Genomic DNA, 43,906 nt, shown 5'->3' on the forward strand with positions numbered 1-43,906 from the left:
TCGCCCGCAAGACCGCCTGGATCAAGTCCCAGGGCCTGGCGGGCGCGATGGTGTGGTCCTTCGACGGCGACACCGCGAACGGTGAACTGATGGCCGCCGTGGACAACGGCCTGAAGTAGCGGGGCCGCTCGGAAGACGGTGCCCGCCGCCCCGGCCGGGGCGGCGGGCACCGTCACGTCGCAGGAGCACCGTCACGTCACAGGACGGCGGGCGGCGCCGGTCCGCTCAGGCCGGGCGCCGGGCCAGGTGCACGACGTCCGGCACGCCGCGGGCGACCGGGATCTCCTGGGTGCGGACGTCCGAGAACCCGGCCGTCCGCAGCGCCTCCTCGAAGGCGGTGGACGGCTGGGCGCTCCACACCGCGAGCACGCCGCCGGGCCGGAGCCGCTCCTGGAGGCGGGCCAGTCCGCGCGGGCCGTAGAGGGCGGAGTTGGAGTCGGTGACCGTCCAGTCCGGGCCGTTGTCGATGTCCAGGCAGAGGGCGTCGTAGCGCTCACCCTCGGCGGCCAGGTACTCCAGCAGGTCGGTGTGCAGCACCCGCACCCGGGGGTCGGCCAGCGCCCCCGCCGAGACGGCGGCCAGCGGGCCCTCGCGGTGCCAGTCGATGACCGCGCCCTCCCGCTCGACCACGGCGATCCGGCCCCAGCGCGGCTCGGCGGCGGCGTGGGCGAGCGAGAAGCCGACCCCCAGCCCGCCGATCAGGACCGCCGGGCCGGCGGTCGCACCCAGGGCGTCCAGCGCGGCCTGGACCAGCAGCCGCTCCGAGCGTCCGTCGGCGGTGTCCATCAGGAAGCACCCGTTGGCGATGATCTCGAAATGCTCGCCGCGCCGCCGCAACACCACCTCGCCGTACGGGCCTTCCCGCCGGTCGAGGGTGTCGACGGCATCGGATCCGTCCCGGTCGGGCAGTGCGGTCGTCATGGCGGTCCCCTGGGTCTCACGTGTCAGCGGTGGTACGTGGGCGACTCTATCCGAGCCCGGCCCGGCCCGGCGGGGAGTTACGGCGGGGGCGGCCTGCCGGGCCGGCGCTACGTGGTGAGCAGCACCCCGGCGTAACTGACGCCGGCGATCATCACCCAGGAGGCGAGCCCCAGCACGGCGATCCGCCCGCCGGTCCGCACCATGGTCGGCAGGTGGACGGCGCTGCCGAGGCCGAACAGGGCTGCGGCGAGGAGCAGTTCGCGGGCGTCCGTGGCGAGCGTCAGGGCGCCGGCCGGCACCGCCCCGGTGCTGCGCAGCGCGATCATCAGCAGGAATCCGGCGACGAACAGCGGGACGACCGGCGGCCGGGCGCCGGGGCCGGACCGCGCGCCGGCGGCCCCGGGTGTCGTCCCGGTGGCCGCGCCGCCCTGCGCCGGTCCCGGCCGTCGGCGCGGGCGCCGGGCCGCGAGGCCGATCCCGGCCACCAGCGGCGCCAGCAGCACCACCCGCATCAGCTTCACCAGGACGGCCTCGCGCAGCGCCACCGGCCCGCCGCTCTGCGCGGTGGCGACCACCTGACCGACGTCGTGCACGCTGGCGCCCACCCAGCGTCCGAAGCCGGCGTCGTCGAGCCCGAGCGGATGGTGCAGCAGCGGAAGCACGGCGATCGCCAGGGTGCCGCAGAGGGTGACCAGGGCGACCGAGGCCGCGATGTCCTCCTCCTCGCTGCCGGCCGCCTGGCCGACCGCGCCGATCGCCGAGGCGCCGCAGACGGAGTAGCCGGTCGCCACCAACAGCGCCTGGTCGCCCGGCAGTCCGAGCCGGCGGCCGAGCCACCAGGTACCGGTGAAGGTGAGCGCGACGACCGCCAGGACCATCGCGACGGTGGCCCCGCCGAGGCCGAGCACGTCGTCCGCGCCCACGGCCAGACCGAGCAGGACGATGCCGGTCCGCATCAGCCGGCGCCCGGCCGTGGACAGGCCCGGCCGGGCCGCGCCCCGGACGAAGGTCCGCAGCCCCGGCAGGTGGGCGGCGGCGGTGCCGAGCACCACGGCGGCGGTCAACTTGGGTATGGCCGGTACGAGTTGGTGCACCCCGAGGGCGGCCGCGACGCCGAGGCAGGCCAGCAGCAGGCCGGGGGCGTCCCCGCGCAGCGGTGGGCGGGCGGCGGCCCGGGGGTGGGTGCGCAGGGTCAGTGCCACGCCGGGCTCACCCCTCGTCCGCGGGCAGCCGGTAGACGCGCCGGATGCTGGTGCCGAGCCGGCCGACGTCGGCGCCGTAGACGTGCAGGGAGACGGCGAGGGTGGTCCCGGCGTTGCGGACCTGGTGGATGTCGCCGGGCGGGGCGAAGGCGGCGACGCTGCCCTGCGGGCCGAGCACGTCCTCGGTGGCGACCAGGCGGCCGGTCCGGCCGTCGGAGACCAGCCGGTAGCGGCGCTCGCTCTCCTGCCCCTGGTGGACGCCGGCCACGCACCAGGAGACGTGGTCGTGGATGGGGGTGCACTGTCCGGGCAGCCAGACCAGGGCGACCAGCGAGAAGCTGCCGTCCGGCTCGGCGTGCAGCACGTGCTGGCGGTAGCGCTCCGGGTCGGCCTCCTGCTGGGCCGCGGTGAGCAGTCGCCCGGCGCCGAGGTGGGGCGCGAGGCGTTCGCCCACCAGGTAGGCGGTGAGCTCGGGCGGCAGGCCCCGGCCGACGACCTCGCGGATCTCGCCGACCAGGGCCCGCATGCGCTCGGTGAGGACGGTCGCGTCGACCGTGGCGGAAGTGGTCATGTCCGCAGCGTCGGCGCGCCGACCGGTCGACGTCCAAGGACGGTTTGTTGGGTTTCCCCTGGCTGGGCTTATGGATCGGGACGGCCCCGCGGGGGCGACGGAGGGCGCAGCCCGGCCGGGTCACGTCCCGGACCGGCTCCCGGGGCAGGCTGCTCGGGCCCCGCGGACCGGTTCAGCGGCGGCTCAGCAGCCGGACCTGGCAGCCGCGGCCGTCCGCAGGCTGTCCAGCACCAGCGTGGTCGCCGGGACGGCGCGGTGCTCGCGCAGCACGAAGGCGCTGACCTTGCGGCGCAGGTGCGGTTCGACGGCGCGGCCGGTCACCTTGCGGTGGCACATGAAGCTGAGCACCAGGGCGGGCATCAGGGCGACCCCGACCCCGGCGGCCACCAGGCTCTGCACGGCGAGGTTGTCGTCGGTGCTGAACACCACGTCGGGCTCGAACCCCTGCTCCGCGCAGACGTGCAGGAGGTTGGCCCGGCAGCGCGGGCAGCCGGCGATCCAGCGCTCCTCGGCCAGGTCGGCCAGCCGGACGGCGTGCCGGCGGCCCAGCGGGTGGCCGACCGGCAGCAGCACCGTCAGCAGGTCCTCCATCAGCGGGATCTCCTCGACCCCCTCCGGCGGCCCGGCCGCCGGCCCCGGGTAGCTGAAGGCCAGCGCGATGTCGCACTCCCCGCGCAGCAGGCGCCGGACCGAGTCGGGCGGCTCCGCCTCGTGCAGTTCCACCCGGACGCCCGGGTGTTCGGCGAGCAGCCGGGCGATGGCGGACGGGATCAGGGTGGCGGTGGCGCTGGGGAAGGCACAGACCCGGACCCGGCCGGCCCGCAGCCGGGCGAGGGCGGTGAGCTGCTGCTGCGCGGCCGAGAGGCTGCCGAGGATGATGTCGGCGTGCCGGGCCAGGGCCTCCCCGGCCTCGGTGAGCCGCAGCCCCCGGCCGGACCTGGTGAACAGCGGTACGCCGACGGCGCGTTCCAGCGCCTTCATCTGCTGGGTGACGGCCGGCTGGGTGTAGCCGAGCTCGCGGGCCGCCGCCGAGTGGGAGCCGGCCCGCACCACCTCGTGGAAGGTCTTGATGTGACGGGTGTCGAACACCCCCGAAGCATAAGCAAATATTGTGGCTCGGCGGGCAGGTCTCGCTTTTCCCTTTGGTTTCCCGTGAACCAGCAATCCCGGGTGACCCTCGGTCGCCCGCGGCACCCGCGGCCCGGTCAGCCGCCCTGCCGCGGGAAGGCGTCGCCCGGTGACACCAGACCGGTCTCGTAGGCCAGCACCACCGCCTGGGCCCGGTCGCGCAGCGAGAGCTTGGCGAAGATCCGGGCCACATGGGTCTTCACCGTCGCCTCGCTGAGGGTCAGGACGGACGCCAGCTCGGCGTTGGAGAGGCCGCCGCCCATCAGGGTCAGCACCTCGTGCTCACGGGGCGTCAGCGCGGCGAGGTCCCGATGGACCGCCGGGCCACCGCTGCCCGGCCGGGGGCCGCCCCCGGCCGTACGGTCCGGGCCGCCGGCCGCGAAGCGCTCCACCAGCCGGCGGGTGATCGAGGGGGCGAGCAGCGCGTCACCGGTGCCGACCAGCCGGACGGCCGCGGTCAGGTGGTCGGAGGTGACGTCCTTGAGCAGGAACCCGCTGGCCCCGGCGGCCAGGGCGGCGTAGACGTAGTGGTCCAGGTCGAAGGTGGTCAGCATGATCACCCGGCAGTCCGGGTCCTGGGCCAGCACCCGGCGGGCGGCCTCCAGGCCGTCCATGCCGGGCATCCGGATGTCCATCAGCACCACGTCGGGCCGCAGGGTCCGGGCGGCGGCCACCGCCTCGGCGCCGTCGGCGGCCTCGCCGACCACGTCGATGCCGCGTGCGGTCAGGATCAGCCGGAACCCGGTACGGACCAGCTCCTGGTCGTCCGCGATCAGCACCCGGGGCACCGGCTCTGCGGCCGGCCCGGCCGCCCCGCCCGTCACGCCCACCCCGCCCGTCACGGCAGTCACGGCCGGTCCAGCGGGATCCGGGCGCGGACCCGGTAGCCGCCGCCGAGGCGCCTGCGGGCGTCCAGGTCGCCGCCGTAGACGGCCACCCGCTCGCGCAGCCCGAGCAGCCCGCGCCCGGCGCCGTCGCGCGCCTCCGGGGCGGTGCGCACGCCCTGGCCGCCGCCGGCCAGCACGCTCGGCCCGCTGTTCAGCACCTCCACCCGCAGGTAGCGGTCGGAGTACCGGACCGTCAGTTCGGCCCGCCCCCCGTCGCTGTACTTCAGGGCGTTGGTCAGCGCCTCCTGGACGATCCGGTAGGCGGTCAGGTCGATCCCGGCGGGCAGCGGGCGCGGCTCCCCCAAGATCCGCACCTCGACCGGCAGGCCGGCGAAGGCGATCCGGTCGACCAGCGGGCCGAGCCGGCCGAGCCCCGGCTGGGGTTCCAGGCGGCTGACGCCCGCGTTCGCGCCGCCCTCGTCGTCCTCGCCGTCCTGCGAGGGGGCGAGCAGTCCGAGCAGGTGCCGCAGTTCGGTCATCGCGCCCCGGCCGGCCGCCTCGACCGCCCGCATCGCGGTGGCGGCCTCGTCCGGCATGGTGGCCAGCACCTCACGGGCCGCGCCAGCCTGGACCACCATCAGGCTGACGTTGTGACTGACGATGTCGTGCAGCTCCCGGGCGATCCGGGCCCGCTCGGCGTCCACCGCGGCCACCGCCGCGCTCTCCCGCTCCCGCTCCAGCAGCCAGCCGCGATCGGCCAGCGCCGTCCGGTGAGCGCGCCGCTCCCGCACCAGCGCGGCACCGAACCAGCCGGCCGCGGCGCACGCCACGGCCAGCGCCAGCACCAGCGGTCCCACCCCGGATCTCCACACAAGATCACTCTGTCAGCCCGCGCCCCGCTCCGCATCGTTCTGCGGGGCCGGCCCCGTACATCCGCAGGATGACGGGCCCGGCCGGATACACCGGGGGGCTGATGCCGGGCCCCGGCGGCACTCCTAGGTTCATGCCATGACTACAGACCACGACAGTGCGCAGCCGGTCGTCGTACGGCTGGACGGCGTCCGCAAGGAGTACGGGGAGGCGACGGCCCTGGACGGGGTGTCGCTGGAGATCCGGGCCGGCGAGGCGGTCGCGGTGATGGGCCCGTCCGGCTGCGGCAAGTCGACGCTGCTCAACATGGTGGCCGGGCTGGACCGTCCGACGGCCGGCACGGTCCGGGTCGCCGGGGAGGACCTCGGCAGCCTCAACGAGACCGGGCTGGCGCTGTTCCGGCGCCGGCAGGTCGGCATGATCTTCCAGTTCTTCAACCTCATCGACGACCTGCCGGCCCTGGACAACGTCGCGCTCTCCGCCCAGCTGACCGGGACCCCGGCCCGTCAGGCCCGCCGCCGGGCGCTCGAACTCCTCGACGAGCTGGGCATCGCGGACCGCCGGGACGCCTACCCGGCGACCCTGAGCGGCGGCGAGCGCCAACGGGTGGCCGTGGCGCGCGCCCTGATGAACCGCCCAGCCCTGCTGCTCGCGGACGAGCCGACCGGCGCGCTGGACAGCCGGGCCGGCGAGCAGGTGATGGACCTGCTGATCGATCTCAACCAGATCGGCCAGACGCTGCTGATCGTCACCCACGACCCCCGGCTGGCCACCCGGTGCGCCGGCCGGCTGATCGAGTTCGCCGACGGACGGGTGGCCCGCGAGAGCGCCCTGGAGCGTACCTCGTGAGCGCGGTGTGGCGGGCCGCGCGGGCGGCCGTGCGCCGGCGGCGGCTGCAGAGCGTGGTGATCGGCCTGGTGGTGCTCTGCTCCACCACGACCGTGCTGCTCGCGCTGGGTCTGCTGGACGCCGTCTCGGCGCCGTTCGACCAGGCCTTCGGCCGGCAGCACGGCGCCCATGTGGTGGCCACCTACGACCCGGCCGGGGTGTCGGCCGCCGGGCTGGCCGAGGCCGCCCGGCGGCCGGGCGTGCAGGCCGCCGAGGGCCCGTTCGGCCAGGGCTCGGTCAAGGTGGTCAAGGGCTGGCCCGGGTTCCCGGCCGGGACGCTCAAGGTGGTCGGCCGGGCGGACCCGGCGGGCGCCGCGGTGGACCGGCCCGCGCTGCTGGCCGGGCGCTGGGCCGCCGCTCCCGGTGAGCTGGTGCTCGACCAGGACTACACCGGCCTGGTGCTGCGGGAGCTGCTGGGGACGCGGATCGACGCGCCCGGCAGCCCGCCGCTGACCGTCGTCGGCCTCGCCACCAGCATGAGCCGCTCCGCGGACGCCTGGGTGGTGCCGGAGCAGATCGGCGCGCTGCACCCGGACGCCGTCCAGATGCTCTACCGCTTCGCCGCCGCCGGCACCGCGCCGGAGGTCGCCGCCGCCGTGGACGGCGTCACGGCCGGGCTGCCGGCCGGTGCGCTGGTGTCGGCGCAGTCCCATCTGACCCTCAAGGAGGACTACGCCGGGACGGCCCGGGACTACCTGCCGTTCATGACCCTCTTCGGGGCCCTCGGCCTGGCGGTCTCCGTCCTGATCGTCGGCAACGTGGTCGGCGGGGCGGTGGTCTCCGGGTTCCGCCACATCGGCGTGCTCAAGGCCCTGGGCTTCACCCCGAACCAGGTGGTGGGCGTCTACCTGGTGATGGTCTCGCTGCCGGCCGTGGCGGGCGCCGCCCTGGGCACGCTGGCCGGCGGCCTGCTGGCGGAGCCCGTCCTGGACGCCGCCTTCCAGGGGGTGCGGCGGGGCACCGCCGTCGTCGGGATCGCGCCCTGGGTGTCCGTGGCCTGCCTGCTCGGCATGCCGGCGCTGGCCCTGCTGGCGGCCCTGGTCCCGGCGCTGCGCGCGCACCGCCTCTCCGCGGCCCAGGCGATCAGCGCGGGCAGCGCCCCGCGGGCCGGCCGGGGGCTGGCGGTGCAGCGCCGGCTGGGCGGCAGCCGACTGCCGCGTCCGGTCAGCCTGGGGCTGGGCCATCCGTTCGCCCGCCCGGCCCGCACCGCGCTCACCCTGGCGGCCGTCCTGCTCGGTGTCACCACCGTCACCCTGACCACCGGCCTGACCAGCACCATGGTGGCCTACAGCGGGACGCAGGCCGCCGCCGGCGGCCCCGAGGTGGTGGTCTGGGTCGGGCGGCCCGCCTTCGGGGAGACGGCCCCCCGGCTGGGCGACCGGGAGCTGGAGTCGCTGGTGCGCTCCCGGCCGGGCGTGACCCGGGTGACCGCGCACGCCGTCGTCGACGTCCGGCTCGCCGGGTTCACCCAGCCCGACACGGTCTTCTTCCAGCGCGGCGACGACGATCCGGGGATGGCCGCCCAGGTGGTGTCCGGGCGCTGGCTCGCCGGGCCGGGCGAGGTGGTCGCCGCGCCGCAGTTCCTGAAGCAGCACGGCCTCGCGGTCGGCGACCGGACCTCCATGGAACTGGAAGGCCGGCGGACGCCGGTGACCGTGGTCGGCGAGCTGATCAGCGGCGGCGGCGACCGGATGTGGTCGGCCTGGCCGACGCTGGCCGCGCTCGCGCCGGAGGCCGTCCCGGTCAACTACCAGGTGCAGCTGGCCCCCGGCACCGACGTCCAGGCGTTCGCCGACGCCGTCCGGGCCGCCGAGCCCGGCCTGTACCCGCTGCCGGCGGACACCGGCAACACCGCGACCACCACGGTGGTCACCTTCGCCTCGGTGTTCACCGTGCTGCTGACCGTCGTGGCCGCGCTCGGCGTCTTCCACACGGTGCTGCTGAACACCCGGGAGCGCCGCCGGGACCTGGGCATGCTGAAGGCGGTCGGGATGACGCCGCGCCAGGTGACGGTGATGACCGTGACCTCGGTGGCGGTGCCGGGCACGGTCGCCGGACTGGCCGGCGTCCCGCTCGGGATCGCCGGGCACCGCCTGATCGTGGACCACGTCGGGTCGGTGGCGTTCCCGGAGTCCATGAAGGCCGTCTGGCACCCGGCGGGCCTGGTCCTGCTCGTCCTGGCGGGGGTGGCGATCGCGGCCCTCGGCGCGCTGCCGCCGGCCCGGTCGGCGGCGCGGCTCACCATCGCCGAGGTGCTGCACAACGAGTAGCGCAGGCGGCCCGCGCCACTCCGGGGCGGGCCTACTGCTGCGCCTCCGGCGGCACCCCCGGGGGCAGGCCGGGCACCACGCCCGCCTCGGCGACCGGGGCGCCGCCCCTGGTCCGGGGGCTGTGCCGGCTGCGGCGCTCCACCCAGCGGGCCAGCCAGGAGAGCGCCAGGCAGAGGCCGATGTAGACCGGCGCGATCACCATCACCACCGGGATGAACGGCAGGTCGTAGTCCAGGTTGGTGGCGATCAGCTTCCCCGCGTGCAGGAACTCCTCGTAGGTGATCAGGAACCCGAGCGAGGTGTCCTTGAGGGCCACCACCAGCTGGCTGATGATGGCCGGCAGCATCGCCCGGTTGGCCTGCGGGACGAGGACGGCGGCCATCACCTGGGTCTTGCGCATGCCGAGCGCGTACGCCGCCTCCCGCTGTCCGGCGGGCACCGCCAGCACCCCGGCGCGGAACACCTCGGCCAGCACCGAGCCGTTGTAGAGGGTGAGGCCGGCGACCAGCGCCCAGAGCGGCTGGACCTTCAGCGCGACGAAGATGAAGAAGATCATCACCAGCAGCGGCATCGCCCGGAAGAACTCCACCACCAGGGTGGACACCCAGCGCACCGCCCGGTGGTCGGAGAGCCGGCCGGCCGCGAACAGCGCACCGAACGGCAGCGCGAACAGCACCGTCCAGCCGAAGGCCTCCAGGGTGCGGCCGAGGCCCCGCAGCAACAGTTCCTGGACGCCCCGGTACTCGAAGGCCATCCACTTCTGGTAGGTGAACTGCTGGGTGTGGAAGAGCATGTAGAGCACCCAGCCGAGCAGCGCGGCGATCGCCAGCAGCGCGAGCACCCCGTACAGCCGGTGCCGGGCCACCGCCTTGGGGCCGGGTACGTCGTACAGCGCGGAGGCGGGCGCGGCCCGCCGCGCGGAGGGGCGGACGGGCGGCCGCACGGAGGGGGGAGCGGTCACCGGGACACCGCCGTTCGTCGTTCGAGGAGGTTGAACACGGCGCTGATCGCCAACGTGATGACCAGGTAGCCGACGGCGATCCAGACGAACGTCCAGACGATGCCGTAGCCCAGCTCGTTGATGGTCCGGTAGGTGCCGAGCAGCTCGACCACGCTGAACGACCCGGCGATCGCGGAGTTCTTGGCGAGCGCGATCAGCACGCTGCCGATCGGCGCCACCACCGACCGGTAGGCCTGCGGGAGCACCACCAGGCCCAGCGTCTGACCGAAGGTCATGCCGAGGCTGCGGGCCGCCTCGCCCTGACCGGGCGGCACGGTGTTGATGCCCGAGCGGAGCACCTCGCAGATGAACGCCGAGGTGTAGCAGCCGAGCGCCAGCACCGAGAAGGTGAAGAACGGCAGCACGATGTCGAAGCGCGGCAGGCCGAGCACCACGATGAAGAACAGCAGGGTCAGCGGGGTGTTGCGCAGGATCGTCACCCAGCCGGTGCCGAAGGCCCGCAGGGCCCGGACCGGCGAGACCCGGAAGCTCGCGATCAGCACGCCGAGCAGCAGCGCCAGCGCGGCGCTGACCACGGTCAGCTCCAGCGTGCCGACGAAGCCGTGCCAGTAGATCGACCAGTTGTCGGTCAGGACTTTCACGTCGCGCGCTCCTCAGTACCGGTCGATCGGCGGCGGGGCCGGGGCCGGCACCCCGGACAGGCCGAGCGTCGCGTCGTAGGCCTTCCGCCAGTCGCCGTTCTGCTCGTGCACGGCCAGCGCGTCGTCCAGGGCGAGCCGCAGCACGGTGTCGTCGTGCGGGGTGCCGATCCCGTACGGCTCCTTGGAGAAGGGCTCCCCGGCGATCTTCAGTTCGTCCGGCACCTTGGCGGCGTAGCCCTGGAGGATGGCGTTGTCCGTGGTGACGGCGGCGACCTGCCCGGTCACCAGGTTGTCCACGCAGGCCGAGTAGGTGTCGTAGGCGACCAGGTCCGCCTGCGGGTAGTCCTTCTCGATCCGCTGGTACGGGGTGGAGCCGGCCGCCGAGCAGACCTTCTTGCCGGCGAGGTCCTGCGGCCCGTGGATGCTGTCGTCGCTCCGGCGCACCAGCAGCGACTGGCCCGCGACGAAGTAGGGCCCGGCGAACCCGACCAGCTTCTTGCGGTTGGCGTTGATCGTGTAGGTGCCCACGTAGTAGTCGACCTGGCCGTTCTGCAGGGCGGTCTCGCGGTTGGCCGAGGCGATGGTCCGGAACTGGATGCGGTCCGGGCCGAACCCGAGGTGGGCGCCGACCATCTTGGCGATCTCGATGTCGAAGCCCGAGTACACGCCGGTGGCCGGGTCCTTCTGGCCCAGGTAGGGCTGGTCCTCCTTGGCGCCGACCACCAGGTGGCCGCGGCCGCGGGCGGCGTCCAGGGTGGGCGAGCCGTTGATCACCTCCCCGGTCCGGACCTGGTACGAGGGCAGCGCGCCCGGCTGCGGGCCCTTGGGCGGCGGGGTGCCCGGCTTGCCGCAGGCGGCGAGCAGCACCAGAACGGCGAGGGCGGCGAGGGTGCGGCGGACGGTCGTCATGACGCCCCTCAGTGCTTGAGGATCTTGGAGAGGAAGTCCCGGGCCCGCGCGCTCTCGGGAGCGCCGAAGAAGTCCTCCGGGCTGCGGTCCTCGACGATCCGGCCGTCCGCCATGAACACCACCCGGTTGGCGGAGGCCCGCGCGAACCCCATCTCGTGGGTGACCACCACCATGGTCATGCCCTCCTGGGCCAGCCCGCGCATCACGTCCAGCACCTCGTTGATCATCTCGGGGTCGAGCGCCGAGGTGGGCTCGTCGAAGAGCAGCGCCTTGGGGTCCATCGCCAGCGCCCGGGCGATCGCGACGCGCTGCTGCTGGCCGCCGGAGAGCTGCGCCGGGTACTTGTCCTCCTGCGAGGCCAGCCCGACCCGGTCCAGCAGCGCCCGCGACCTGGCGTCCGCCTCGGCCCGCCCCCGGCCGCGGACCTTGACCTGGGCCAGCGAGACGTTCTGCAGCACGGTCCGGTGCGCGAACAGGTTGAAGGACTGGAAGACCATCCCGACCTCGGCCCGCAGCTTCGCCAGGCCCTTGCCCTCGGTGGGCAGCGGCTCGCCGTCGATCCGGATGGTGCCGCTCCCGATCGGCTCCAGCCGGTTGATCGTCCGGCAGAGGGTGGACTTGCCCGAGCCGGACGGGCCGATCACCACCACCACCTCGCCCCGGCCCACCGTCAGGTCGATGTCCTGCAGCACGTGCAGGTCGCCGAAGTGCTTGTTGACCCCGCTCAGCTCGATCAGCGGGGGGAAGACAGCGGTGCTCACCTGGGTGATCCCTCCTCAGGGGTCGAGGAGGTCCGTCACTTGGCCTGCCGGCCCCGGAGCAGCCAGCCGAGCGCGGCCCCGGCCAGCAGGGTGGCCAGCAGCGCCACCCAGAGCGGCGCGGTGACCGTGAACACCCAGAACTGGATCTTCACCTTGTCGAGGTTGGCGAAGAGGAACCACACCGCCAGGACGACGATCGCGCCGATCGCCAGATAGCGGGTGGGGATACCGGCGATCTCGCGCTTCCCGGAGCCTGCCGACGACGAACCGTCCGAAATCTTGGTCACCCCGGCAGTCTGGGTGCCGGGCCACCGGTTCGTCCGTCCGCCCGGCCGGTACTGACCCGGCCGGGCCCGCCGCCCCACCCGAACGGCCCAACCGCCGGACGGCGGCGGACGGCGGCGCCGTCCCGTCCGGCGGTCGGGCCCGGACGGGGACGGCCCGGACGGGGACGGCCCAGGGGGCGCGGCCCGGGGGGCGCGGCCCGGGGGGCACGGCCCGGCGCAGCCGGCCCGGTGGCGCTGCTACCGCTCGTCCCGCCAGGAGCGCCACAGCGCCGCGTACGGGCCGCCGGCCGCGACCAGCTCGGGATGGCTGCCGTACTCGCTGATCCGGCCGCCCTCGACCACCGCGATCACGTCCGCGTCGTGGGCGGTGTGCAGGCGGTGGGCGATGGCGATCACCGTCCGGCCCTCCAGCACCCGGGAGAGCGAGCGCTCCAGGTGCCGGGCGGCCCGGGGGTCGAGCAGCGAGGTCGCCTCGTCCAGCACCAGGGTGTGCGGATCGGCCAGGACCAGCCGGGCCAGTGCCAGCTGCTGGGCCTGCGGCGGGGTCAGCGCCGCACCGCCGGACCCGACCTCGGTGTCCAGGCCCTCCTCCAGGGCGTCCACCCACTCGCCGGCGTCCACCGCGTCCAAGGCGGACCGCAACTCGGTGTCGTCAGCCTCGGGCGCGGCCAGCCGCAGGTTGTCCCGCAGGGTGCCGACGAACACGTGGTGCTCCTGGTTGACCAGTGCCACCCGGGCCCGGACCCGCTCGGCGGGCATCCGCGCGAGCGAGGCGCCGCCGAGGGTGACGCTCCCCCGGCCCGGTGCGTAGATCCCGGCCAGCAGCCGGCCCAGGGTGGACTTCCCCGCCCCGGACGGGCCGACCAGCGCCACCCGGCTGCCCGGCGCGACGTCCAGGCTGATGCCGTGCAGCACGTCGGCGCCCTCGCGGTAGCCGAACCGCACCTCGGTGGCCTCCACCCGGCGCCCGTCCGGGTGGACCGAGTCGTCCGTCTCCGGGTCCTCCACCTCCCGCACCCCGACCAGCCGGGCCAGCGAGGCCTGGCCGATCTGGAGCTCGTCGTACCAGCGCAGGATCAGGTCGACCGGGCCGGTGAGCGCCTGCGCGTAGAGCACGCCGGTGGTCAGCTGGCCCACGCCGATCCAGCCCCGGAGGGTGAAGAGGCCGCCGAGCACCAGGGTGCCCAGCACCGCGAGCGTGTAGACGGCGTCGATGGTCGGGAACCAGACCGAGCGGAGCCAGAGCGTGTAGCGCTCCCAGGCCAGCCACTCGGCGAGCTTGCGGTCGGTGAGGCGGATCCGGTCCCCGCCCAGGCGCAGCGTCTCGACCGTCCGGCCCGCGTCGACCGTCTCGGCGAGCACCGTGTTGACGGCCGCGTACCCGGCCGACTCGGACCGGTAGGACTGCGGGGCCCGCCGGAAGTACCAGCGGGAGCTGGCCAGCAGCAGCGGCAGCCCGGTCACCGCGGTGAGCGCGAGCAGCGGCGAGGTGATCACCAGGGCGCCGAGCACCAGCACCAGCGAGACCACGGCGACGGCCAGCTCGGGCACCGCCTCGCGGACCGACTTGGAGAGCCGGTCGATGTCGGTGGTGCCCCGGGAGACGAGGTCGCCGGTGCCGGCCCGCTCCAGGACGCCGGGCGGCAGGGCCACCGAGCGGACCAGGAAGTCCTCCCGGAGGTCGGCGAGCACCTCCTCCCCCAGCACGCCGCCGCGCAGCCGGGACCACCAGGTGAAGGCGGACTGGACCAGCAGCGCCAGCAGGTACCAGCCGACGGCCGCCGCGATGGCGCCCTCGGCGCTGCCGGTCGCGAGCGACTCGACCAGCCGGCCGAGCACCCAGGGCCCGACCAGCCCGGCCACCGTGGCGACGCCGTGCAGCGCGACGACCGCGCCGAAGTTGCCGCGGTGGCGCCGGGCGAGCAGCCGGACGTAACTGCGGACGGCCGCCGGGGAGCCGACCGGCAGCATGGTCGCCGGCCCGCTCTCCGACTGGGCGGGGGGCTTCATTCGGTACTCCTCGGGCGAGGGCGGGCGGCCGCGCCGCCGTCCCGGCCGGACCCCGGCCGGGGGGCGGGGGCACGGACGGTCCGGACGCGGGCGGGCTCGGTGCGGGCGGGCTCGGTGCGGGCGGGCTCGGTGCGGGTGCTCTCGGTACAGCTGCTCTCGGTACAGGTGCTCTCGGTACAGGTGCTCGCAGTACGGACGGTCCTCGTGGGGACGCGGCCGGCCGCAGCGGCGCTCACACCGCCTCCTTCACGCCGGCGGGCACCGCCGCCACCGGCGCCGGGTCCTCCTCGCGGGTGACCACCGCCCGGTAGAGCGGTTCGCGGTGCAGCAGCTCGCGGTGGGTCCCGGAGGCGGTGACCCGGCCCTGGTGGACGAGCAGCACCCGGTCGGCCTGGTCCAGCAGCAGCGGGCTGGTGGCCAGCACGACCGTCGTCCGCCCGGCGCGGCTGCGCCGCAGCCCGGCCGCGATCCGCGACTCGGTGTGGGCGTCGACGGCGCTGGTCGGCTCGTCCAGGACGAGCACCGGCGGATCGGCGAACAGCGAGCGGGCCAGCGCCAGGCGCTGGCGCTGGCCGCCGGAGAGCGAGCGGCCGCGCTCGGTGATCACCGCCCGCATCGGGTCTCCCCCGCAGTCGGGCGAGCCGTCGACCAGCGCGTCCAGCACGTCCTCCGCGCGGGCGGCGGCCAGCGCCTCGGCCGCCTCGATCCGGCCCGAGGCGGGCACGTCCAGCAGCTCGGCCAGGGTGCCGGACAGCAGCACCGGCTCCTTGTCGTGGACCAGGACGGCGGCACGGGCCTCGGCCAGCGGCACGGCGTCCAGCGCGGTGCCGCCGAGCCGTACCGCCTGCTGCTCGGGCGCCGGCGCCTCGCCCTCGGCCGGCGGGACGTGGCCGCCGAGGCGCTCGGCGAGCTCCCCGGCGAAGTCCGGGTCGCCGCAGACCACGGCGGTCAGCTCGCCCGCGCGGGCGGTCAGCCCGGTGAGCGGGTCGTGCAGGTCGGCGCGCTCCGGGCGGGCCAGCGAGGCGTCCGGGCAGCCGCTCGTCCGGTTCAGCGCGAGCACCCGGGTGGCCCGGCCGGCGGAGACCCGGGCGACGCTCCAGGCGTGCGCGGCCTCGCCGAGGATGCGCAGCGGCGCGGCCAGGAAGGCGGTCGCGCCGTACACCGAGACCAGGGTGCCGATGCCGATCCGCCCGGTGGCCGCCAGGTGCGCGCCGTACCAGGTGACGCCGACCACGAAGAGCCCGGGCAGCAGCACCTGCTGGGCCTGCATCAGCGAGGAGAGCCGGGTGGCCCGCACCGCGGCCGCCCGGACCTTCTGCGAGGCGGCGCGGTACCGGGCCAGGAAGAGCTCCTCGCCGCCGATGCCGCGCAGCACGCGCAGCCCGGCGACGGTGTCCGCGGCCAGCTCGGTGGCCTTGCCGCCGAGCGCGCGCTGCTCGGCGTACCGCTTCTCGAAGGGCCCGAGCAGCGGCCAGACCGAACCGGCCAGCACCGGCACGCCGAGCAGGACCACCAGGCCGAGCAGCGGCTGGACGGTGAGCACGACGGCGCTGACGGCGAGCCAGACCAGGACGGCGGCGCGGACCCGGGCGACCAGTTCGACGTACCAGCCGATCTTCTCCACGTCGCCGCTGCCCACCGCGACGATCTCGCCGGTGGCGATCCGGCGGGAGAGGCCGGCGCCGAGCCGGGAGGCCTGCCGGGCGACCAGCTGGCGGACCTGGGTGGCGGCGGTGATCCAGTTCCAGACGGCCTGGCGGTGCAGCAGCACGGTGCCGCCGGCGGCGACGGCCGACAGCGCCAGGGCGAAGGCACCGGCCCGCCAGATCCCGGCGGCGTCGCCGTCGACGGCGGCCTGGACGCCTTGGCCGAGCGGCAGCGGCAGGGCCGCCCGGCAGCCCATCTCCAGCAGCGCCCAGCAGGTGGAGAGCACCTGGCCGCGCCGTTGGCTGCGCTGGAGCCAGCGCAGGAAGGCGAGCGGCGAGGAGAGATCGGGACTGCCGGGATCGGGCAGCGGCAGGGGTTTGAGCGGCATGACGCTCCGTTGCGGGGTGTACGGGCACGGGACGGGTGACGGACGGCCCGGATCACGGGACGCCGCCGTGGTGCCGGGGGTGCCGGGAGTACAGCGGCACGGCGGCAGGTGGGCAGGGAGGTGCGGAGCTGCGGGTCGGTACGGGCGTCCGTCGTCGGCCGGAGGGTCGGGGCGGCGCCGTCAGGGGTACGCCGGCGGGCGGCACGTGCGGGCGGGGGCCGGAGGCGTCACGGCGGGCTGGGTTCACGACGTCATGGGAGTCGAGCCTGCCCGGAGCGATGTGACGTACGCAACAGGTTTTCCGGCCGTCCGAGGCCCGCCGACTTTCCCGGCCGGGCCGGGAACATCGACGGCACCGGCCTGGTTGGCAAGATCCGGAACCATTGGACGACCAGGAGGGCACCCCTTCCCGTGAGCACCATCCCCACCGTCTCGCTCAACAACGGGGCGCACATCCCGCAGCTCGGCTTCGGCGTCTGGCAGGTCCCGGACGCCGAGGCGACGGCCGCGGTCCGCACGGCGATCGAGGCGGGCTACCGCTCCGTCGACACCGCCGCGATCTACGAGAACGAGGCCGGCACCGGCCAGGCGCTCGCGGAGGCCCTCGCCGGCGGCGTCCGCCGCGAGGACCTCTACATCACCACCAAGCTGTGGAACTCGGGCACCGCCGACTGGACGGGCGAGCAGGGCCGCGACGCGGTGCTCAGGGCCTTCGACAGCTCGCTCGACAAGCTGGGCCTGGACTACCTCGACCTGTACCTGATCCACTGGCCGCGGCCGATGCACGGCAGCTACCTGAACGTCTGGAAGGCCTTCGAGCAGCTGCTCGCGGACGGCCGGGTGAAGTCGGTGGGCGTCTCGAACTTCGGCCCCGAGCAGTTGACCCGCCTGCTGGAGGAGTCCTCCGTGGTGCCGGTCCTCAACCAGGTCGAGCTGCACCCGCACTTCCCGCAGCGCCAGCTGCGCGCCTTCCACGCCCAGCACGGCATCGCCACCGAGGCGTGGAGCCCGCTGGGCCAGGGCAAGGGCCTGCTGACCGAGCCCGCACTCGTGAAGATCGCCGAGAAGCACGGCCGGACCGTCGCCCAGGTGGTGCTGCGCTGGCACCTGCAGAGCGGCGTGATCGCGATCCCGAAGTCGGTCACCCCTTCGCGGATCAAGGAGAACCTGGACGTCACCGGCTTCGAGCTGGACGCCGAGGACTTCGCGGCGATCGCGGCGGTCGAGACCGGCGTGCGCCTCGGCCCCGACCCGCAGGACTTCGACTGGAACTGACCGGCCGCCCCGGGCCGGGGAGCGCCCGGCCCGGGTCCGTCGCGCCACGGAGCGCCGGACCGGGACGAGCGGGGCCGGGACGAGCCGGACCGGGGTAATCGCGGCCGGGAGGCACCGGGCCAGGACGAGCAGCCGGCACGGACACCCGGCCGGGGCCGGCCCGACAAGGAGCGGCCAGGCAGGAAGCGGCCCGGACGTCCACGATCGGATTCTGACGGTACGCCGATACCGAAGGCCGTCACCCCATGATCGGGGTGACGGCCCGCAGAATTCAGGCGAATCGTTTTGGCTGGTCTACAGACGGGCCGCCTTGGCGAGCAGCGCGAGGGCGTCCTCGTGCTCGTGCTCCTCCAGCGGCGACAGCAGCAGCCGCTGCACCTCGCGCACCCCGGCCGCCGAGCGGTGCAGCAGATCCTGGCCCGCCGAGGACAGCGAGAGCAGGTTGCGGCGACCGTCCGAGGGGTCCCGGCGGCGGAGCACCAGGCCACGGCGGACCAGCCGGCTGACCATCTCGGCCATCGTCGCCTTGTCCAGCGAGGCGAGCTCGCCGACCGTGCGCTGGTCGGCGCCCGGTTCCAGCTCCAGCGCGTCCAGCACCGCGTACTGCGGCGCCGTCAGCTCCGAACCGACGTGCTCCGACCAGAGCTTGGTGTGCACCTGCTGCCCGACGCGGATCAGGTAGCCGATGGCACGCTGGGCGTCGAGCATCGGGCGGGCGTCGGTCAGGACGGCCACCGCGGCCGGCTCCAGCCTGGCTATCCTCGCCATCACCCGGACGATTTCCAGCTGCTCCTCAGGGCTGAGCGGCTCGAACAGCGTGCGCTGCACACGAACCACGCCGCCGGTGGCCTCCCGGACCGCCTGCGCGCCGTTCTGAGAGAGCGCCAGCAGCTTGCGCCGGCCGTCCGCCGGGTCACGGCGCCGCAGCACCAGGCCGCGCCGCACCAGACGAGCGACCATTTCGGCCATCGTGGCCTTGTCGAGCGAGGCCCGCTCCCCCACCGTGCGCTGGTCGGCGCCCGGTTCGAGGGCGAGAACCAGCAGTACCGCGAACTGCGGAGCCGTGAGGTCGGCCCCGACGTGCTCCGACCACAAACGGGTGTGGACCTGCTGTGCAACGCGGATGAGGTGTCCGGGCGACTGCTGCAGTCGCGCGGACACGCGGGTCGTCGGGATCTCCCCCAGCACCATGTATCCGTCCCGATGTCACACCCGGTGTGTGTGGGACACCCGGGTGGGGCAGTAACGGCGTGTGGGCGTCCCGCTATGAGGGAGGGCGCGCCAGCCGTGCAGCCGGTGGCTGCTGGCGCACACTATACAAACGCCAAGGCCCTGCTGGCAGACGGGGGCCGATAGTAGACGCAACTTCCGGGAACTTGGCATATTTACAAGCCCGGCCGGGGTGTCGTTCACCCGCTCGCAGCAGAAAGCCGACCGACCGGTCCTTACCCTCGGTCACCTGCGGCTCTGTCCTCTGGTTCACCAGACTACTCGTCGGTAAGGTGTCGGCGAAGCGCTCTCAACGCCACCCTCCGGCCGGCCTCCACGATTTTTTCGCGCAGCCCGGCCCGTAACCCCACGAGAGAGACGAGACCGAGCATGACCGAGCAGAGCACCGCCCCCCGGGTCGCGGTCGTCACCGGCGCAGCCCGCGGAATCGGCGCCGCCACCGCCCTGCGGCTGGCCGCCGACGGCTACGCCGTCGCCGTGGTCGACCTTGAGGAGGCCGCGGGCAAGGACACCGTGGACAAGATCGTCGCAGCCGGCGGCCGGGCCCTGGCCGTCGGGGCGGACGTCTCCGACGCCGAGCAGGTCCAGGCCGCCGTCGACCGGATCGCGGCCGAGCTCGGCGCCCCGGTCGTCCTGGTCAACAACGCCGGCGTGCTGCGCGACAACCTGCTGTTCAAGATGTCCGAGTCCGACTGGGACACCGTGATGAACGTGCACCTCAAGGGCGCTTTCCTGATGAGCCGCGCGGTGCAGAAGCACATGGTCGACGCCGGCTTCGGCCGCATCGTCAACCTGTCGTCCTCCTCCGCCCAGGGCAACCGCGGCCAGGCCAACTACTCCGCCGCCAAGGCCGGCCTGCAGGGCTTCACCAAGACCCTGGCGATCGAGCTGGGCAAGTTCGGCATCACCGCCAACGCCGTCGCGCCGGGCTTCATCGCCACCGAGATGACGGCGGCCACCGCCGCCCGGGTCGGCATGGAGTTCGAGGCCTTCAAGGCGGCGGCCGCCACCCAGATCCCGGTCAACCGGGTCGGCGTCCCCGAGGACATCGCCAACACCATCTCGTTCCTGGCCGGCGAGGGCGCGGGCTTCGTGTCCGGCCAGGTCATCTACGTCGCCGGCGGACCGCTCGACTGATCCGCCCCGACGGGAGGCGCCCCCGGCCGGCCGGGGGCGCCTCCCGTCTCCCGCACGCGGGTCCACGGCCGGCCGGGCTCTCCTCTATATAGGCATGAGCATGCTCCCGATGTGGTGATGCCACAGCGCCCCCGGGCCGGCTCGCGGCCGGCTCAGCCGGGACGCCCCCGCAGGACGGGCAGCAGTGCGGCGAGCCCCTCCAACTGCTCCGCCTGGGACGCGGCGTCCAGCGCGCCGATCCGGCACACCAGGTGCCGCGCGCCCTGCTCCGCGTACCGGCCCAGCTCCCGCGCGATGTGCTCGACCGGTCCGGCGATCAGGCACTGGATCGTCTCGGCCACCTCCAGCGGCACCCCGTAGGTGGTCCGGGTGTAGGTGTCCAGCGCCTCCCGGCCGGCCGCCGGGTCGGGGGCGATCAGCACGGTGGCGTAGAGGGCGGGGGCGACCGCGCCCCGCTGCCGCCCCGCCCCGGCGGCCGCGCGCCGGACGTCGGCCAGGCCCGGCCCGTAGGCTCGGTGGTCCGGCGGGTAGGGCAGCCAGCCGTCGTACAGCCGGCCGGTCCTGGCCAGCGCCGCGGGGGTGGCGCCGCCCAGCCAGACCGGCGGGCCGCCCGCCCGGTACGGGGCGAGCCCGCCGGGCAGGTCGTCGAAGTGCAGCACCTTGCCGTGGAACGCGGACGGGCCGGCCGGGTCCCACAACTGGCGCCAGAGCGCCACGGTTTCGTCCAGCCGGGCGAACCGGCGCTCCCACGGCACCCCCGAGGCGGCGTACTCCCGCTCGGAGCGGTTGGGGAACCCGGCTCCCACCGTCACCACCAGCCGCCCGCCCGACAGCAGGTCCACCGAGGCGAGCGCCTGCGCGGTCTGGACCGGCCGGCGGAACGCGGGCAGCAGGGCGGCCGTGCCGAGGGTGACCCGCTCGGTGCGGGCGGCCAGCGCCCCGAGCAGGGTGACCGGCTCGATCATCGGCTTGAGCAGGGTGTCCCCGACCCAGAGCGAGTCGAAGCCCAACTCCTCGGCCCGCGACCCGAGTCCGAGCAGGCCGCGCGGCCCGCCGGCCCCGTCCCACTGCGCCGCACCGGTCGGCAGCACCACTCCCACGCGCATCTCGTCCGTCATGGGAGCCAGCCTGCGCCGGCCCGGCGGGCCGGGCAATTCCCGGCAGGGAATGGCGATCCCCGCAACCCCGGCAGTAGAACTGGGGTGTGGACTTCCCTCAGGCGCTGCGGGAGCGGCGCACCCGACGCCGCCTCAGCCAGCTCGAACTCGCGGACCGGGCCGGCACCACCCAACGGCACCTCAGCTTCATCGAGACCGGCCGCTCGACGCCGGGGCGCGACCTGGTGGTCCGGCTGGCCGAGTCGCTGGAGCTGCCGCTGCGCGAGCGCAACGACCTGCTGCTGTCCGCCGGGTTCGCCCCCGCCTATCCGGGCGGCGCCCTGGACGGCCCCGAACTCGCCCCGGTGCTGGACGCGTTGGGGAACATTCTGACGGGCCATCTGCCCTGGCCGGCCGTGGTGGTCGACCGGTACGGCGAACTGGTGGCCGCCAACGCGGCGTTCGGGCTGCTCACCGAGGGCGTGCCGGCCGAATTGCTGGGCCCGGCGGCCAACGTCTACCGGGTGGCCCTGCACCCGCAGGGCCTGGCGCCGAGGATCGGGAACTTCGCCGAGTGGGCCCAGCACGTCCTGACCGGCCTGCGCCGCGAGGCGGAACGCCACCCGGACGAGCGGCTGGACGCCCTGCACGCCGAGCTCCGCTCGTACCTGCCGGACCGGGCGCCCGCCGCGGCCCCGCTGGGCTTCGCGGTCCCGCTGGAGCTGCACTCGCGGCACGGCCTGCTGCGGCTGATCACCACCGTCACCACCTTCGCCACGGCCACCGACGTGACCCTGGCCGAGCTGAAACTGGAGGCCTTCCTGCCGGCCGACCGGGCCACCTCGACGATCCTGTCGGGGCTCGGCGGCGCGCGGCGGCAGGGCCGGCGGGCGGGCGGAGCGGACCCGGAGAGCGAGGGGAATTCATTCTCGAACATCGCTCATGAATTCGATTCCACATGACCCGCAGGGGTGATCCGCAAAAACCTTCACCCGCACCGCGGAGGCCGCCCCAAAGCCTGGAAGACCTGCCGGGAAGCCTACTTAGCACATACCGTGACCTGCGGTCTTTTCCTCGGGAAAAATGACTCATGAATTCTTGGCACGGGTAATCTCCATTCCGTGCAAGCCCCGACCGAATCATCATCGGCCCCGACCCGGCCGCCGGCCGAACAGGTCACGGCCTACTCCACCTGGCCCCCGCTGGACCGGACGCAGACCACGCTGCTCGGCCTGACCGCGCTGGCCTATCTGATCGTCATCGCCGGCGTCCTGCTGGACACCGCCCTGGTGGACCTGGACTGGTGGGCCAGACTGGCGCAGCCCTACCACCGGTGGCCGGAGCTGGAGCCGCTGCTGAGCGCCTGGGTGGTGGCGGGCCAGCGAGGTCCGTCGGCGATCGCGGCCGGCGGCTGGCTGGTCTGGCGCGCCTGCCGGACCCACAACGCGCGCCCGCTGCTGGTGATGGGCACCGCGCTGCTGCTGCTCAACGTCACGGTCGGCACCGTGAAGATCGTCACCGGCCGGCTCGGCCCGCACTACGCCCACTACGTCGGCTCGGCCGAACTCTTCTCCGGCGGCACCATCTTCCCCTCCGGCCACACCGCGAACGCGGTGGTCACCTGGGGCGTGCTGGCCTACCTGGCGGCGCGCTGGCGGCGGACCGGCGCGGTGCTGGCCGGTGCCACCGCCTGCTCGATCGGGCTCACCACGGTGTACCTGGGCACGCACTGGGTGAGCGACGTCCTCGCGGGGTGGGCGGCCGGCCTGCTGGTCCTGCTGGTGCTGCCGCTGGCCGAGCCGCTGCTGGCCACCGCGGCCGACCGGCTGGCGGCCCACCGCCGCTCGCGGCGGCCCGGCGGCCCGCCCGCCGGCCCGTGACCGCGGTACCCGCGACGACCGGCGGGTCAGCCCTCCCAGCCGCGTTCCACCACCCCGTCCCGGACCACCAGGTTCAGCCGCCCCTCGCGGTACTCCATGGTGGTCATCGCGCCGGGCTTCAGCAGCCGGACGCTCGCCCAGCCGCGCTCGCGGGCCAGCTCCTCGGCGGCCTCGGTGCTCAGCCCGGCAAAGTCCCGGGTGTGCTCCTCCGTCATCGCGGTTCCCCCTTCCGGTCGGACGTACCCTGGAATCGTAGACCCGCCCGGGCCGGACGCCCAGGGCGATGTCCCGCCGCGAGGAGGTGAGCGCCGTGCGTGCGACGGCCCCCCGGCGCTGGCGCAGCGGCACCGAGCCCGCGACCGCCCGCAGCGACCTCAAGCTCCGGTTGCTGCTGTCCCTGGCCTTCACCCCGTTCTTCGCGCTCTGCACCGCCGGCTTCGCCGTCCTGGCCGCCCGGGCCGCACCGGACGGCGCGCCGTCCCGCGGCACCCTGATCGGGTTCGCCGTCGCCTGCGCCGTGCTGACCGTGTTCGCCGTGGTGGACCTGGTCGTGGTGCTGCACCGCCGGCAGACCGAACTCTGACCGCCGCCCCCGGGACCCGTTCCGGCGGCCGCCCCGCTTCCCCGGCCGGGCCGGGAGCGGGGGCGGCCGGCCCGGTCACCTGCTGCCGACCGCCTGCTTGACCAGCGTCCGTCCGAAGTCCCACATCAGGCCGCTGCCGCGGTGCGCGTCGTCCATCACGTCGGTGAAGGCGTCGACGAACCGGTCGACGTCCCGCTCGGTGATGGTGAGCGGCGGGATCAGCTTGATGACCTCCAGGTGGTCGCCGGACACCTGGGTGAGGATCCGGTGCCGCTGGAGCAGCGGGACGACCACCATCTGTGCGAACAGGCCCTTGCGGGCGGCCTGCAGGGCCGTCCATCCGGTGCGCAGTTTCAGCGACTTCGGCCGGCCGAACTCGATGCCGATCATCAGCCCCCGGCCGCGGACCTCGGCCAGCAGCTCGTACCGGTCGGTCAGCGCGGCGAGCCGCTCGCGCAGCAGGTCGCCCGTCCGGCGGGCGTTCTCGACCACCTTCTCGTCCCGCATCACGTGCAGGGTGGCCAGCCCGGCGGCCATCGCCTGGGCGTTGGAGCCGAAGCTCGCCGAGTGCACCAGGACCCGGTCCATCGAGGAGTACACCTTCTCGAAGATCCAGCCCTTGCCGAGGGTGGCGCCGACCGGCACGTACCCGCCGGAGAGCGCCTTGGCCGCGCAGACCAGGTCCGGCAGCACGCCGTCCTCATGCTGGTAGGCGAAGAACTCGCCGGTCCGGCCGATCCCGGTCTGCACCTCGTCGCAGATCAGCAGGGCCCTGTTCGCGTGCAGCAGGTCCTGGGCCGCGCGCAGCCAGCCGGGCGGCGGGGCGAGCACGCCCTTGCCCTGGATCGGTTCGACGATCAGGGCGGCGACGTCGCCCTTCTTGAGTTCGCGGGCCAGCGCGCCGAGGTCGCCGAGCGGGATCGCGGTGTCCGGCAGCAGCGGGTCGAAGCCCTTGCGGAACCCGCTCTCGCCGTTGACCGAGAGCGAGCCGGCGGTCAGCCCGTGGAAGGCGTGGTCGCAGTAGAGGACGCGGCGGCGGCCGGTCGCGTACCGGGCGAACTTCAGCGCCGTCTCGACCGCCTCGGTACCGCTGTTGCCGAAGAACACCCGGTCCAGCCCGGGGGTGCGGGAGAGCAGTTCCTCGGCGAGCAGGCCGGGCAGCGGGGCGCAGTCGAAGCGGGTCAGGTCGGGCAGTCCGAGGTCCATCACCTGCTGGACGGCGGCCCGCACCACCGGGTGGTGCCGGCCCAGCGCGAAGATGCCGAAGCCGGCCAGCATGTCGAGGTACTCGTTGCCCTCGGCGTCGTAGAAGTACGGTCCCTCGGCGCGCTCGTAGTACTTGTCGAAGCCGATGGTGTGCAGCATCCGGGGCAGCTGCGGGTTGAGGTACCTGCTGTGCAACTCGTAGCGCTCGGCGCCGCGTTCGGCGAGCAGCGCGGCGAGGTCGAAGCCCCCGGCGGCGGGGCGGCCGGCGGACGGGAGGCCGGGGGCCGGGCGGTCGGGGGCCGGTTCGGTGCTGGAATCAGCCGGCATGACGCTGGTTCGCTCCTCGGGTCGGTAGCAGCCGCTTGGCGACGGCGGCGGTCTGGGCGGCCACGCCGGTGCCGGTGAGGCCGATCTCCTCCAGGATCTCGCCGCGCGAGGCGTGCGCGAGGAACTCCTGGGGGATGCCGAGCGCCCGCAGCGGTGTGTCGACCTCGGCGTCCCGCAGGGCCTGGGCGACGGCCGCGCCGACGCCGCCGGCCCGGCCGTTGTCCTCGACGGTGACCACCAGGCGGTGGGCGGCCGCGAGTTCGACCAGCGCCGGGTCCACCGGCTTGACCCAGCGCGGGTCGACGACGGTGGCGGTGAAGCCCTCGGCCAGCAGCAGGGCCGCGGCGTCCAGGCAGGCGGGCGCGGTGGTGCCGACGGCGACCAGCAGGATCTCCGGGGCGGGCCCGGTGCGCTGGAGCACGTCGACGCCGCCGATCCGCTCCTGCGCGGGGACGGCCAGCCCGATGTCGGCCTTGGGGAAGCGCACGACCGTGGGGGCGTCGGTGACCTCGACGGCCTCCCGCAGCAGGGCCCGGAGCTGGTCGGCGTCGCGCGGGGCGGCGAGGCGCAGGCCGGGGACGACCTGGAGGATCGACATGTCCCACATGCCGTTGTGCGAGGCGCCGTCGGTGCCGGTGACGCCGGCGCGGTCCAGCACGAAGGTGACGCCGAGCTTGTGCAGCGCGACGTCCATCAGGACCTGGTCGAAGGCCCGGTTCAGGAAGGTCGCGTAGACCGCGACGACCGGGTGCAGCCCGCCGGTGGCCAGGCCCGCGGCGCTGGTGACGGCGTGCTGCTCGGCGATCCCGACGTCGAAGGTCCGTTCGGGGTACGCCTCGGCGAACTTGGCCAGCCCCACCGGCTGGAGCATGGCGGCGGTGATCGCGACGACGTCCGGCCGCTCGGTGCCGATGGCGAGCATCTCGCTGCCGAAGACCGACGTCCACGAGGTGCCGCCGCTCGGTGAGATCGGCAGGCAGGTGTACGGGTCGATCGGCCCCACCGCGTGGAACCGGTCGGCCTCGTCCTGCTCGGCGGGCCGGTAGCCGCGGCCCTTCACGGTCAGGCAGTGCACGATGACCGGGCCGCCGAAACCGCGGGCCTGGCGCAGCGCCTGCTCGACGGCGGCGATGTCGTGCCCGTCGATCGGGCCGAGGTACTTCAGGCCGAGGTCCTCGAACATGCCCTGGGGCGCGAAGGCGTCCTTGAACCCCTTCTTGGCGCCGTGCAGCGCGTCGAAGATCGGCTGTCCGACCAGCGGCGTCCGTTGCAGCGCGCCCTTGCCGAGGGCCAGGAACCGCTCGTAGCCCTGGGTGGTGCGCAGGGTGGAGAGGTGGTGGGCCAGGCCCCCGACGGTCCTGGCGTAGGAGCGCTCGTTGTCGTTGACGACGATGACCAGCGGCCGGTCCTGCGCCTCGGCGATGTTGTTCAGGGCCTCCCAGGCGAGGCCGCCGGTGAGCGCGCCGTCACCGATCACGGCGACCGTGTGCCGGTCGTGCTGGCCGAGCAGCTGGGTGGCCTTGGCGAGCCCGTCGGCGTAGGCGAGCGCCGTGGAGGCGTGCGAGTTCTCCACCAGGTCGTGCTCGGACTCGGCCCGCGACGGGTAGCCGGAGAGGCCGCCCTTGGCGCGCAGCCGGCTGAAGTCCTGCCGTCCGGTGAGCAGCTTGTGCACGTAGCTCTGGTGGCCGGTGTCCCAGACGATCCGGTCGTACGGGGAGTCGAAGACCCGGTGCAGGGCGATGGTGAGTTCGACGACGCCGAGATTGGGGCCGAGGTGGCCGCCCGTCCGGGTGACGGCGTCGATCAGGAAGTCCCGGATCTCCTCGGCCAGGAGGGGGAGGTCCGACGCGGGAAGCTGTCTGAGGTCCGCTGGTCCCTTGATCGCGGGCAGGAGTGACATGGGTTCACCTCAGGACTCGTTCGGCTCAGGGCTTGTTCGCAGGGCTTGTTCGACTCTGGATCTCTTCGAATCGGGCGGCGTGTCCAGCCTGCCGTGCGATCGGCCGGCCCGCCCGCCCGCCGGGAGCGGGCCGGTGCCCGGCACGGGGAGCCCGTGCCGGGCGGCCGGTCACTTCTGGCGGTTGGCGCCGATGGTCTCCCGGACGGCCCGCAGCGACTCGGTGAGCGACCCCATGGTGGCGAGCACCGCGGTCGGCTCGTACCCGCAGTGCGCCATGCAGTTCTCGCAGCGCGGGTCGCGGCCGCGGCCGTACTTCGACCAGTCGGTCTTCTCGATGAGTTCGCGGTAGGTCGGCACGTAGCCGTCGGACATCAGGTAGCAGGGGCGCTGCCAGCCGAACAGCGAGTAGTTGGGGATGCCCCAGGCGGTGCACTCGAAGTCGACCTTGCCCTCCAGGAAGTCCAGGAAGAGCGGGCTGTGGTTGAGGCGCCACCGGCGCCGGTTGCCGCCGGCGAAGGTCTTCTTGAAGAGCTCCCTGGTCTGCTCGACGCCCAGGAAGTGCTCCTGGTCGGGGGCCTTCTCGTAGGCGAAGGCCGGGGAGATCATCATCTCGTCGACCTTGAGGTCGTCGTTGAGGTAGTCGAGCACCTCGATGATGGTCTGCGGGGTGTCGGTGTTGAAGAAGGTGCTGTTGGTGGTGACCCGGAAGCCGCGCCGCTTGGCCTCCTTGATCGCCTCCACGGCCTCGTCGAAGGTGCCCTCCTTGGCCACCGACGCGTCGTGCCGCTCGCGCAGCCCGTCGATGTGCACGGTGAAGGTGAAGTACGGCGAGGGGGTGAACTTGTCCAGCTTCTTGCGCAGCAGCAGGGCGTTGGTGCAGAGGAAGACGTACTTGCGCCGCTCCACCAGCTGACGGACGATCTCGTCGATCTGCGGGTGCATGAGCGGCTCGCCGCCGGCGATCGAGACCATCGGCGCGCCGGACTCCAGCACGGCGCCGACCGCCTGGGCGACCGGCATCCGCTGCTTGAGCACCCCCGCCGGGTGCTGGATCTTGCCGCAGCCCTCACAGGCGAGGTTGCAGGCGAACAGCGGCTCCAGTTCCACGATGAGTGGGAACTTGTCCCGGCGCTTGAGCAGCTTCTGCTGCATGAGGTAGGTGCTGACCCGCACGGTCTGGCGCAGCGGCATGGCCATGGCTAGCTCGCCTCCTGAGGGAGCGTCGAGGATGTGGGGTGAACAGGGGGGTGCTGGCCGGTGGGCCCGCCGGCGCGGGAGACGCCGGCCGGGGCCGCACCGGCGGTGGCACAGGCCTGCGCGTGCCAGGCCACCAGGGCGGGCACGGTGGCGCGCAGCGTGCGCCAGGCCCGCAGTCCGGCCGGCAGGGTGCCGGGGCGGACCAGTTCGCGCTCGGGGGTGTCGACCACGACCCGCAGGACGGCGGCCGGCAGCGGGACGGCGGCGGGGCCGCCGGCGGGCTGCGCGGCCGGGTGGAGCTCCCGGAGCCGGGCCAGTACGGCCGCGGCCTCCATGTCGACGGCCAGTGCCCCTTGGGCGTGCAGGGCGCGGCGCTCCAGGCCGCGGACGACGTGGTCGGCGGTGTGGTGGACACCGATGTGCGTGGTCAGGCCGTCGGCCCGCAGGGCCTTGGCCAGGGTCGGGCCGGAGCCGATCGCGAAGTGGTTCCCTTCGGCGTCGCGCACCCCGTCCGCAACGATGACGTCCCCGGGGCTTATTCCCGGGGCGACGGCGGCGCCGAAGCCGGCGACCACCAGGGCGCTGTAACCGCCGGGGGCGGCCGTCAGCAGGCGTCTGACGGCGAGTCCGGCGCGGCGCCGGCCCATCCCGGTGCGCACCAGGACGGGCGGGCCGCCGGCCGCGCCCGACCAGTCCCCGCCGCGCAGGGCCCAGACCTCGGGGCCCAGGGCGCAGAGCACCAGGAGCGGGGCGGTGCTCATCGGGCGGCCCCGATCCGGGGCACGCTGCCGGCCAGGGTGCCGATGCCGGGCGTGCCGTTCAGGTAGCGGCCGAGGGCGGTGACGGGGAAGACCAGGCGGTAGAGGTGGTAGTTGATGGAGAAGTCCCAGGGGAATCCGGTGCCGGTGAACTGTGGTTCGTCCCAGGTGCCCTCCGGCAGCTGGGTGCGCACCAGCCAGTCGACGCCGCGTTCGACGGCGGGGTTGGCCCGGCCCTGCGGGCCCTCGCCGGCGGCGAGCAGGGCCATCAGGGCCCAGGCGGTCTGCGAGGCCGTGGAGTCGCCGCGCCCGGCCCAGTTCTCCGGGTCCTCGTAGGAGCGCATGTCCTCGCCCCAGCCGCCGTCGGCGTTCTGGCGGTCCTCCAGCCAGCGGACCGCCCGGCGGATCGCGGGGTGGTCCTCCGGGAGGCCGGCCGCGACCAGGGCGGGCAGGACGGAGCCGGTGCCGTAGATGTAGTTGGTGCCCCAGCGGCCGAACCAGGAGCCGTCCTCCTCCTGGTTGCGCAGCAGCCACTGGACGCCCCGGCGGGTGCGCGGGTCGTCCGCCATGCCGACCTCGGCGAGCATCTCGACGACGTGGGCGGTGACGTCCGCGGACGGCGGGTCGACGACCTCGCCGAAGTCGCAGAAGGGCAGTTTGTTGGGCAGGGTGCTGGTGTTGTCCACGTCGAAGGCGCCCCAGGCGCCGTTCTTGGACTGCATGCCGAGGTTCCAGTCGACGGCCCGCCCGACCGCGCCGGAGACCCGGCCTGGGTCCGGGTGCGCCACCCGGCGCAGGGCGAGCACCACCTCGGCGGTGTCGTCGATGTCGGGGTAGTTGTCGTTCTCGAACTCGAAGGCCCAGCCGCCGGGGGCCAGCGACGGGCGCTGCACGGCCCAGTCGCCGCGCCGGGTGATCTCCTCCCCGATCATCCAGTCGACCGCGGAGACCAGGGCGGGGTGGTCGGCGCCCACTCCGGCGTCGACCAGCGCGATGGTGGCCAGGCAGGTGTCCCAGACCGGGGACTGGCAGGCCTCCAGCCAGCGCATGCCGTCCTCGGTGTGCACGGTGAAGCGGTCGAAGGCGGCCAGGCCGGCCTGCATGACGGGGTGTTCCAGTTCGTAGCCCTGGAGGTGGAGGGCGATCAGCGAGTAGACGGCCGGGGGCTGGATGCCGCCCCAGCAGCCGTCCGCCTCCTGCCGCTCGACGATCCAGCGGGCGGCCTGCGCGAGGGCGACCCGGCGCAGCGGGCGGACGGCCCGGCGGTGGTAGGCGTGCAGGAACTTGTCCAGCCGCTCGAAGATGCCGTCCCAGCTGGTGGGCGGCGCGAGCGGGCGCTGGGGGAAGGGGTTCGCGGGGTCGGTGTGCAGTTCGGTGAGGGCGAACGGGGCCGGTCGGACCGGGCGGTGCGCGGAGACCACGGTGAGCGGGACGATCGTCTGCCGGGCCCAGCAGCCGAAGGCGTAGATGTTCAGCGGCAGCCACCGGGGCAGGAACATGATCTCGGGCGGCATCTCCGGCAGCCGTTCCCACGGCCACCAGCCGAACAGGGCCAGCCAGATCCGGGTGAAGACCCGGGTGGCCGCGATGCCGCCGCTGTCCCTGATGTGCCGGGCGGCCGCCTGCATGTGCGGGGCGCCGGGGTCGTCCCCGGCGAGTTTCAGGGCGACGTACGCCTCGACGGTGGTGGAGAGCTCCGCCGGGCCGCCGTAGAAGGTGGACCAGGTGCCGTCGTCCCGCTGCTGGGAGCGGATCCATTCGGCCGTGGCCTTGGTCAGTTCTTCGTCCCGGATGCCGAGGAACTGGCGCAGTAACAAGTCCTCGGCGTCCATGGTGACGTTCGTTTCCAGGTCACCCTTCCACCAGCCCTCGGAGCTCTGCAGTGACAGCAGGTGGGTGGTGGCGCGGGACAGTGCCTCCTGGGCGGAGGCGGGGCCGGTGCCACCGGTAGTAGGTCCATCAGCTTGTCGGACCGGCTGGCTTCCGTCGGTCTCCCACCGCCCGGCTTTCGCGGGAGGCAGGGACGGAGCCGCTGCCGGCGCCTGGCGCCCTTTCGGGCGGTCAGGCGCCGGTGGGCGCTCGCCCACCGCGACCGGCTCGGAATCGTACTCAGGGTCGAGCCGGCCGTCCGCAGTTGCTGTCAACTTGACGTCACCTCTCTCGTACCACCACGAATTCGGCGAGTGCGACGAAGTGCTCACGCACCGTGTCGGCCATCGGCACCTCGTCCAGGGCGGCGAGGGCAGTCTTGTGCTGGCGGCGGGCCTCGTCCTGGGTCCAGGACCGGCCGCCCGCCTCCTCGATCAGTGCCGCGCGGGCGGCGAGCTGCGGTTCGCTCTCCTCCCCGCGCCCCTTCGGGTCGGCCAGCTCCTCGGCCAGCCGGCGCGAGGCCGCGCCGCCCTCGGCCAGGGCCGCGGCGACCGGCAGTGACTTCTTGCGCTGGCGCAGGTCGCCCCAGTGCGGCTTGCCGGTGACCTCGGTGGCGCCCCAGATGCCGAGCAGGTCGTCGACCGCCTGGAAGGCCAGGCCCAGGTGGTGGCCGTAGCGCTGGAGCGCGTCCGAGGTGCGGTCGTCGGCACCGGCGAGCACCGCGCCGATCGCGGAGGCGGCGGCGAGCAGGGCGCCGGTCTTGTTGCCCTCCATCTCCAGGCACTCCTCGACGGTGACGACGTCGCGGTGCTCGAAGGACAGGTCCTGGGCCTGCCCGTCGATGAGCTTGCGGGTGGCGGTGGTGATCAGCCGGACGGCGCGGGCCGCGTCGGTGGGGCTGGCCCCGCCGGTCACGGCGGCGTCCAGCAGCACCTCGGTCCCGAGGGTCGCCAGGGCGTCGCCGACCAGGATCGCCTGGGCCGGACCGAAGACCGTCCAGGCGGTGGCCCGGTGCCGTCGGGTCTCGTCACCGTCCATCAGATCATCATGGAGCAGGGAGAAGTTGTGCACCAGTTCAACGGAGACCCCGCCGGGCACCCCGGCCTCGGCCGGAGCACCCACGGCCCGGGCCGAGAGCAGGGCCAGCGCGGGGCGCACGGCCTTGCCGCTGTCGCCGTGGGCGGGCGCGCCGTCCTGGTCGATCCAGCCGAAGTGGTAGGCCGCCACGGTGTCCATCGGAGCCACCAGACGGGCCACCGAGGCCCGCAGCGGGGCGGCGCAGAGCGTGCGGGCGTGGGCGAGCAGCTCGGGCACCGAGACCGGCTCGGCCTGCGCCGTGCCTCCCGCGCCTCTGCCGATGCGTGACTCCACGGACGTTCCCTCTCCCTGGTGGTGCCGGGCCGTGCTGGACGGCCGGGTGTTTGCGGTGTCGGCGGCGGTTCCCGCGGCGCCGGCGCGGACGGGGCCCGGGGTCACCTGGGCCACCTCCCGTCGCCTCGGTCGACGGGCCGGCGGGCGCCGTCCGCCAGGGCGGCGTCGGCCGCCGCGTGGCCGCTGCGCACGGCGCTCTCCATGGTCGCGGGCCAGCCGGTGGCCGTCCACGAGCCCGCCAGCAGCAGGCCGGGGACGCGGGTCCGGGCCACCGGACGGAGCGCGGCGCTGCCCGGGGCCGGGTCGAAGGTCGCGGTGCGCTCGCGGGTGACGAAGAAGTCCAGCACCTCGGCGCCGGCGGCGGCGGGCAGCAGCCTGGCGAGCTCCGGCAGGTAGCGCCGGCGCAGCTCGGCCACCGGCAGGTCGATCTCGTCCTGGACGGCGGACTGCGACACCGCCAGGTACTGGGCCCCCGGGTGCGCGGCGCCGAGGCCGGAGCCGGCCAGCCCGGAGTGCGTGGTGCGGTCGAAGACCCACTGGACCGGCGATCCCAGCGCCGCGAAGAACGGGCGGCGCAGCACCTTGCGGTCGTAGATCACGTGCAGGTTGAGGATCGGCGCGGTGCCGAAGCCCGCGAGCCGCTGCTGCCCCTCGATCGCGTCCGGCGGCAGCAGGGCGGCGGCGGTGTCCTGGGCGCCCGCGAGGACGACCGTGTCGGCGGCCAGCAGCTCGCCGCCGTCCAGCCGCACGGCGTGCTGGCCGGCGGGCTTGAGCTCGGTGGCGCGGGCGCGCAGCAGGACCCGCACGCCGGCGCGCTCCAGCTCGGCGAGCGCCGCGTCGTGGTGGATCGCGCCGAGCGGGACGGCCGCCGTGCCGATGTCCGAGGCGCCCGGGTCGGAGAGCAGCCCGGTCTTGAAGACCATCGCGGCCAGCGCCAGCGAGACCTGGTCGGCGGTGGCGTTCAGGGTCGCCACGCCCACCAGGTCCCACATGGCGGCGAGGGTGGCGGCGTTCTGGCCGTGCCGGCGCAGCCAGTCGCCGAAGGAGATGTCGTCCAGGGCCGGGTCCGTGAGGTCCAGGCCCTTCAGCGCGAGCGCCGCCCGGACCACCCGCAGCCGGTCGGCGGGGCCCAGGTGCGGGTACGCCGCCAGGCTGCCGGCCAGGTGCAGCGGGACGGGCAGGGCGGCCCGGCGCAGCCGGCCCAGGGTGCGCCGGGCGACCGGCCCGGAGCCCTGGACGGCGAGCACCGGGACGTCCAGCCGGGGCTGGACGTCCACCAGCCGGCCGGCGCCGAGCCGGTCGACCAGCCCGCGGTAGGCGGTGCAGCAGCGCAGGAAGACGTGCTGGCCGTTGTCGACGGTCAGCTCGCCGCGCTGGAAGGAGAAGGCCAGGCCGCCGAGCCTGGGGCGGCCCTCGACCAGGGTGACGCGGTGGTCGGCCTCGGCGAGCCGCAGGGCGGCGGTGATGCCGGCCAGGCCGCCGCCGACCACCACGGCAGTGGGCCGGGCGGTGTCGGATCGCACGCTCATCGGCCCTCCCCCCTGTCGTCGGCGCACGGGAAGCAGGTGCTCGACGCGAATCCGCCCGTGTGTGATTCCGCGTTGACAAAGCGTGACATAACTGACGTGAGAATCAAGAACGCCCTCCGGCGAGCCCCGACAGTGCCACGTATGCCTTCTCCCAGCCCGGCAGCGACACCCGGCCGCGCAGGACCGACTCGGGGTCCGAGGCGATCCGGCCGAGCAGCCGGTGGTAGATGCCGGCCATCGCGGCGGTGCAGGCGCGGCTGCGGCGGTCCAGCAGCGGGAGCAGGCGCAGGCCCTCGGCGAAGGCCTGCTGGGCCCGCGCGGCCTCGAAGGCCACCAGGCCCGCGAAGTCGGCGCCGACCCGCGGCCTGGCCAGCGCGAAGCCCTCCTCGCAGCCGAACCGGGCGAGGTCCTCGGCGGGCAGGTAGGTCCGGCCGTTGACGGCGTCCTCGCGCAGGTCGCGCAGGATGTTGGTGAGCTGGAGCGCCAGGCCCAGGGTGTCGGCGTACTCGGCGCCGCGGACCGGGTCCTCGCAGCCGTAGACGCCGAGCGAGAGGCGGCCGATGGAGCCGGCCACGCAGCGGCAGTAGACCTTGAGCTGCTCGTAGGTGCGGTACTCGGCGCCCTTGAGGTCCATCTCGACGCCGTCGATCAGCTCGTCGAAGCCGGCCAGCGGGATCGGGAAGCGTCGCGCGGCGTCCGCCAGCGCGACCTTGATCGGGTCGGTGTCGTCCTCGGCGACCTCGCCGGCCCTGATCTCGTCCAGCAGGTCGCGGGTGCGCAGCAGCTGGTCGGCCTTGCGCTCGGGGGGCAGTTCGCCGTCGCCGATGTCGTCGACCCGGCGGGCCAGGGCGTAGAGGGCCGACATGGCCAGCCGCTTGGGCTCCGGCAAGAGCCGGATCCCGTAGCTGAAATTGCGGGCCTGCAGGCCGGTGACCGCCTCGCAGTACCGATAGGCCGCCATGACCTGCGCCGACGCCAGTGGTGATGCCGCCACTCGGGCGTTCACCTTCCCTTCGCGAAGATTGCCGCCGCCTTCGCTGCGAGGCGGCGCTTGTCGGGCTTCGCCTGCTGGGCGAGTACGTCGTACCCGGCCGCCTCGACGGCGGCCAGGGCCGCGTAGCCGCCGGCGGTGAATCCCGCCAGGAGCAGTCGGAGCCTCCCCCGAACCGTACCCACCAGCGGCGCGCCGCGATCGAGCAGGGTCCGGGCCCGGTCCGCCTCGAAGGCGACCAGCTCGCGGACGGCCGGGCCGGCGCTCGGGGCGGCGAGGTCGGCCTCGGTGACGCCGAACCGCGCGAGGTCCTCGGCGGGGAGGTAGATCCGGCCCCGGGCGAGGTCCTCGGCGACGTCCTGGAGGTGCTCGACGATCTGCAGCGCGGTGCAGATCGCGTCCGACAGGGCGATCCGCTCGGGGGTGGAGACGCCGGCGATGGAGAGCACCAGCCGGCCGACCGGGTCGGCGGAGAGCCGGCAGTAGTCGGTCAGGTCCTGGTAGCCGGGGTAGCGGGCGGTGGTCTGGTCCACCCGGTTGGCCTCGATCAGCCGCCGGAACGGCTCGGGGGTGAGCGCGTGCCGCCCGACCAGCGGGACGAGGGCGCGCATCAACGGGTGCCGGGGGCGGTCGGCGGCCGGGTCCAGCGCCGCTTCGAAGACCCGGTCGAGGTCCCGCTCCAGGCCGTCGAGCAGGGCCAGCCGGAAGGCGGTCTCGGCGGCCCCGGGCGGGCCGGCGGGAGCGCCCGCGGCCGGGCGCCCGGGCGCGGGCGCCGCGACGTCCAGCTGCCGGGCGGTGCCGGCCGGGTCGGCGAGGTCCCCGTCGCCGGCGTCGTCGACCAGCCGGGCGAAGCCGTACACCGCCATCAGGTCGGTGCGCCAGGCGGCCGGCAGGAAGAACGGGGCGACCGGGAAGTTCTCCAGGTCCGCCTTGTCGAGCGTCACCCCTGCTGACGGGTCCGTTGACTCAACTCTGGGATGGGCCGAAGCCGACACTGCTGTCACTCCCCCGTTCTACACCGTCCCGACCACCGACCTCGCCCGGACACGCGTCCGATACCGGGCGCCCCCTGCGACGCACCACCCCCCGGCGTACAGCCTGACACCACGGAGCGCGCCGCAAAAGACCGCCTGCGAACGCATCGCCGCACGCTCACCCGCACGGCCGAGGGGCCGGCGTCCGGGACAGTCGCTGTCCCGGACGCCGGCCCCTCGCCGGTACCGCTCAGTGCTGCGGGCGCTCGCCGCGCTCGTAGGCGGAGACGACCTCCTCGGTCGGGCCGTCCATCACCAGCTCGCCGTGCTCGATCCAGATGGTCCGCTCGCACACCTCGCGGATCGACGAGTTGTCGTGGCTGACCAGGAAGACCGTGCCGGCGGCCTTGCGCAGCTCGTTGATCCGGGCCTTGCTGCGCTGCTGGAAGGCCTGGTCACCGGTGGCCAGCGCCTCGTCGATCAGCAGGACGTCGTGGGTTTTCGCGGCCGCGATGGAGAACCGCAGCCGGGCGCCCATGCCGGAGGAGTAGGTGCGCATCGGCAGGGAGATGAAGTCGCCCTTGTCGTTGATCCCCGAGAAGTCGACGATCTCCTCGTAGCGGGACCGCACCTCGGCCGGCGACATGCCCATCGCCAGGCAGCCCAGGACGACGTTGCGCTCGCCGGTGAGCTCGTTCATCAGGGCCGCGTTGACGCCCAGCAGCGAGGGCTGGCCGTTGGTGTAGATCCCGCCCCGCTCGGTCGGCAGCAGGCCGGCGATGGCCGCCAGCATGGTCGACTTGCCGGAGCCGTTGGAGCCGATCAGGCCGACGGCCTCGCCCTTGTACGCGGTGAAGCTGATCCCGCGCACGGCGTGCACCTCGCGCACGCCGGAGGCGCGCTTGCGGCTGATGATCCGGCTGATCGCGGAGGTCGCGCTGCCCTTGCCGGAGCCGGCGCCGTGCACCCGGTAGACGATGTGGACGTCGTCCACGATCACGGTGGGCTCACGGGCGGGAACGCTGTCCTGCACGGCCGGCTTCTTTCCCATGTCGATCTTGGTCGCACTGTCAGCCACGGCCGTACTCCTCCTCTGCCTTCCAGAAAAAGACGAACCCGATCACGAGCATCACGACCGCCCAGCCGATGCCGTAGGTCCACAGGTGGGCCGGCAGCTTCTGGTAGTGCGCCTCGTGCTTGTTGTAGATGATCGGCGCGAAGGCGTGCCGGACCAGGTCCATGTAGACCGAGGCCGGGTTGATCGTCATCACCACCTGGACCCACTTGGGCCAGTTGTCGATGCGGTCCTGGATGCTGTACATCACGCCGGACATGTACAGCCACGCCCGCATCGCGAACGGGATCAGCTGCGAGATGTCACTGGTCTTGGCCCCGATCCGGGCCATGATCAGGGCGACACCGGTGTTGAACATCGACTGCAGCACCAGCGCGGGGGCCACCAGCAGCCAGGTCCGGCCGGGCTCGATCCCGTTCGCGATCACCACGACGACCAGCACGACCATCGAGATCAGCAGCTGCTGGAGCTGGATCACCGTGAAGGCGATCGGCAGCGAGGCCCGCGGGAAGTGCAGCGCCCGGATCAGCCCGAGGTTGTCGGAGATGGCCCGGGTGCCGGCCTGCACCGCGCTCTGCGTGAACTGGAACACGAAGACGCCGATGCACAGCCACGCGATGTAGTACGGGAAATCGTCCTTGTTGGACAGGATCACGCCGAAGACCAGGTAGAACACCGCACAGTTCAGCAGTGGGGTCACCACCTGCCAGATCTGGCCGAGCTTGGCGTCCGTGTACTGCGCCACCAGGCGCGCGGTCGCGAACGCCCAGATGAAGTGCCGCCGGGCCCAGAGCTGCCTGACGTACTGGACCAGTGACGGGCGCCGGCCGCTGACCGCCAGGCCGTACTTGTCCGCGAGCTGCTTGGGGGTCAGGCCGGCGTCCGCCCCCCTCGGGGCGGAGAGGCTGGCAGGTTCACTCACTGTCGACACATTCGTCCTTCGCAGGGATCGGGAGTCGGGCGACCGGACGGCGGGGGGAACGCCGGCCGGACGCCGAGGGGGATCCAGGGGATCACGGGGGATTCGGCCGGCGGTGTGGTGGTCACCGGCCGCTGCGATCAGATGACCGGCGGTCTGCCCAACCTGGTCAGCCGCCACACAGTACGCCATCGCATGGGCCGGCGCGTGCCGCAGGGCTCGCTCCAACCCGCCCGGAACCCGCCCACCCAGGCCTTGAGCGCCTCGGGGGAGGGGCGGCGGGCCAGCGTCAGCAGGAACCAGGTTCCCAGGTAGAGAGGCACGAACAGGGCGGGAAGGTTCCGCCGCGCGAGCCAGACCCGGTTCCGGGCCACGTTGTGGAAGAACGTGGCGTGCCGGGCGGGCGAGGTGGTCGGGTGGTGCAGCACCACGTCCGCCCGGTAGTCGATGGACCAGCCGGCGTCCAGCGCCCGCCACGCGAGGTCGGTCTCCTCGTGGGCGTAGAAGAACTCCGCGGGCAGCTGGCCGGCCTGCTCGAACACCGTGCAGCGCACGGCGCTGGCGCCGCCCAGGAAGGTGGTCACCCGGGACGAGCGCAGCGGGTCGCTGGCCCGCAGCCGGGGCACGTGCCGGCGCTGGGTGACGCCGGTCTCCGGGTCGGCGATCCGGAAGCTGACGATGCCCAGGCCCGGGTCGGCGGTGAACGCCTCCCGCAGCAGCTCGGCCGAGTCGGTACGGGGGAGCAGCCCGTCGTCGTCCAGGAACAGGACGGCGTCGACGTCCCGGCCGTCCGGGCCGAACAGCTCGATGCCGACGTTGCGCCCGCCGGGGATGCCGACGTTCTCCGCCAGCTCGACCGAGCGCACGCCCGGCGGCAGCGGCGGCAGCGCGGCGCCCTGGCCGACCACGGCCAGCTCGACGGCGGGGCCCTGCTGCGCGAGCACCGACTCGATCAGCGCGTTCAGCTCGGCCGGGCGGTTGCCCATGGTGATGATCACCGCGCCGAGGCGGAAGTCCTCGGGGCGGGTCGCGGCGGCGCCTCCGGAGGCGGCCGGGGCGGTCATCGGAGCCTGCTGGAGAGGACGATGCTGAGCAGGTGGAGCACGGTCTGCAGCATGGCGACGGCCGCCAGCACCACCACCGCGAGCCGGGTGAAGAACAGCCCGCCGTGGACGGCGTCGGCCACCCCGGCGGCCAGGACGAACAGCGAGGCCTCGACCGCGCCGACCAGCCGGTGGAACTTCAGGAAGGAGGCGGCCTTGCGGGCCTTGGCCACGCCGGAGGAGCGCGGCACCGCGGCGCTGTCCTCGACCGCGGACAGGCCGCTGCGGGCCCGTGCCACGTCCACCAGGTCGGTCTCCGACTTGATCAGGATCGCGCCGAGCGCGGCCAGCGTGCCGAGGAAGGCCCACTCCCACTTCGACCCGCCGCTGTCGCGGTGGAAGAGGTCGGCGGCCCGCAGGCCGAGGCCGGTGAGCAGCGCCGCCTCGGACATGTAGTGGCCGACCCGGTCCAGGTAGACGCCGGTGAGGGAGGTCTGGCGGCGCCAGCGGGCCACCTCGCCGTCCACGCAGTCGAGCAGCAGGTAGACCTGGATCAGCAGCGCGCCGAGGACCGCACCGGCCAGCCCGGGGACGACCAGCGCCGCACCGGCCAGGATGCCGGTGAGCATCATCAGGTAGGTGAGGCCGTTGGGCGTGATGAAGGTGACCGGCGCCAGCACCCGGGTGATCCGCAGCGAGATGCTGCGCATGTAGAGGCGCCCCGCCCAGTGCTCCGCGCTCCGGCGCTGCAGCATGCCCTCAGGGTGGATGACGGCCCGCAGCTCCTCGATCGAGGGCCGGACCGTGAGGTCGACCGCGGGGCGGTCAGTCGTTGACGGCTTGGACATAGTCGGCGTACGCGTCCCTGATGGCTGATGGGGAGAGGTCTAGGTGCTCAAGGATGGTGAAGCGACCCGGACGGGTGTTCGGAGCGTAGTGCACCGCTTCGGTGAACTCCGCCTCGGTGAAGCCGATCTGAGCTGCGGTCACCGGCAGGCCGTGGCGTGCCAGGCACTCCACGATCAGACCGGTCAGCTCCCGCTCGCCCCGCAGGAAGCTGGCGAAGGCGGCCCCGAGGCCCACCTGTTCGCCGTGCTGGGCGGATCGCTTGGGATACAGCACGTCCAGGGCATGCGAGATCTCGTGGCAGGCACCGGAGGAGGGCCGGGTACTGCCCGCGATATTCATCGCGATGCCGGACAGTACCAGGGCTTCCGCCAGGGCCGTAAGGAGGTCCTTGTCCTGGAGGTTTCCCGGATGACGGAGCAGGCTCTCCCCCGCCGTGCGGGCCATCGCGACGGCCAGTCCGTCGACCTTCTCGCCGGTGACGGCCTGGGACAGCTCCCAGTCCGCGCAGGAGGAGATGTTGGAGATCGCGTCGCCGATGCCGGCCGCGACGAAGCGCTGCGGCGCCTGGCGGATCACGTCCAGGTCGACCACGATGCCGATCGGTCCCGGCACCCCGTAGGAGCCCCGCCCGGCGTCGTTGTCGAGGGTGGAGACCGGCGAGCAGATGCCGTCGTGGGCCAGGTTGGTGGCCACCGCGACCACCGGCAGGCCGACCCGGGCGGCGGCGTACTTGGCGGCGTCGATGATCTTGCCGCCGCCGAGGCCGACCATGGCGTCGTAGTGCCCGGCCCGCATCCGGTCGGCGAGGCGCACCGCGCTGTCCAGGCTGCCGTCGTCCACGTTGTACCAGTCGGCGCCGGGCAGGGCCGGCTCCAGCCGGGACCGCAGCGCCGCGCCGGACCCGTTGCTGATCGCGATGGCGATCCGGCCGGCCGCGGACAGCCGCTGGTCGGCGAGGATGCCGGCCAGCGAGTCCAGGGCCCCGGAGCGGATCTCCACGAAGACCGGCGACGGAACCAGGCGGGTCAGTACTGGCACGCGATCTCCCGCGCCTTGGCCAGGTCCTCGTGGTTGTCGACCTCGACCCAGGAGACCTCGCCGATCGGCTGCACGTCGATCCGCAGCCCGCGGTTCACCATCTCCTGGTAGCCGTCCTCGTAGTACAGCTGCGGGTCCCGCTCGAAGGTGGTGCGCAGCGCGTCGGAGAGGTCCTCGGCGGCGGACGGGTTGATGACCGTGACGCCGATGTACTCACCTGTCGCCTCGGCGGGCTCCATCAGCTTGGTGATCCGGCGGATGCCCGCGGCCGGGTCCACGACGACCTTCATCTCCTCGTCGGCGAGCTTCTTCACCGTGTCGAGGGCCAGCAGGATGCCGGGGGCGCGGCCCTCCTTGGCGAGGCGGTCGTTGCCGTCCAGCATGGTGCGCTGCACCGAGGCCGGGTGCACGGTGTCGCCGTTGGCGAGCAGCAGGCCCTCGCGGAAGAGGTCCCGGGCGCACCAGAGGGAGTAGGCGTTGTTCCACTCCTCGGCCTTGTCGTTCTCGACCAGGGTGAGCTTGACGCCGTACTTCTGCTCCAGGGCGTCCTTGCGGTCGTACACCGCCTCCTTGCGGTAGCCGACCACGATGGCCGCCTCCCGCAGACCGACCTCGGCGAAGTTGCCGAGGGTGAGGTCCAGGACGGTCCGCTCCCCGTCGACCGGCACCAGAGCCTTCGGCAGGGTGTCGGTGTACGGGCGCAGCCGGCGGCCGGCGCCGGCTGCCAGAACGAGGCCGATCATGCGGTGTCTCCTGATCCGTCGTGCTCCGCTTGTCGAGCGCCGCGCACAGGGTGGCTGGGCGCGGCCGCGCGGGAGTGATGACGCGGGAGCGATCCCGCACCACCCGGCCGACCTGCACACCGGATGCCCGCGCCGGCCACTCGGGGGTGGCGCTCCGGTACCGCCGCGGGGGCGGTACGCCGTACTGGTGATGGTAGGCGACCGTGGCGACCAGCCCGAACGCGCCCGGCCCGCCGCCGCGGGCGGCCCGGACAGGGCCCGGACGGGGCCCGGGAGAGCGGCGGGCGAGGGGTGCGCGGGGGCGGGCCGGGGCCGGGAGGGGCCCGGGACGGGACAGGGGCGGCGGGCGGCGGACGGCCCGGGCGGGGCGGGGGAAGGCGGCGGAGAGAGCCCGGGACGGGACGGGGGCAGGGGCCGGGAGGGGCCGGGTCAGGACGGACTGCCATGATCGAAAATGATCGGATCAGCGCCCCGGTCGAACGGATTTCCTATTCGAAAGCGCAGGACCCGGCCAACAATGCGTCGGTCGGCAATCCGGTGCGCCCATACGGCAGACTGGGGCGCGACGCCACCGGTGCTCCCGAAAGAGGCCTCATGCCGCAGAGTCCCCCGACCAATCCGACGCACTTCACCTCCGGGATCGACACCGGTCTCGACGTCGAGACCGACGTCGCCGAACCGGCCGACGAGACCGGCGCCCCGGAGATCCTCCTGGAGCTGGTCGACGACGAGGGCGTCACGATCGGGACGGCCGAGAAGCTCTGGGCCCACCAGCAGCCGGGCCGGCTGCACCGCGCCTTCTCGGTGTTCCTCTTCGACCGCCAGGGCCGGATGCTGCTCCAGCGCCGCGCGCTCGGCAAGTACCACTCCCCCGGGGTCTGGTCCAACACCTGCTGCGGGCACCCCTACCCGGACGAGCCGCCCTTCGTGGCCGCCGCCCGCCGTACGGCGGAGGAGCTCGGGGTCGCGCCCGCCCTGCTCTGCGAGGCCGGCACCGTCCGCTACGACCTGCCCGACGAGGCCTCCGGGCTGATCGAGCGCGAGTGGAACCACCTGTTCGTGGGCCTGGTCACCGCACCCGTCCGGCCGAACCCGGACGAGGTGGACGACTTCGCCTTCGTCAGCGCCGAGGAGCTCAAGGAGCTGGAGGCGGAGCGCCCGTTCTCGGTCTGGTTCCGGACCGTCTTCGAGGCGGCCCTGCCGGGGATCCGCGAGATCGCCGGACGCGACTGGTAGCAGCGGACGGGCGGGGCGCCCCCGGCAGCTCTCGGGGGCGCCCCGCCTGACCCGCCCCGGCCGCCCGACCCGGGGCGCTGCGCCGGGCGGGTCGGTCCGCGCGGGTCCCGCAGGTCCGGGCCCGTCGGTCCGGGCGGGCCAGGCAGGTCCGGCAGGTCCGGTCAGGCGAGCGCCGGGGACCCGCCCTCGGCCTGCGGCGCGGCGGGCGGCTGCGGCGCGGTCAGCGGCTGGAGCGCGGTCAGTATCCGCACGGTGGCGGTGGCCGGGGGCAGCCCCGGGTGCTCCGCCGCCTGCGGGCGGTGCCGCGGCTCCTCCGGGGCCCGCGCCTCCTCCTCGGCGGCCGGCGGCGGGAGCGGCAGGGAGGCCCAGATCACCTTGCCCCCGGCGGCCGTCCGCTCGACGTCGCAGACCCCGCCGGCCTGCAGGGTGACGCTCTTGACCAGCAGCAGCCCGCGCCCGCCGAGCTGCCCCAGGTCGCTCTCCAGGGCCTTCGGCCGGTACGGGTGGCCGTCCTCGACCGAGACCCGCACGCTGCCCCCGCCGATCGTGAGTTCCGTGGTGACCTGCGGGGAGAGCACCGCGGCGTGCGTCACGGCGTTGCTGACCAGCTCGGAGACGATCAGGAGCAGGTCGTCGATCAGCTCCTGGTAGCGCCAGCCGGCCATGCCCTGGGCCAGCAGCCGGTCCCGTACCGCGTGCCTGGTCCTCGGCACGGACGAATCCTGGGCCAGGACCGAGATCCGCCAGACGCCCTCGACCGGACCGGCACCCGGCCGTCTCGCCCCGGGCTCGGCCGCCCCGCTGATCTGTTCCACGTCAAGCCGCCCTTCATGCTGGTAACGGGAGGCGTCACCGGCTGCCGCCGACGTCGGGAATCAGGCGTTCCACTCATGGCTCCCTTGGTCTCCAGAGGCTAGGAGAGCGACGCCGGACACTACGGCAGCGTCGACAACTTGCCCGTGTCGGACCGCTCACGCCCGATTCCGATCGGTTCCGGTCGCACATCTGCAAGAAAATCCCTACCGAGAACTGCCGGATCGTTCACGGCGCAGATGCCCTCTCCGCCCTGCGCCCCCGTGCGCCCCCACCCGGACCAGCCGCCCCGGACGCACCGTCGGCGAGGGGGCGGGCCGCGCCGGCGACACCCGGGGCCCGTCGCACGGCCGGCCGGCCGCCGGCACCCGCTTCGGCAGGTTCCTCCCGGTTCGTCCCCTCCCGCCCCGGCGACGCGGCACGCCCCCTCGCCGACCACAGAAACGCAGGTGAGAAGCGCTCCAGAACCCTGGTAGTGTTCTCTCTGTCGCCAAGGGGAACAGCAAGCGAAACCCCGAGGCACACACCCTGTCCGGGTGGCGGAATGGCAGACGCGCTAGCTTGAGGTGCTAGTGCCCTTTATCG

At 73.9% G+C, this 43,906-nt stretch carries 41 protein-coding genes (1 of these 41 running past the window's edge); 9 read left to right on the forward strand and 32 right to left on the reverse strand.

The window, feature by feature from the left end:
* Positions 1-119, forward strand: the 3' portion of a protein-coding gene (locus IE329_RS25135; RefSeq protein WP_190213241.1) for a glycoside hydrolase family 18 chitinase. 2,149 nt of this gene lie to the left of the window's left edge; only the last 119 of its 2,268 coding nucleotides appear in the window; the start codon falls outside the window, past its left edge; its stop codon occupies positions 117-119.
* A gap of 106 nt (positions 120-225) precedes the next feature.
* Here the strand turns inward: IE329_RS25135 and IE329_RS25140 are convergent, their stop codons facing one another.
* The 6 genes from IE329_RS25140 to IE329_RS25165 all read right to left on the reverse strand — a co-directional run bounded on the left by IE329_RS25140 (position 226) and on the right by IE329_RS25165 (position 5,506).
* Positions 226-921: a spermidine synthase family protein gene (locus IE329_RS25140; RefSeq protein WP_190213242.1), complete on the reverse strand. Its 696-nt coding sequence runs from the start codon at positions 919-921 to the stop codon at positions 226-228.
* Between the two features lie 107 nt (positions 922-1,028).
* Positions 1,029-2,117 carry a YeiH family protein gene (locus IE329_RS25145; protein WP_229927741.1) on the reverse strand — a complete coding sequence of 363 codons (1,089 nt, stop codon included), beginning with the start codon at positions 2,115-2,117 and terminating at the stop codon, positions 1,029-1,031.
* Between the two features lie 13 nt (positions 2,118-2,130).
* On the reverse strand, positions 2,131-2,694 hold the full coding sequence (locus IE329_RS25150; RefSeq protein WP_190213243.1) for a cysteine dioxygenase family protein: 564 nt from the start codon (positions 2,692-2,694) through the stop codon (positions 2,131-2,133).
* 183 nt (positions 2,695-2,877) lie between these two features.
* Positions 2,878-3,783 carry a LysR family transcriptional regulator gene (locus IE329_RS25155; RefSeq protein WP_190213244.1) on the reverse strand — a complete coding sequence of 302 codons (906 nt, stop codon included), beginning with the start codon at positions 3,781-3,783 and terminating at the stop codon, positions 2,878-2,880.
* Between the two features lie 116 nt (positions 3,784-3,899).
* Positions 3,900-4,664 (reverse strand): response regulator, encoded by a 765-nt coding sequence (locus IE329_RS25160; protein WP_229927742.1) that lies wholly within the window; start codon positions 4,662-4,664, stop codon positions 3,900-3,902.
* Positions 4,665-4,669: 5 nt separating this feature from the next.
* Entirely contained in the window at positions 4,670-5,506 is an 837-nt protein-coding gene (locus tag IE329_RS25165; RefSeq protein WP_190213245.1) for a sensor histidine kinase, read from the reverse strand.
* Positions 5,507-5,657: 151 nt separating this feature from the next.
* Here IE329_RS25165 and IE329_RS25170 point away from each other — a divergent pair, with 151 nt between their 5' ends.
* Complete coding sequence (locus IE329_RS25170) at positions 5,658-6,368, forward strand: ABC transporter ATP-binding protein (RefSeq protein WP_190213246.1); 711 nt, start codon at positions 5,658-5,660, stop codon at positions 6,366-6,368.
* On the forward strand, positions 6,365-8,677 hold the full coding sequence (locus tag IE329_RS25175; RefSeq protein ID WP_190213247.1) for an ABC transporter permease: 2,313 nt from the start codon (positions 6,365-6,367) through the stop codon (positions 8,675-8,677). Before IE329_RS25170 ends, IE329_RS25175 begins: the two co-directional genes overlap by 4 nt.
* 31 nt (positions 8,678-8,708) lie before the next feature.
* Here IE329_RS25175 and IE329_RS25180 read toward each other — a convergent pair whose 3' ends face one another.
* The 7 genes from IE329_RS25180 to IE329_RS25210 form a co-directional block, all read right to left on the reverse strand.
* Positions 8,709-9,620 carry an amino acid ABC transporter permease gene (locus IE329_RS25180; RefSeq protein ID WP_190213278.1) on the reverse strand — a complete coding sequence of 304 codons (912 nt, stop codon included), beginning with the start codon at positions 9,618-9,620 and terminating at the stop codon, positions 8,709-8,711.
* Between the two features lie 14 nt (positions 9,621-9,634).
* Positions 9,635-10,279: an amino acid ABC transporter permease gene (locus tag IE329_RS25185; protein ID WP_190213248.1), complete on the reverse strand. Its 645-nt coding sequence runs from the start codon at positions 10,277-10,279 to the stop codon at positions 9,635-9,637.
* A 12-nt stretch (positions 10,280-10,291) separates the two neighbouring features.
* Positions 10,292-11,188, reverse strand: a complete 897-nt coding sequence (locus IE329_RS25190; RefSeq protein WP_190213249.1) for a glutamate ABC transporter substrate-binding protein — start codon at positions 11,186-11,188, stop codon at positions 10,292-10,294.
* Positions 11,189-11,196: 8 nt separating this feature from the next.
* Positions 11,197-11,949, reverse strand: a complete 753-nt coding sequence (locus tag IE329_RS25195; protein WP_308438400.1) for an amino acid ABC transporter ATP-binding protein — start codon at positions 11,947-11,949, stop codon at positions 11,197-11,199.
* A 35-nt stretch (positions 11,950-11,984) separates the two neighbouring features.
* Positions 11,985-12,236 carry a lipopolysaccharide assembly protein LapA domain-containing protein gene (locus IE329_RS25200; protein WP_190213250.1) on the reverse strand — a complete coding sequence of 84 codons (252 nt, stop codon included), beginning with the start codon at positions 12,234-12,236 and terminating at the stop codon, positions 11,985-11,987.
* Between the two features lie 237 nt (positions 12,237-12,473).
* The gene (locus IE329_RS25205) at positions 12,474-14,246 is read right to left on the reverse strand and encodes an ABC transporter ATP-binding protein (RefSeq protein WP_190213251.1); all 1,773 of its coding nucleotides are present in this window, start codon (positions 14,244-14,246) and stop codon (positions 12,474-12,476) included.
* Between the two features lie 232 nt (positions 14,247-14,478).
* Positions 14,479-16,281 carry an ABC transporter transmembrane domain-containing protein gene (locus tag IE329_RS25210; RefSeq protein ID WP_190213252.1) on the reverse strand — a complete coding sequence of 601 codons (1,803 nt, stop codon included), beginning with the start codon at positions 16,279-16,281 and terminating at the stop codon, positions 14,479-14,481.
* A gap of 411 nt (positions 16,282-16,692) precedes the next feature.
* Between IE329_RS25210 and IE329_RS25215 the strand changes: the two genes are divergently transcribed.
* On the forward strand, positions 16,693-17,556 hold the full coding sequence (locus tag IE329_RS25215; protein ID WP_190213253.1) for an aldo/keto reductase: 864 nt from the start codon (positions 16,693-16,695) through the stop codon (positions 17,554-17,556).
* A gap of 294 nt (positions 17,557-17,850) precedes the next feature.
* On the opposite strand, the gene IE329_RS40850 is transcribed toward IE329_RS25215, so the two are convergent.
* The gene (locus IE329_RS40850; protein ID WP_229913068.1) at positions 17,851-18,747 is read right to left on the reverse strand and encodes a MarR family winged helix-turn-helix transcriptional regulator; all 897 of its coding nucleotides are present in this window, start codon (positions 18,745-18,747) and stop codon (positions 17,851-17,853) included.
* Positions 18,748-19,155: 408 nt separating this feature from the next.
* Here IE329_RS40850 and fabG point away from each other — a divergent pair, with 408 nt between their 5' ends.
* Entirely contained in the window at positions 19,156-19,923 is a 768-nt protein-coding gene (gene fabG, locus IE329_RS25230; protein WP_190213254.1) for a 3-oxoacyl-ACP reductase FabG, read from the forward strand.
* A 152-nt stretch (positions 19,924-20,075) separates the two neighbouring features.
* On the opposite strand, the gene IE329_RS25235 is transcribed toward fabG, so the two are convergent.
* Positions 20,076-21,041 (reverse strand): LLM class flavin-dependent oxidoreductase, encoded by a 966-nt coding sequence (locus tag IE329_RS25235; protein WP_229927736.1) that lies wholly within the window; start codon positions 21,039-21,041, stop codon positions 20,076-20,078.
* A gap of 86 nt (positions 21,042-21,127) precedes the next feature.
* On the opposite strand from IE329_RS25235, the gene IE329_RS25240 reads away from it, so the two are divergent.
* Positions 21,128-21,982, forward strand: coding sequence for a helix-turn-helix transcriptional regulator (locus tag IE329_RS25240; RefSeq protein ID WP_190213255.1), 855 nt, complete (start codon positions 21,128-21,130; stop codon positions 21,980-21,982).
* Positions 21,983-22,141: 159 nt separating this feature from the next.
* Positions 22,142-22,900, forward strand: coding sequence for a phosphatase PAP2 family protein (locus tag IE329_RS25245; protein WP_190213256.1), 759 nt, complete (start codon positions 22,142-22,144; stop codon positions 22,898-22,900).
* 26 nt (positions 22,901-22,926) lie between these two features.
* Here the strand turns inward: IE329_RS25245 and IE329_RS25250 are convergent, their stop codons facing one another.
* Positions 22,927-23,115, reverse strand: coding sequence for an I78 family peptidase inhibitor (locus IE329_RS25250; protein WP_190213257.1), 189 nt, complete (start codon positions 23,113-23,115; stop codon positions 22,927-22,929).
* Positions 23,116-23,210: 95 nt separating this feature from the next.
* On the opposite strand from IE329_RS25250, the gene IE329_RS25255 reads away from it, so the two are divergent.
* Positions 23,211-23,483 carry a DUF6343 family protein gene (locus IE329_RS25255; RefSeq protein ID WP_229927737.1) on the forward strand — a complete coding sequence of 91 codons (273 nt, stop codon included), beginning with the start codon at positions 23,211-23,213 and terminating at the stop codon, positions 23,481-23,483.
* Between the two features lie 75 nt (positions 23,484-23,558).
* Here IE329_RS25255 and IE329_RS25260 read toward each other — a convergent pair whose 3' ends face one another.
* The 15 genes from IE329_RS25260 to IE329_RS25330 all read right to left on the reverse strand — a co-directional run bounded on the left by IE329_RS25260 (position 23,559) and on the right by IE329_RS25330 (position 41,272).
* The gene (locus IE329_RS25260; protein WP_190213259.1) at positions 23,559-25,016 is read right to left on the reverse strand and encodes an aspartate aminotransferase family protein; all 1,458 of its coding nucleotides are present in this window, start codon (positions 25,014-25,016) and stop codon (positions 23,559-23,561) included.
* The gene (dxs, locus tag IE329_RS25265) at positions 25,006-26,916 is read right to left on the reverse strand and encodes a 1-deoxy-D-xylulose-5-phosphate synthase (RefSeq protein WP_190213260.1); all 1,911 of its coding nucleotides are present in this window, start codon (positions 26,914-26,916) and stop codon (positions 25,006-25,008) included. The genes IE329_RS25260 and dxs overlap by 11 nt, the downstream gene beginning before the upstream one ends.
* A gap of 168 nt (positions 26,917-27,084) precedes the next feature.
* A complete protein-coding gene (gene hpnH, locus IE329_RS25270; protein ID WP_190213261.1) occupies positions 27,085-28,113 on the reverse strand; it encodes an adenosyl-hopene transferase HpnH in 1,029 nt (342 codons plus the stop codon).
* Between the two features lie 2 nt (positions 28,114-28,115).
* Positions 28,116-28,874, reverse strand: a complete 759-nt coding sequence (locus IE329_RS25275) for a phosphorylase family protein (protein WP_190213262.1) — start codon at positions 28,872-28,874, stop codon at positions 28,116-28,118.
* A complete protein-coding gene (gene shc / locus IE329_RS25280) occupies positions 28,871-30,892 on the reverse strand; it encodes a squalene--hopene cyclase (protein WP_190213282.1) in 2,022 nt (673 codons plus the stop codon). The genes IE329_RS25275 and shc overlap by 4 nt, the downstream gene beginning before the upstream one ends.
* Before the next feature lie 130 nt (positions 30,893-31,022).
* On the reverse strand, positions 31,023-32,111 hold the full coding sequence (locus IE329_RS25285) for a polyprenyl synthetase family protein (RefSeq protein ID WP_373311287.1): 1,089 nt from the start codon (positions 32,109-32,111) through the stop codon (positions 31,023-31,025).
* Positions 32,112-32,212: 101 nt separating this feature from the next.
* The gene (hpnE, locus tag IE329_RS25290) at positions 32,213-33,640 is read right to left on the reverse strand and encodes a hydroxysqualene dehydroxylase HpnE (RefSeq protein WP_190213263.1); all 1,428 of its coding nucleotides are present in this window, start codon (positions 33,638-33,640) and stop codon (positions 32,213-32,215) included.
* 103 nt (positions 33,641-33,743) lie between these two features.
* The gene (gene hpnD, locus IE329_RS25295; RefSeq protein WP_190213284.1) at positions 33,744-34,601 is read right to left on the reverse strand and encodes a presqualene diphosphate synthase HpnD; all 858 of its coding nucleotides are present in this window, start codon (positions 34,599-34,601) and stop codon (positions 33,744-33,746) included.
* 41 nt (positions 34,602-34,642) lie between these two features.
* The gene (gene hpnC / locus IE329_RS25300) at positions 34,643-35,626 is read right to left on the reverse strand and encodes a squalene synthase HpnC (protein ID WP_190213285.1); all 984 of its coding nucleotides are present in this window, start codon (positions 35,624-35,626) and stop codon (positions 34,643-34,645) included.
* A gap of 229 nt (positions 35,627-35,855) precedes the next feature.
* On the reverse strand, positions 35,856-36,656 hold the full coding sequence (locus IE329_RS25305; protein ID WP_190213286.1) for an ABC transporter ATP-binding protein: 801 nt from the start codon (positions 36,654-36,656) through the stop codon (positions 35,856-35,858).
* 19 nt (positions 36,657-36,675) lie between these two features.
* Entirely contained in the window at positions 36,676-37,611 is a 936-nt protein-coding gene (locus IE329_RS25310; RefSeq protein WP_229927739.1) for an ABC transporter permease, read from the reverse strand.
* A 128-nt stretch (positions 37,612-37,739) separates the two neighbouring features.
* Positions 37,740-38,663 (reverse strand): glycosyltransferase family 2 protein, encoded by a 924-nt coding sequence (locus IE329_RS25315; RefSeq protein WP_190213265.1) that lies wholly within the window; start codon positions 38,661-38,663, stop codon positions 37,740-37,742.
* Positions 38,660-39,490 carry a CDP-alcohol phosphatidyltransferase family protein gene (locus IE329_RS25320; RefSeq protein ID WP_190213266.1) on the reverse strand — a complete coding sequence of 277 codons (831 nt, stop codon included), beginning with the start codon at positions 39,488-39,490 and terminating at the stop codon, positions 38,660-38,662. The genes IE329_RS25315 and IE329_RS25320 overlap by 4 nt, the downstream gene beginning before the upstream one ends.
* Complete coding sequence (locus IE329_RS25325; RefSeq protein ID WP_190213267.1) at positions 39,468-40,529, reverse strand: iron-containing alcohol dehydrogenase family protein; 1,062 nt, start codon at positions 40,527-40,529, stop codon at positions 39,468-39,470. Before IE329_RS25325 ends, IE329_RS25320 begins: the two co-directional genes overlap by 23 nt.
* On the reverse strand, positions 40,517-41,272 hold the full coding sequence (locus tag IE329_RS25330; RefSeq protein ID WP_190213268.1) for a phosphocholine cytidylyltransferase family protein: 756 nt from the start codon (positions 41,270-41,272) through the stop codon (positions 40,517-40,519). The genes IE329_RS25325 and IE329_RS25330 overlap by 13 nt, the downstream gene beginning before the upstream one ends.
* 594 nt (positions 41,273-41,866) lie before the next feature.
* On the opposite strand from IE329_RS25330, the gene idi reads away from it, so the two are divergent.
* A complete protein-coding gene (idi, locus tag IE329_RS25335; protein ID WP_190213269.1) occupies positions 41,867-42,508 on the forward strand; it encodes an isopentenyl-diphosphate Delta-isomerase in 642 nt (213 codons plus the stop codon).
* A 161-nt stretch (positions 42,509-42,669) separates the two neighbouring features.
* Here idi and IE329_RS25340 read toward each other — a convergent pair whose 3' ends face one another.
* Positions 42,670-43,323, reverse strand: a complete 654-nt coding sequence (locus tag IE329_RS25340; RefSeq protein WP_190213270.1) for an ATP-binding protein — start codon at positions 43,321-43,323, stop codon at positions 42,670-42,672.
* Positions 43,324-43,906: the final 583 nt, after the last annotated feature.

This window comes from Kitasatospora indigofera, assembly GCF_014655955.1.
GTDB classification, from domain to species: Bacteria; Actinomycetota; Actinomycetes; order Streptomycetales; family Streptomycetaceae; genus Kitasatospora; species Kitasatospora indigofera.

Excerpts from the sequence above, each read along its gene's own strand:
- IE329_RS25170 (WP_190213246.1), top strand. The coding sequence starts at position 5,658 with ATGACTACAGACCACGACAGTGCGCAGCCGGTCGTCGTACGGCTGGAC.
- IE329_RS25250 (WP_190213257.1), bottom strand. The coding sequence starts at position 23,115 with ATGACGGAGGAGCACACCCGGGACTTTGCCGGGCTGAGCACCGAGGCC.
- hpnD (WP_190213284.1), bottom strand. The coding sequence starts at position 34,601 with ATGGCGGCCTATCGGTACTGCGAGGCGGTCACCGGCCTGCAGGCCCGC.
- fabG (WP_190213254.1), top strand. The coding sequence starts at position 19,156 with ATGACCGAGCAGAGCACCGCCCCCCGGGTCGCGGTCGTCACCGGCGCA.
- IE329_RS25330 (WP_190213268.1), bottom strand. The coding sequence starts at position 41,272 with ATGATCGGCCTCGTTCTGGCAGCCGGCGCCGGCCGCCGGCTGCGCCCG.
- IE329_RS25305 (WP_190213286.1), bottom strand. The coding sequence starts at position 36,656 with ATGGGAAAGAAGCCGGCCGTGCAGGACAGCGTTCCCGCCCGTGAGCCC.
- idi (WP_190213269.1), top strand. The coding sequence starts at position 41,867 with ATGCCGCAGAGTCCCCCGACCAATCCGACGCACTTCACCTCCGGGATC.
- IE329_RS25260 (WP_190213259.1), bottom strand. The coding sequence starts at position 25,016 with ATGCCGGCTGATTCCAGCACCGAACCGGCCCCCGACCGCCCGGCCCCC.
- IE329_RS25205 (WP_190213251.1), bottom strand. The coding sequence starts at position 14,246 with ATGAAGCCCCCCGCCCAGTCGGAGAGCGGGCCGGCGACCATGCTGCCG.
- IE329_RS25320 (WP_190213266.1), bottom strand. The coding sequence starts at position 39,490 with ATGTCCAAGCCGTCAACGACTGACCGCCCCGCGGTCGACCTCACGGTC.
- IE329_RS25140 (WP_190213242.1), bottom strand. The coding sequence starts at position 921 with ATGACGACCGCACTGCCCGACCGGGACGGATCCGATGCCGTCGACACC.
- IE329_RS25150 (WP_190213243.1), bottom strand. The coding sequence starts at position 2,694 with ATGACCACTTCCGCCACGGTCGACGCGACCGTCCTCACCGAGCGCATG.
- IE329_RS25190 (WP_190213249.1), bottom strand. The coding sequence starts at position 11,188 with ATGACGACCGTCCGCCGCACCCTCGCCGCCCTCGCCGTTCTGGTGCTG.
- hpnE (WP_190213263.1), bottom strand. The coding sequence starts at position 33,640 with ATGAGCGTGCGATCCGACACCGCCCGGCCCACTGCCGTGGTGGTCGGC.
- dxs (WP_190213260.1), bottom strand. The coding sequence starts at position 26,916 with ATGTCACTCCTGCCCGCGATCAAGGGACCAGCGGACCTCAGACAGCTT.
- hpnH (WP_190213261.1), bottom strand. The coding sequence starts at position 28,113 with ATGGCCATGCCGCTGCGCCAGACCGTGCGGGTCAGCACCTACCTCATG.
- IE329_RS40850 (WP_229913068.1), bottom strand. The coding sequence starts at position 18,747 with ATGGTGCTGGGGGAGATCCCGACGACCCGCGTGTCCGCGCGACTGCAG.
- IE329_RS25275 (WP_190213262.1), bottom strand. The coding sequence starts at position 28,874 with ATGAGCACCGCCCCGCTCCTGGTGCTCTGCGCCCTGGGCCCCGAGGTC.
- IE329_RS25235 (WP_229927736.1), bottom strand. The coding sequence starts at position 21,041 with ATGACGGACGAGATGCGCGTGGGAGTGGTGCTGCCGACCGGTGCGGCG.
- IE329_RS25210 (WP_190213252.1), bottom strand. The coding sequence starts at position 16,281 with ATGCCGCTCAAACCCCTGCCGCTGCCCGATCCCGGCAGTCCCGATCTC.
- IE329_RS25315 (WP_190213265.1), bottom strand. The coding sequence starts at position 38,663 with ATGACCGCCCCGGCCGCCTCCGGAGGCGCCGCCGCGACCCGCCCCGAG.